Here is a 57,671-nt window from a genome sequence, read left to right as displayed (position 1 = left end):
CAATAATATTATTATTGCTAGGATCATAAATGCCTAAATAAATCCCATCTTTATTCATTGTAATAGATTGATAGATAACTTTTTGGCCAGATACATTTGAATATTTTGGTTTTTCCTTCGATTGGTTAAATCTCTCTGAGTAATCAAATGCGTTTGATAAATTATACTTTTGAATTAATTCACCATCTAAGGAATATATTTTAAGGATTGGAAAATATAGATGAAGTACCCATAACTCATTATTGTATATCACCAGTTTTGTGATATTATTTAGTGATGTCTCTTCTGTAGTTTCTAACTTACCGAATGAATTTATGAACTCACCGTTCATAGAATATTTTTTTATTAACCTGTCGTCTACACTGTTGAAGGTGAATGCATATAAATACTCACCATTCGTGGTAAATTCTAAAATTGGGTCTGAAATTTTAATCTCGTTATTGAAACTTCCATTACTTTCAAAGGTTAAAATTTTAGCATTTCCAGCATCGGAAATATATAATAGGTCATTTGCCATTATTGGATTTGAAGGCATTAGATATTCACCAGGTCCTCTACCTTTCTGACCATAAGTACGAATTAACTTTCCTGAATAATCAACTTCGACTATTTTTGAATCATTTAAATCGGTGATAACAAGCGAAACTCCTGTGTCAGCTATGTACTTCGGATATGCAAAAAAGAGTTCATCACTAAATTCCGTAGTGCTACTCAATAGTTCAAGATTATCTTTTACAACTTCTTTTTCAAAGCAATTCAGCATACCTATTAAACATACAACACTAGCAACAATACATTTGATAAGTAGGTGTTTCATGCTAGTTCAGTAGTAGAGGATGTAGATAAAAAATATCACTTGAAATTAAGGTGCATAAGCAAAGCCTAAACTTCAAGCGATAATAAAAAAATAACAGTACTACTGTATATACTTAAAACTTATAGGTAGCTCGAATAAATGTTGAATATCTGTTGGCAACCCCATCAATTCTATAATCTCTGATACGATATCTGAAATCCATATTGAATTTTGGGTTAAAGTGATAACGATATCGAATTTCCAACTCGTCTGCATTTCGAGCATAACTTGAAGCTGTTAACCACTGTGAGCCTGTTTTAGCCAACTCTAACATGAGTTCATGTTTATCCGCATAGTTGTTAATTCCGAAGGACGCCACCATGCTGTACGCATTTTCTATTCGGTCGTGTAAATTAGTACCAAGTTCACCTGCAATTCGAATGGAACCACCTTTTAAGGCATCAGGTTTTGGAAGGTCATAAGCTATTCTAGAACTGATAGCTAGGTAATCATCTCTAATAAAATCACTTACTGTTGAACCTTGAATATAAGTATGAGGGGCCCACATTACTGTGAATCCTTTCTGGATGATGTTATTTTCATCTCTTTGGCGATGTTCAAAGTTCAAGAAGCTTGCCACATTCAAATGGTCTCCATCAAAATCGAGGCCAAAGCTATATGGATAAGAAACATTTGCTTCGTGGAATTCAACGATAGCTTCCCCAAACCATCCGTTATTTAGATACCGACGATATTGAACTCCATCCGTCCAGTGTACAAAATTCGCGTTAGATTGGAATTTAAAATGAGAGCGTTGAGCATTACTTAAAACATTAAATGATTGCTGGAATCGCCCAACTTTAAGCAAGTTTTTAGCATCAGAATATTGATAGTATAGTTCATCGATACCCAGTGTGCCATAGGATAAAGCTCTGTTGTTATAATCTGCTTCTAAACTAACATCGAAGTCTTCAAATTCAACGGATACTAAATAGGCCAGTCGTCCTGAAAACGAGTGGTTTTCATTAAACAGATATTTAATTCCAGGTCTCATTCTGAGTAATGAGTTATTCCCTCCAAGTCCATCGGCATTTGTGTCATTACCAATGTGGCCTACACGAACATCACCATAAAAGGTGAGCTGATTGTCTTGAGCATTTGCTGTGCCATGAACACCTAGTACGGTGAAAACTGCAACAAAAAAGTAGCGGATTCTTGATTTCATAGATAAAAGTATTGAATTGTTAGTATGCATAAATGCAATTATTGCGAGAGTAACGGTGACAATAATTTAAAAGTATAGATGAAAACTTTTATTATCACTGCATTTAATGGGTGTTGTTTGAAATTATTTGGCTGATTTCTTCAGCACATCCCCAAGCAACAGTAAAACCTGAGCCACCATGCCCATAATTATGGATTAATTTTCGTCCTTCTTCTTTTTCAAGTCGAATAGATGTTCTACCAGGGCGCATGCCTGTTAAAACTGTTTGTATTTCAAGATCTCGCAACCTTGGTTCTATCTGTGAAGCTCTATGTAGCATTCGTTTAGTAAGGTCATGATCGATGTCTTCGGTGTCATCATTAGGAATAGCTGACCCACCAATAACTATACAATCTTTCCGAGGGATTACATATATAAGTTCTTCGTTTTTGTCGTCTACCGGAAATTCCAGCGACAACCCCATCACAGATGAGTGGCTTGCTACTTTAACAATTTGGCCTTTGATAGGATACATGTTTTTATCGGATACCAAATGCATAGAACCCAATCCGGTACAGTTTACAACCCATTCATTTTCATCAAATTCATTTAACGAATTTATGGTACGCTCTTCTAATAAACCCCCTTGGTCTAGAAACTTCTTTCTGAGATAGGGGAGATATAACTGAGTTTCTATAAGTGGAATTTTGATGGAGTATGAATAAGCTTCTCGTTCAAAAACGTTTACTTTTGTAGGCTTCACTGTCGATTTCTTAGGAAGAGCATCGTACCAATAGGGCTTTTCTGCCGACTCTTCATATACCGTAAATGGTACTAGACTGATACCTGACTCGGGCTTATGGCAAAGCTCTAAGAAATACTCGAAAGAACGTAAACTCCATGCATTTACTTTGTGAACGGGTTTGGCAAAAAAGGGAAACCAAATAGCAGCGGCTTTGGCCGATACGGTTTTTTCGAAGGGTTCTCGAGCAATAATTCGAACTTTAAATCCTGATTTTTGGAGAATACAAGCAGTGGTTAATCCACTTACACCACCTCCAATAATGGTAATTAACTCGGTACTCATCTAGTGCTAAAGCTTAATTGATTCGTCTTTCCATTGAAGTTCTGTGGATGTGCCTTTCTGATATTGAGCAGCTTTTCTAATCCATTGATCTCCTTGCCAAACTCGCACAAAACCCTTTGTTAGAGGTTCGTTCGGATCTTGTTTTTCCATACGATGCAATAAGTGTGTAATTCTATCTTTGCGATCTCTTTGTAAGGATACCGTTCTATTACTTAGTTGTTCTTTTAAGGTGGCTATCTTATTTCTGGAATGGCTTAGTTTCTGTTGTACCGCTAATAGTGCATACGACTTAGCCATACTATCCACTTTATCTTTGTAATACTGAACGGCGCCTTTGGTATTCAACTCCATTCTTCGGTGAAGGTCATCCACGTACATTTTTACTTCATCGATATCAGGTGTGGCCATAACAGCTGCTTGAGTGGGAGTGGCTGCTCTTTTATCGGCTACAAAATCTGAGATAGAAAAATCCACTTCATGGCCAACTCCACTTATAATAGGAACCGTGCATGCATATACCGCACGAGCCACAATTTCTTCATTAAATGGCCATAAGTCTTCCAGAGAGCCGCCGCCTCGCCCAATAATAATCACATCTACATTGTTGGTGGTTGAAAAGTGCTCTATTCCCTTTACAATTTCAGGAGCAGCATTTACACCTTGTACACTGGCATGATATAATTTGATTGTGGCTAATGGCCAGCGCTTTTCAAGCGTTGATCGGATGTCTTGGAATGCAGCGGTTGTTTTGGAGGTAACCACTCCAATTGTTTGAGGGAATTTTGGGAGTGGCTTTTTATGAATGTCTTCAAATAATCCTTCGGCTTTAAGTTTAGCTTTGAGTTCCTCAAATGCTTGCTGAAGTTTTCCGATTCCAGCTTGTTGCACTAAACTTACAATCATTTGGTATCGCCCATGGGGCGCATATACTTGAAGGTCGCCACCTACTACAATTTGTTGGCCATCTCTTAATTCAACTCCTAATCTTTTAGCGGTGCTTCGCCACATCACACAGGGTAATTGAGCCCCAGAGTCTTTTAAGGTGAAGTACACATGCCCATTAGAACTTTGCTTAACATTACTTGCCTCACCTTCCACAAGAATGTCATTAAAGTTTTGTTCTAGTAAGGTCTTAATCTTTCCCGTTAACTCAGTAACAGTGGGGATATCAAATAAGAAAGGAGTTTGGTTAGCCATCCGATTGTCTGATAAAAGTTGAAGGGCAAAACATACGAGATTTATTACTTCATATCTGTTATAATGAAGGAATCATATCTCTTGGATATATGAAAAAAGTATTCATAACCATACTGATTGCCCACTTATGTGTACCTGTGTTGGTAGCTCAAGACCGACTTAAGTACATCAGAGATATTATTGAGTATGAACAAGAACTGAATTCGCTCGTCAGTACAGTTATAGATTCTCTAGGGGGTAAACAGCCCAATATTAAATCAACTTATTTTCTAGCTACTGGAGTGATGCTACAAGAGGGAAGTACGCAACAACCTTTTGAGATGTACACGTTTAAGCGAAGATGGGCGCGAATAGATGTTAAAGGGGATTCACTAAACTACTCAATATCAAGGTATGGTCGTCGTGGTTGGATTCATGACAATGATAACCATACTTCATTACGTCGAAGATCTTTGGATGAACATCATTATAGTCACTTTTACACGAACAACTTATTCACTTTTGAAGATCAAGGATTGGAAGTGTATTACGAAGGGGAAGTGAAAACCGATTTTGTGGAAGCCTATATCATTCGACTTACGGGACTAAGCTATGGGGAGGAAATGTACTTCATTTCCAAAGAATCCTATTTACCCATTATGAAGCAGGTGTATTTATTGAATGGAGAACAAGAGGTGATTCATTACGAATTGTCGGATTATCGAAGAGTAAATGAAGTTATGATGCCATTTTCCATCAGTATAAAACATGGGGATGATATGCGGCTATTTCTCATTAACGAGATAAACACAGAATTTCAGCCCGCTGAATCGTTGTTCAAAGAATTCTGATTAAGCAACTGGCCGCACAACAATCTCGAAATAGTTTAGAAGAGGGCAAGTCTTGGCAAGGAATATTGCTTCATCTAAATCTTTTGCCGCTATGGTAGTAAAGCCAAGAATAATTTCCTCATCTTGTATAAATGGGCCACTTGTATAAACGGTATCGTGATTTAATATATGAGCGCCTTTCTCTTCAAGTCTCTGCGAGTCAATATGTTGGTTGCCCAGTTTTTTTATCCAATTGATATGAAGGGTAATCCGTTCTTTTAAAGCTTCATCTGAAGTATCCACCCCTTTTTGACCACGAAATATGAGCATGTAATTTTTCATACGCTTCAATTTTAGTATTAATATCGACCCCGAAATTCTAAATCAGCATTAATAAAATCAGATGCGTGGACTAATGCTAATAAATTTAATACCCCGTACTGTTCTCAACGATAATGTTCAATTTTTAAAACGGTGATACTCAACGCCTGGCGGTATAAATTAAATTGATTGGATATGGTGCAAAAACATCTAGAATGTTTTTAAGATTTCAATTAATCCAATCGTGTAAAACCCCTATATTCAAGGCGAATTCAAATCATTAAAAAAGATAAGATGCTCCTACAAAACGTACGCCCTGTAAGTAAAAACCATAAAGGTACCGACACGGTTGATATAAGAATTGAAGAAGGAGTAATTAAAGAAATTGGAAGTGGGTTAACACTGAATAAGGGTGAAGAATCCCATGATTTTGAAGGAGCATATGTAAGTCCAGGTTGGATGGACATGCACATCCATTTACGTGAGCCTGGTTTCGAACATAAAGAAACTATTAAAACCGGTTGTGCCGCTGCTGCCTTTGGTGGTTTTACCGCAGTAGCATGTATGCCGAACACGAAGCCTGCTACCCATACCCGTGATGTTGTAGAGTACATCATCAAGAAAGCCGAGTCTACACCTGTTGATGTACACCCTATTGGATGTGTTACAAAAGATAGAGCAGGTAAATCCATCGCAGAAATGGGCGATATGAAAGATGGCGGTGCGGTTGCTTTTAGTGATGATGGCGATCCCGTTTATGATTCTCAAGTAATGAGAGTAGCCTTAGAATATTCATCAATGCTAGGGGTGCCAATTATCAACCACGAAGAAGACTTAGCGCTTTCAAGACCAGGGCATATGAATGAAGGCCGTGTAAGTACACGACTAGGCCTAGATGGAACTCCAGGGATTGCAGAGGAGACGATGATTGCTCGCGATATCTTACTAGCTGAATACACAGGTGGTCATGTTCACGTGGCTCACATCAGTACAGCAAAAGGGGTCGATTTAGTACGCCAAGCGAAGAAACAAGGCGTTAAAGTAACTACGGAAGTATGCCCTCATCATTTTGATTTAACCGATGAAGAGATTGAGCGTCAAAACTTTAGTACCAATTACAAAATGCATCCGCCATTAAGAACACAAGCAGATGTAGATGCTATGATTGAAGGGCTTGTAGATGGAACCATCGATGTGATTTGTACCGACCATGCCCCACATGCCATTGAAGAAAAAGAAGTGGAATTTATTTACGCTCCAAATGGCATTTTAGGTCTTGAAACGGCTTGGAGTATCTCAAATATGCGACTTCTAAAGACAAAAAAGTTAAACCTCAATGAATTGGTTGAGAAATTGTGTTACAACCCAAGATCAATTCTGAATTTAGAAGAGCTTAAAATTGAGGAAGGTGCTAAGGCGAATTTAACTTTCTTCAATACCGATGAAGAGTGGACCTATGATGTAAAAAACATTCGTTCTAAGTCGAAAAACTCTCCTTATATCGATAAGAAGCTAGAAGGTAGAGCTGTAGCTATATTCAATAAAGGCGAGTTAGTTTTAAACACGCTGAAGTAGATTAAAAATCTGCTTAATAAGTTATGATACTAGCCTACGAAACATCTACTAACATTTGCTCTGTTGCCTTCCAAAATAAGGAAGGTGAGGTGTGGAGTAAGCACGTAGAAGGACGAGGGGTACATTCTGATCATGTATTCATATTTACCCAAGAATTCATGAATGAACACGAATTCTCAATGGGTGATTTAGATGCTGTTTTGGTAAGTAATGGCCCAGGATCATATACAGGATTAAGAATTGCAGCCAGTGCTTTAAAAGGACTCTTATTTGGTGTTGAGGTAGATCTATTTGCGGTAAATACATTGGCATCATTGGCCATGGTAGCTGAGCAAGGTAATGCAGAAGTTCATGCGATCATTGATGCGCGTCGTACTCATGTATATCACCAAGCATTTACAAGAGGCAAGCGATTAGAAGCATTGGGTGAAGCTAAATTATTGGAAATTAGTGAACTGGAAGATGCTCTTAAAGCAGGGCAAAGTATTTCAGGAACGGGTATCAATCGTTTGAATAAGGAACGGTTGGAAGGTATCTCAGTATATGATAATGAGTTTATATCAGCTGAGAGCTTATTAGAATTATATCAGTTGCCGAACTTTAAAGAGTATTGTGTAAAAACGAATGTTGAGGCTTTAAATCCGAATTACATAAGCAGTAGCCAAATAAATAATACGGGTGCATAATCACATTCTTATTTAAGTATTAGAATCTTTATTTTAGACGAAATTTTAAAACCAGATATATGAGTTGGTTCAAACGCAAAGACAGTAACATACAAACAGAAACCAAGAAAGAAATGCCGGAAGGTGTGTGGGTGAAAGTGCCTACCACTGGGGAAACTATTCACCGACGTGAACTCGAGGATAATCTTTGGGTTGATCCGTTAAGTGGTTACCATTTCAGAATTGGAAGTAAAGAGTACTTTTCCATCATATTCGATAAGAACGAGTATGAAGTATTAGGAGAAGAGATTCAGTCTGTTGACCCTCTAGAGTTCTCAGATCGTAAAAAGTACACCGAACGCCTAGAAGAGGCTAAGAAAAAATCAGGCTTAACCGATGCTGCCAAAGTGGGTGTTGGTAAAATGAATGGCCTTGATTTAGTTGTGGGCTGTATGGATTTCGGCTTTATTGGTGGAAGTATGGGTTCGGTTGTTGGTGAGCGACTCGGAATCGCTATCGACTATGCCCGTGAACACAAAGTGCCATTGATTATCATCTCACAAACAGGTGGTGCGCGTATGATGGAGAGTGTACTAAGTTTAATGCAGATGGCTAAAACATCGGCAAAGTTAGCACAGCTCGAAGAGGAAGGAATCCCATTCATTTCGTACATGACCAACCCAACAACTGGTGGTGTAACTGCAAGTTATGCGATGTTAGGAGACTTCAATGTGGCTGAACCAGGTGCATTAATCGCATTTGCAGGTCCACGTGTAGTACGCCAAACTATTGGGCGTGATTTACCGGAAGGCTTTCAGACTGCTGAATATTTACTAGAACATGGCTTCTTAGATTTCATCGTATCAAGAACAAGTATGAAGTCGAAGCTGACAAAACTATTGAAGCTGATTACTCACAAAAAGTAATCTAGCACCTAGATTACCGAAAGAATTAGATTTTAAGAACACAATGCCGATGTTGATCCATCGGCATTGCCTTACCCATAAGGGTAGAACAAGCATAGAATAAAAGAGAATAAATCATGCGATTCGCTGATTACGCAAAGATATATGTAACCGCAGGAAAAGGGGGTGACGGCTCAGCTCACCTAAGAAGAGAGAAATATGTACCCAAAGGAGGCCCCGATGGTGGCGATGGCGGTAAAGGCGGGAGCATAAAACTTAAAGGAAATGCACAGCTTAATACCATTCTTGATTTACGATATAAGAAGTATATCAAAGCCAAAGCAGGTGAGAATGGTGGAAGCAGTAGATCATCAGGTAAAGATGGGGAATCGATTATACTGAATGTGCCCTTGGGAACGGTTGCTTTCGATGCAGAATCTCGAGAGCGATTGGGCGAGATTACCGAAGATGGGCAAGAAATAATTATAGCTGAAGGTGGAAAAGGCGGACTTGGTAACTGGCATTTCAAAAGTTCTGTGAATCAAACGCCACAATACGCTCAGGAAGGTAAACCAGGGGAAGAACGAGTAGTTGAACTCGAGCTAAAACTTATTGCAGATGTTGGTTTAGTGGGCTTTCCAAATGCAGGAAAGAGTACACTGCTTTCGGCGTTATCTCATGCCAAACCAAAAATCGCAGATTACCCATTCACAACTTTAGAGCCGAATTTAGGAGTAGTTAAATTTTCTGACTACCGTAGTTTTGTAATGGCCGATATCCCGGGTATCATCGAGGAAGCTCATCAAGGCAAAGGCTTAGGGATACAGTTCTTACGTCATATCGAACGAAACAGCATCTTGTTGTTTATGGTGAGTTCACAAAGTGATTTCGAGTACGAATATGAAGCGCTTGTTAATGAGTTAAAAGCCTATCGTAAAGATTTGTTGGATAAACCTCGCGTTTTAGCAATCACCAAGATGGATTTAAAACAAGGGTTTAAGCTTGACAAAGAATTTCATATTGATGACGAAATTCCCGTAATTCCTATTTCATCTGCTACTGGTCATGGGGTAGATGAGTTAAAAGAAGCTCTATGGGAAAAGCTGCAACATGTCAAACAACTCGATTCTTAGGAACCTCATTGCTCTAACCTTAATCCCCGGATTAGGCTCAAAGCGTATTAAAAGCTTACTGCTTGAATGTGAGCAACTTGAGAATCTATTTTCATTAAGTAAAACCCAACTTCGAAGTTATGAAGGGTTAGGCGAGGCCACAGCGCTTTCTATCTTAACCTTCGATAAATGGAAGAAAGTAGACGAGATAATGGCGTCTACGGAACAAGCGGGTGTACAATTACTTTCCTTAGCCGACGAACGATACCCTCGCTTACTTAAAGAGATTTATGATCCTCCCATCTTGCTATGGGTACAAGGGAATATAGAAGCACTTTCTCGATTGGGAGTTGCTATAGTTGGCACGCGCAACGCCTCAACCTACGGGAAGAAGCAAGCTGCTCAATTAAGTGTTGAATTAGCCGAGCAAGGATTGTGCATTTTTAGTGGATTAGCCTATGGAATTGATACCATTGCACATCAATCAGCATTAAAAGCGAATGCCCCAACGGTTGCTGTATTAGGATCAGGTATAGATAAGTTATACCCAAGGGCGAATGCTGAGCTGGCAAAGGAAATCGTAGCTTCAGGTGGAGCTATTGTTTCTGAATACCCAATGGGCACCATGGCAGAACCCGGATATTTTCCCATAAGAAATAGGATAGTAAGTGGTTTAAGTTTGGGAGTTTTGGTGATTGAATCGGGTATAAAAGGAGGGAGTATGATCACTGCCGAACTGGGCCTAGATCAAAACCGAGAAGTATTTGCTATTCCTCATCCATTAGGAAATATGTCGGGCACAGGATGTAACTACTTAATTAAGAGAGGTGCCGCTAAACTGGTTCAAGTAGTTGATGATGTATTGGTGGAACTTCCCATAGATTTTGAAGCAGATTCTGTTTCAATTACAAATGATGAGCCATCCGTAGGCTGGCGAGAGTATGAGCTTAATGAGTTAAGTACGGCTATATGTTCACAATTAGAAAACGGGGCCATTCAAATAGATGCTTTAGCGGATACACTAGAGGTTAATACAAGCTCCCTTTTAGTAGCCCTTCTACAGTTAGAGATGCAAGATCTGGTGGTTCAAAAAGCAGGGAAAATTTTCGAACTGCGTTAAGATAAAACGAAGAACAAAACAGAATTTGGGCACACTATTTGTATCTTCGGGGTATGTTTCAAATTCAAGATACCATACTGACCGAAGAGATAGCTACCTCAAAATTTGCATGCGATATCCCACGCTGCAAAGGCGCATGTTGTGTAGTAGGCGATGCCGGTGCTCCCGTTGTGAAAGGGGAGATTCCAATACTGCACAAAGCCTATAGGCTACTAAAGGATGAATTACGCCCTGAAGCCATTGAAGTAGCGGAACGCGAAGGAGTTGTAATCGGAAGTGAGAAAGCGGGTTACGAGATTTCTTGTGTGAACGAAGCCGAGTGTATCTTTGTAAAGTATGGAGATAACGGTGAATCTTACTGTGCGATTCAACAAGCATTTTTTGAAGGAAGAGTAAACTGGGAAAAGCCTTTAAGCTGCCATTTATTTCCTGTTCGTTTAAAGCGTTTTGCAGATTTTGATTATGCAAATTTCGAATACGTTCCTTCACTATGCTCTAGTGGTTGTGAAAAAGGGGAAGCCGAAGGTGTGTATTTAGCAGAATTTCTAGAGAAACCTCTCGTTCGAAGATATGGACAAGATTGGTATGACGAATTTCTTGCGGCATGCCAACATATTAGGGAACAAGAGGATCATTCATAAGCTTATATGCTTCGCCATCAGCAAAATATAAATCAAAAACAGCAGCAGAGTTTACAGCAAAAGCTGTCGCCGCAACAGTTGCAGTTTATAAAGCTACTGCAGCTTCCTACAATTGCCTTAGAGCAGCGCATTAAAGAAGAGTTAGAACTGAACCCCATACTCGAAGAGGTAGAGCCTACAGAAGTAACTTTTGAGTCCCTATCGGAAGAAACCGAGAAGCCTAAGTCGGAAGAAGAAAAAGACGGGCTGGAAAGTTTAGAAGATCACGATGTGGATTGGGATGAATTTGATTCCAATACCGAATATGATGGCGAAAGCTATTCAACGCCCACGCATCCAGATATGGAAGACTGGCGAGACTTACCAAATCCTTATCATAGTTCTTTGTTGGAAGATCTAGAGCATCAAGTGAGTCTATTAGATTTTTCAGAAGATGAAGAACTGATTGCTGATCAAATACTGGGTTCATTGGATGAAGACGGTTATTTCAGGCGAGAGATGGAAGCCGTGGCCGATAATATTGCCTTCAATCATAGTGTATATGTAGAAGTGGAAGATGTAGATCGAGTAAGGAAACAGATTCAATTACTCGACCCAATTGGTATCGCCTCTACAAGCTTGCAAGATTGTTTATATGTGCAATTGCAGCAAGCTTCAAGTGAGTTGCCGGGCCGCGATTTAGCCATTCGTATGGTACGTGATGCATGGGAGGCTTTTGAAAAGAAGCACTTTTCAAAGATTCTTCAAAAATTGCATACCACTGAAGAAGAGCTAAAAGATGCTTTTGAGGCCATTAAACATATGGATCCTCGCCCTGGTGCAGTAGCCACCGACATGGAATCTAATTCCAATTACATTGAGCCGGATTTTGAAGTATACTGGCGAAATACCGACGAACGTGATTTAGACAAAGGAGAGTTTGTAATAAATCTAAATCAACGAAACGCCCCTTCGCTTAGAATCTCACCCGAGTACGAGCAGATGTGGGATGAAATCAAGGAAAAAAAATCGAAACCTGATCAACAAACTCAAAATTTTATAAAAGGGAAAATAGATTCAGCAAACTGGTTTATTGAGTCTATTAAGCAGCGCCAAAATACCTTGATGAATGTAATGAAAACGATGGTGGCCCTCCAAGAAGACTTCTTTAAATACGGCGACAGTTTGAAGCCTATGATTTTGAAGGATATTGCAGAACGAATCGGGATGGACATTTCGACTATTTCAAGAGTAGTAAATGGGAAATATGTGCAAACCAATAGCGGGGTGTACGAGCTTAAGTATTTCTTTAACGAAGCGTTGGAAACGGAAAGTGGAGAAGAAGTATCGAATCGAGAGGTAAAAGACGCTTTACAAGAAATTATCGATCAAGAAGACAAGAGAAATCCATTAAGTGATCAACATCTTGCTGAAAAGTTGAATGAGAGAGGATATAAAGTAGCACGCCGTACCGTTAGCAAATACCGTGAGCAATTAAACGAACCGGTTGCTAGGCTTCGCAAACAGATTGTTTAAACACTGTTAAATATTTACGCTGTACTTGAACAACTTCTTTTGGTATTCGACATGAAAGAAAGAAAATATTTGTGGCATCTAAAGATGGTGAAATCTATGCTGCAGAATGGAAATAGGGGAGACGATACAAAAATTCTTACTTCCTTTAGAGTTGAACAACGAGTTCAATGATTTCCATCCAGTCGTTATAAATAAGTAACAGAGCCAGTAGCCCACCACTCACTAAGGTATGTAATCCGATAGTTTTGATGAGGTAGCTATTACGTTTCATCCCTAAACGCTTTGATCCATTTAAAGCGGTAAGGTTAAAGCTCATAAACCAGATGAACAGATAGGTAATACCAAGTACAAGTATACTAGTTGATGCATTACCCGCAAGCAGTAGCGTAAGCATTATGGTTACGATCAAGAAATCTACATGAAATATCCATGTAAAGAGGTTGAGCACTTGATTAAAGTGGTTCATGGAAGAGTTGGGAGCATACAGCCAAACCAAGGCGATTAACTCAACTACGAAAACTATAAAACTGCTTACCACAAAGAGTGAAAAGTAGTTTTTCCCCATGATCCCTAAGTACGGTAAATGGTGATATAGAGCTTCAATACCATAGCTGCTAATAAATACTTTGGAGAGTGTATAAACAACGAGCCCACCTGCAAGTGCATGTTGAATGAGTAGAAAGAAACCACTGATGGAAGATCGTTCGCGATAACTCATAACATCATCCACGAAAAACCGATTTGATAGAAAAAATCGTGGAATAGTTGCCAAATACATAGGATTCAACTTAGCATTCACCGCTACACTAATCCAAAGTAAAAGCAGAACTATGATAGACCAATGAAGTGTAGGTGTATCGGAGGGCACAAATGGAAGAGGAATTTCAGAAGCCTGCATGTTACTATTAGCTGCTAAACTATTTGAAAAATCGGGAAAGGCTACCGTTACAGATTGCAACCAGTTGAAAGGAACAACTATCGGATGTGTTTCTACTGCAAGTTGATCTACAAATTGGTGAATTGAATTTTCATCTGCTTTCTGAAGAGGTAAATATGTATAAACAGTATCTAGCTCACTTGCTAACCGTATGTAATGGTTTCCATTTTTAAACAGCGCAGGGGCGGTTAATGAAGCAAATTGTTCTCGCGTTTCCATATCCTCAAATGCACTTTGTTGAAAAGCGATGATGCCCTTAAAAATGGATAGGCTATCATATCTCGCAATTTGAGTATTTAGCTCGTTCGTAAAACTTTGAGCATTCGAAAGTAAATCCGACTCAGTATAAAAAGTAAATTCTTGTTTCAGCCAAAAACTAAGATTAGCCTGTGCTAGTTTGTCACGCTGTTCAAGTGAAATCGGTTCAGTTATAATCACAAACTGAACGTTATGTTGAAGAAGAATATTAAGCTCATCCTCCATCACATCTATATTAGACGGGAGTGTCCACTCCACACCCAACGAAGACTGAGCTTGAAGGTGTGTTGATCCTAACCATCCCCAAAATACACTTAGTGTAAGCGCTAGAAGATATGTTAGGATTCTATTCACTTAGGCTTCTACAGCAGCTCCAAAGAATTCAGTGATGCTACTTTTCTTAATCGGCTTTGCGAGTAAAGTAGCTGAAGTGCTATCGGTAACTTCAACCTCAACATAATCACCTGGCTCAAAGTCACTGCGATCAAACACTACAATTTTGTTGGTGTCGGTACGGCCACTTAGCTGCTCTTCCGATTTCTTTGAGGTGCCTTCAACAAGAACTAAATGGCGGTTACCAATTTCTTCTTGGTTGCGCACTTTCTGAATATCCATTTGTTGAGTAATGATTTCAGACAAACGTCTCTTTTTCACCTCTTCAGGTACATCATCTTCAAACTTACGATGAGCTAGAGTACGTTCACGTTCAGAGTATGCAAACATATAAGCTAGATCGTAGCCCACTTCTTTCATCAATGAAAGAGTTTGCTGATGCTCTTCTTCCGTTTCGTGGCAAAAACCTGCTATGATATCGGTAGAGAATGATACACCAGGAATGATTTCACGCATTTGGTCAATCAATGCTAGATACTGCTCGCGCGTATAAGGGCGGCGCATTCTTTCTAACATGCTATCGCTACCAGCTTGGGCTGGGATGTGGATATAGTTGCATAGGTTTGGCTGCTCAGCAATAATATGTAGAAGGTCAATTGGGAAATCTTTCGGGTGAGGAGAAGAAAAACGGAATCGAATTTCTGGATTCACTTGGCTTGCCTCGTACATCAATTTAGCGAATGTGTTTTCACCATCTTTGTATGAATTCACATTCTGCCCAAGCAATGTAATTTCTTTGTAGCCATCTTCGCTTAACTGCTGAATCTCTTTAAGGATACTTTCCATTGGGCGACTGCGCTCACGTCCACGAGTAAAGGGAACTACACAAAATGAACACATATTATCACAGCCACGCATAATAGATACAAAAGCAGAAATACCATTTCCTACCGTACGCACAGGGGTGATATCGGCATAGGTTTCTTCAAGCGAAAGTAGAACATTAACCGCTTTACGGCCATCATCTACCTCTTTAAGCAGGCGAGGGATGTCACGGTATGCATCAGGACCTACAACGATATCAACTAAATGCTCTTGTTCGATGATGCGATCTTTGATACGCTCAGCCATACATCCAAGCACGCCAACAGTAAGCTCTTTATTGGTTTTTTTGATGGTGCGAAGTTCTTTCAATCGGTTCCAAACACGAGTTTCGGCATTTTCACGAATCGAGCAGGTGTTAACTAACACTACATCTGCTTGTTCGGGAGTCTCGGCTGGTTGCATACCATCTTCAATCAAAATAGAATTCACGATCTCTGAATCCGCGAAATTCATTTGGCATCCGTAGGTCTCAATAAAAAATTTCTTGTCACTCGCCATTATGCTGTCCTATATCTTTCTGTACTCTTCTCTAATTCTATGCTAACAATTATTTTGGCCATGTATCAGGGTTGGTTCTCCAACTCGATAGTAAATCTAAATCATCACCTGTTACGATTCCTTTTTCTACAGCTACGTTAATCAAAGTCTTGTAATCGGTTAAGCTGTAAACAGGAACATTTACTTCTTTAAATTTAGCTTCTGCTTTTTCGAAGCCGTAAGTGAATATAGATAATACCGCATCTACATTAGCACCAACAAACTGAAGCGCCTCTAGTACGGAGATTGCAGATCCACCGGTAGAAATCAAATCTTCAATTACTACGGTGCTTTGACCTTTGTCTACACCACCTTCAATTTGATTACCCATTCCATGAGCTTTCGCTTTGGCACGTACATATGCCATTGGCTTATTGGTGCGATGTGCAACCCATGCCGCATGTGGAATACCTGCCGTTGCCGTACCAGTAATTACATCTGTTTGTGGGAATTTCTCTTCAACAAATGCTGTGAGTTGATCAGCAATAGCGTTACGAATTTCAGGAAAACGTAGGGTAAGGCGGTTATCACAGTAAATTGGAGAATTCCATCCTGATGACCACACAAATGGATCATTAGGTCTTAGAACTACTGCGTTAATATCTAGTAAATGTGCAGCTAGCTCACGTGCAAACGAGTTGTCGATAATCATGTTCAAAAATATTCTTAGTAATTAAACCCCAACTACTTTTTTGGGGGATAAGCCGTTTTAAAAATTTGGCCAGATAAAAATAAGAGTTTTTAGGCAGATAAGCGCATATAATCCTGCTAATAAATCGTCAATTAGAATGCCTATGCCCCCTTCAAATTTTTGAAGTTTTTTTATCCCTAGAGGTTTGAGAATATCAAAGAAGCGGAATAAGATGAATCCAGCACCTAAAACAGCCAAGTTATAGGCCATATCAGAGGCAAAATAAATGCTAATGAAGCACACTGCTTGGCCTGCCCATTCATCCATCACCACTTTGCTAGGATCCTTTCCCCATTGCTCTTCGCAGGCAGTACTCACCCATAAAGTGAGTAGTGAACAGAGCACGATAAATGCTAATAAGAGATAAATGTTATTTGTGAGAAGTATGAAGTAAATAGGAAGTAAAGCCGCTAAACTTCCCCATGTACCCGGAAAAGTAGGGAGTAAGCCACTGCCAAATCCAACGCCTATAAAACGTTGAAGAGCTTTCATTCTTCTAGAGTTCTTTTGAAGATATTTTTATTGGCAAATACATACTCTACCGCAGAGTAAACGGTAATGAAGGTTACGAACATCATCAGATAAAACATGATGCCTGTATCTAAAATGATTTCTGCCCAAGTAGCTATGATATTGCCAGTACCTTGGAAAAGTCCCAGTAAAAGTGCGATATACAAAAACACCAACTGAATGGTGGTTTTAGTTTTAGCTGTGTATCTCGTTTTCATGAGAATCTTTTTTCGCTTGGCATAGATTCTCAAAGTGGTCATGAAAACATCTCGAATAATAATGGCAATTACGGCCCACCATGGAAATTGAGTTGGGTCTACAAAAGGGAGCACGATAAAAGCAGAGAAAGTCAGAAATTTGTCAGCAAGAGGATCTAAAAACACTCCCAATGGTGTTTCAATTTGATACTTGCGTGCGTAGTGACCATCAAAAAAATCGGTAATAGCAGCTATAGTAAACACTAAAATACTTAGTCCTCCCCATACTAATCCCCCTTGGAGATACATATACAAGAACACAGGAGCCAAGACAATACGAAGTGCGCTGAGGATATTCGGTAGATTTTTCATTGCACGAAGATAGGAAATTGATTTGAGATAATGCTACCAAAAACTAGCTTTTGGATGGTGGAATTATGAATTTTGAGCATATGAAAGTTCAGATCATCTCAATCGGTAACGAATTACTAAATGGCGATACCATAAACACCAATGCTTCATGGTTGGGTGATTATATGACTTCGATGGGTTTTGAAGTCACTGAAGTTCATACCATTTCCGATGAACTTGAGGTAATAAAAAAAACAATATCGCGCTCAATGAGCGAGAGTGATCTGGTTCTTTGTACAGGTGGCTTAGGTCCAACTCACGATGATATTACCAAAGCTGCAGTCGCAGAGTTATTCCAAGTTCAGCTGCAGCAAAACGAGGATGTTCTCAGTTTTGTGCAAGAGATCTTTAAAAAAAGAAAGATTCCATTCTCAAATTCAAATTATGCTCAAGCTGAAGTTCCTGAAAATTGTGAGGTGCTATTTAATAAAATGGGTACCGCACCGGGGATGTGGTTTCATGAAGAGGAATGTTTTTTGGCCGTAATGCCGGGTGTGCCTTATGAGATGAAATATTTAATGAAGGAAGAAGTATCACCCAAACTGAAAGCACACTTCGACCAACTTCGTGTAGTTCATTCACGATACATTCAAACAGCAGGGGTGGGTGAAAGTACATTAAGTGATGAGGTGCTTGGAGATGTAACCTCTTTCCTAAATAATGGCGTTAGTTTAGCTTTTTTACCCAAACCGGGAGGGGTTACATTAAGGCTAACTTCTACTGCTCAAACTCAAAAAGAAGCAGAACAGAAATTAGATGCACTAGCAAGTCAGATTTACGCAAAAGCTAAAAATTATGTGGTTGGAGAAGGGAAATATTTCACATTAGCGGAAGCGGTAGGCGAGTTGCTTAAACAACAGAATCTTAAAATAGCGATTGCCGAGAGTTGTACGGGAGGAATGATTGCCAACGAACTTACCAACATCGCTGGGTCAAGTTCTTATATGCTTGGAGGAATAGTAGCCTATGCCAATGAAGTGAAAATAAACTCACTTGGGGTTTCTAGTTCGGATATTGAAAGCGTGGGTGCAGTAAGTAAAGAAGTTGCGCTGGCGATGGCAAAAGGCGTAGCTGAAAAACTTGATGCGGATATAGGGATTTCAACTACTGGAATTGCAGGTCCTGGTGGAGGTACAAAAGAAAAACCAGTTGGAACCGTTTGGATAGGATATTGGGATCAAAAACAGCATTTTGCTCTCCATGTAGAATTCGGAAAAGATCGACTTATAAACAAAGAGCGCTCAACAAGAACGGCTTTAGAAATGGTACGACGTGTACTTATGAAGATTGATGAAATGCCTTACAACCTTAGCAAGAACCTAGCTTGAAATATTTATTGGTTCTACATATCACTTTATTGGTTGGCCTAAGTTCAGCTTTTGCGCAAATAGAAGAAATTGATAAATCAGAATTACGTCAATCACAGCCAGATTCAACAAAAGCGAAAGAGTTTGAAAAGTATCAGGTGTATTTGTGGGAAGAAGCGCGGTTTAATGCATTCTCAACTATTACGAATGACAGCTTATTAAGATGGAATATCTATCCAAATTGGGGTGATTTTAATGCTTACCGAAGAGATGCGTTATCATTTCGACAAGGCACGATGGGTAGAATTGACGCCTATCATGTTAAAGGCTACAGAGCTTATGATCAGAAGGTAAAGCTTGATGGGATTTCGATGAACAACCCAATTACAAGCTTAGTGAACTACAATTACATTCCGCATCACAAAATTGGGCGTGTTGAAGAACGCTATGCAGCGGAATTAGAGTCTAATATTTTTATAAGAGACTATTACATCACCGAACCAATTAGTTATCTGAATTTTGATGAAAGCACAAACGACTATCGGAATTTAGAGTTTATGGTAGCTCAAAATACAAGTCCGACTACGAATATTGAGCTCTCGTATTGGGACCGCCACGAAGGGGGCACATTCATAAATAGTGAAGCGGACGGTAGCCAAGTTTTAGGTCGAGTGTACCATCACATGGGGAATCATTATTTGATACGTGGGATGATTCTAAGAAATCAATGGAAGAACGATGAATCTGGTGGGTATTTGGTAATCGACCCAAAAGGCTTCGTATTCGACGAGTTTACTTCTTCACCAAATAGTAGTAGTGGGTCATCCGAAATTCTGAGAACAGATATGCAGATAGGATTATATCATCGTTCAGATTCATTAGGTGTGGAATCAGCGGGGGTGTCGTTAACTAGGTCAAAGATTGACCATGCAGTAGATTTCAAAAGTGATTCAATACGATGGGAGCTAAATAATTACGATTTAAATGCTTTCAAATTATTGAATGTGCAGTCATTTTCGTTAAAAGGTGAAGCAGGCGTTAATTATTCGGCTAAGAAATCAGGATCAACGATTTCACTAAGCGATTGGTTGGAGCCTTATGCAAAAGCAGAGGGATCAGTTGTTGTATTTGATGCTTTAAATCTTTGGGGGAGTATTAATCACAAGTACCGTGATACTAAACACAGTTCAACCTCAATATCGAGTGGTTTAAAATGGGCGTTTCCAAATAATTCGACCATTGAAGTAGGTATTGCACAACAATCTAAAATGCCTACCATTCAAACGCTGTATTGGAATTCCGCATCATATAACGGCAATGAGCAACTGAAGAATGAAAATGAATATGCCATATTTGGGAGTGCTGAATTTAAACTGGGTTCTAATTTTCAATTTGGTGGTAGTAGTCGATTTTCTTCAATTACAAATGAGATTGGTTTAGGCTCTGATAGTACTTTTACTCAAGTGGGTGATCAAGATTTATTCTTTGCGAATGCTTTTGTTCGTTTTGAAAATCATCGTTTCGAATTAGAAAGTTCGGCGGTGTATGAAACAACAATGTCGGAGTCATTAGATGAAGAAGATCGAGATTTAAATTATACAGATACTAAGCTTTGGCTTAGAAATAACGCCTTTTTAAAAGGGTATGCTTTTGATCGCGCTGCTTATATTAAAATGGGAGTGCGTACAACTTTGTCGCCTTTAGCTTATCGAAGTCAGTTTTATAATACTGCCCTTAGTTATTGGCAACCTTCTAGATCCACAGATGGAAATGAGACAGAGTTAATCAATTCATTTTTTAGAATGGATGTGGAACTATCAGCTCGAGTTCGAGCAATAATGGTAGTAATAAGAATGGAAAATGCACTTGACGGAATTGGTCAAGCAGGCTACTTTGAGAGTACATCATTTCCGATGTCACCTCGACGATTAATCGTAGGAATTAGGGCTCAATTCAGAAATTAATATGAATCTAAAATACGTTATTAAAGAAGGTACAGCAGGCTTTAAGCGTGCTAAACTAGCGGTTACAACTTCTATATTTTCACTCTTTATCGCGGTACTTCTACTAGGCATTTTAGGACGCATATCCTACAATGTGTACACCCAAGCGATGAGTCTTAAGGAAGTGGTATTGGAGGTGTTCCTATTTGATATGGACGAGCGATCAACCGACGAAATTAGAATGCAGTTAGAGGATGAGGAATTAGTAACTAGCATTGAATACATCTCCAAAGACAGCGCATCTGTTGTTGCAGCCCAAGATTTAGGAGCTGGGGTTGATGATTTAATCGAATTAAATTTCTTACCGGCCTCTTTTAGAGTAAACGTGAACACCGATTCTGGAGCCGAATTAGTTGAGAACTTAGCCTCACGAATACAGAATATTCGTGGTGTTGATGAGGTGAAGTATAACAAAGCCTTAGTGCAGGCATTAGAATCAAATTTAAGCACCTTTACGTTGATAGGAGGTGGCTTAGGAATACTGATTCTACTAGCCGCGGTTGTGTTAGTCTATAATACTATACGTCTTACTATTCACGCCAAGAAAGATCTGATCCGAGCTATGAAACTCGTTGGAGCAACAAATGGCTTTATACGAAGTCCTTTTATAGTTGAAGGAATTGTACAGGGAATTATAGCCGGGGGACTTTCCGTGCTTTGTGTGTTCGCTATTTTTGAGTTCTTCGTACCAGCATATCTACCGGATATTGGAATTGTGGCTTGGCCATTTGGTAGATGGTACTTCTTGGTGGGTGCAATGGTAGGCTTAGCAGTACTGATGGGATGGTGGGGAAGCCGTTTAGCCTCCCGTAAGTACATCGCAGAAACCTATATATCAGGTAGCTAAAGCTCTTTATTAATTAAGCTTTAGCTTTTTCCTTTTCTTCTTTTAAGTCTTCTTCGGTAATAATACCTGCTTCAATTTGACGCTCACGGCATGCTTCTTCGTCTTTGCAAGTGCCATAAAAATGTAGCGAATGAGACTTTATGTTCATGCCGTGAAGTTTGCCCAGCATGTTTTGGATTTCACCAATTCTAGGGTCGCAAAATTCAAGCACATGGCCGCAGTCATTACAGATAATATGATCGTGCTGCTGATAAGCATAGGCGCGTTCATAATAGTACTGACTTTTACCAAACTGCTGACGCTGAACAAGTCCACATTCAACCAATAGGTCAAGCGTGTTATAAACCGTTGCTCTCGAAACGCGTGTGCGTGCTTCCTTCATACGGTAGAAGATATCATCGGCATCGAAATGACCGTCTGCGCGATATATTTCTTCCAATACCATGAATCGCTCAGGTGTTTGGCGTTGGTTATGTTCCTTCAGGTACGACCTGAAAATCTCTTTTACGAGATGTATTGTATCTTCGTGTGCGGGATGTGCCATAGTCTAAAAATTTGTGTTAATATAAGACTTGTTTTGGTGCATTTGAAACTCCATGTATTTCAAATCAAGAATGGTATATTCCCAAGGTTAAATAGTTCAACAAAAAACAGAGTTATGCCCACGATTATTCCTTTTGAAACAATTGCTGATATTCCAGTTAACCTAGCAAATAAGTACGTAGGTAACCAAAAGGCTGCATTTCATTTTAAACCTAATCCGACTTCAAGCTATACCCCCATATACTGGGATCAAGTAATTGAAGATGTTGAATCGTTAGCTTCTTATATGATTCATAAAGGAATAGCTAAGGGCGATCGCGTTGGTATTCTAAGTGAGAATAGATATGAATGGGCTGTGGTAGACCTGGCACTTCAAATGATTGGAGGAATAAATGTATCACTTTACACCTCTCTTCCTTCTGGGCAGTGCGAATTCATTCTTCAAGATTCAGACACTAAACTATTTTTCGTATCAACAGGTATTCAACTTAAAAAGGCAGTAGAAGTATTTGAGAACTGTGAGCATCTTGTTGAAGTGGTAGCATTCGATACCCCAAAAAATAAAAAACATGCTGAATTAGAATATGTTCAGTTGTTTGATGATGTTGTAAACGAAGGAGCTAAATGTTTAGCGAAGTATAAAGATGAAATCAAAGCGAGAGTAAAAGCGGTTACTCCCGAAGATATATCTACACTTATTTATACTTCAGGAACTACAGGTCGGCCAAAAGGAGCCATGCTTACGCATCACAACATTGTTAGCAATGTAAAGGCGGCCACGCAGCACATATACTGGGATGAGAACGATCGTTTGTTATCTTTTTTACCATTATGCCACTCTTTTGAGCGAACAGCTGGTTATTACGCAATGATAGCCTCTGGAGCTGAAATCTACTATGCAGAAAGTGTAGATACGGTTTCTAAAAATATGCCGGAGGTAAAACCAACGGTAATGATTAGTGTGCCTCGCTTGTTCGAGAAAATTTATAACCTCATTGTTAAAAGTGTAGAAGAGGGAAGCGATACCAAAAAGAAGATATTTAATTGGGCTGTTGAAACAGGGCGAAAATATGCTGCGGGGAAAAGAGGTATTGTTTCATTACAAAAGAAAATTGCGGATAAACTCGTATTCGATAAACTAAAAGAACGTACAGGTGGAGAAGTTCGATTGTTCGTATCAGGTGGAGCGGCGTTACCTCCTGAGATTGACGACTTTTTTAAGGCTGCTGGCTTAACCATTTTACAAGGCTATGGACTTACTGAAACCTCACCTGTAATGGCTGCAAATCGAGTTGGTGAAGAAGTAACAGGCGTGGTGGGAGCTGTAATACCAGGGGTAACAGTAGGTATTATGGATTTAGAAACTCATGAAGTTATAGCACAGATCAGCGGTGAAGATTATCCAACTACTTTGTCATCTGAAGCGGGTGAAATTCTTTGTAAAGGTCCTAATGTTATGAAAGGATACTGGAATAATGAAGAAGCCACCAAAGAGATGATAGACGAGGATGGATGGTTGCATACGGGTGATGTTGGTAGATTCGTAGAGGGTAACCTCAAGATTACTGACCGAATTAAACATATGATTGTGAATGCAGGTGGTAAGAATATCTATCCAGGTCCAATCGAAGATATGTTTAAAACGAGCAAATGGATTGATCAGATAGTGGTAGTAGGAGAGGCTCAGAATTTTATGGCGGCTTTGATTGTACCAGACTTCGAAGTACTTGCTAAATTCGCTAAAGACCAAGGCTTAGATTATAAAACGAATGAAGCACTTATTGGCCATAAAGAAGTGATAGATATGTTTAAGAAAGAAATCAGAGCATTTTCAAAAGAGCTCGCTTCTCATGAGAAAATTCGTGATTTCCGTTTATTACCTAATGAATTTACTGTGGAAACCGGCGAGATAACTCCAACAATGAAAGTGAAGCGAAGAGTAATAGCGGAAAAATATGCGGCTCAAATTGAAGATATCTTCAAGGATGATAAAAACTAGAAGTGAAGCTACTCTACATCCCTTTAATCAAAAAAGCCCATTATAGGGCTTTTTTTGTATGATACAGTCAATGTTTGAGTTCAATAAATTAGAACCAACCCGCTCCATCAACAGTGAATGGCCATGGAATGGATGAAAGAATAATCAATAAGCCTAAGGTGTAGAATAAGGCTGTTTTTCTAAATTTCGCTGTACCCTCAGTGGTACGTTTTGCGAGGGAAAACCCAAGCGTGATGATAATGATAGCAATAATCATCATGCTCATGTGCTCTACGGTATAGAACCTATAGATTTCATTTTGAATGGCACCTTCAGCAAATGATACTTTAGGGCTTATGAAGTATAAACCTAAGCCTAATAGTAATTGGATATGTGTGGCGATAAGCGCAAATAAGGCAATTTTCTTATCCCCAGCTGTATATTCTTTTTTGCCGAACCAACCCGAAAATGCTTTAATGATGGCCAACACGAGGAGTACAAGTACTACCCAACGTAAGCCTGAATGTGCGTGTAATAATCCGTTATACATAGTGGTATATTTAGTATTTAAGTATTGTAAGGTCTTTATTCATGCGTTTGCATAATTTCTTCAAACGTCGCTCATTTACTCCAAGGTCGTAATAACCGTCACGACTTGCACTTCTAAAATGTGCAGCACTTCCTTCTCCATGTGATTCTACTTTAACCTTCACATCATCTTTGAATCCCATTAATGGTATTACAAATACAGCATGAATGGATAGATTTTCAACGTCCATGTCTAATTCCTTTGCACCCATCTTAGTTAGATGATTATGTATAACTTTTAGGGTTGTAGAAGGTGAGTTTTTCAAAAGAACGGTTCTACGAGCACAGTTAGGTGAATTGGGGCAGGATGGAAGGGGATTGGGTGGTAGTGTCATATTGGATGATAGAATCTAAATCGAATTAGTTGAGATGTATGTTAGAATAACTCGTTTAATAATGATTCAGTTTCTTCAATCGTACTCGTGATTTTGAAAAGAGATCTGTTATCGGCTCTCACAAAATCCTGTTCGATGGCTGTTTCCATGAACTGTACTAAACCATCAAAATAGCCTTTAACATTTAAGAGAATAATTGGTTTGTTATGTATTCCAAGTTGGCGCCAAGTTAATATCTCAAAGAACTCATCTAGTGTTCCAAAGCCACCCGGAAGAATTACAAAAGCATCTGACTTTTGTTCCATCAATGCTTTGCGAGTGTGCATATCGGGTGTCTCATACGTTTCAGATATACCCAAATGAAGGACTTCACGTTCTTTGAGGGCGGTGGGTATAATGCCAATTACATGGCCATTTCGATCAATTACGGTATCGGCAATTTTGCCCATAACCCCCACATTACCGCCGCCATAAACCAATCCTAGTTTATTTTGAGCTAAGAACTCCCCAAGTTGATTGGCAACTTGAATTAAATCAGGATCTTTAGGAGTTCTTGAACCACAATACACACAAACATTTTTCATCATGCGTTATTGAACATTCGAGTGAGTACGCTGTTAAGCTTTTCAGCAAAATAGATTACTTCTTCTTCCGTATTATTTTTTCCAAAACTTACTCTAATGCTCGATTTGGCTAAATCGTCTTGAACGCCCATTCCACTTAATACATGTGAAGGTTCAACAGCACCCGAGGTACAGGCTGAACCATTGGAAACGCAGATACCATCTATATCTAAGTTAAGAAGTAACATTTCACCATCAATACACTTTCCAGATTTGTCGGAAAATGAAAGATTTAGAATATGAGCAACGCCATTCTCTGGATTACCATTGATAGAGTAATCAAAGTCATAAGAGTCTAATTTCGAAAGTAGTAGAGAGCGGAGTTCCTTAAATTTCTTTGTGTTCTCTTCCATGCTATTCACAGAAAGCTCGAGTGCTTTAGCAAATCCAACCACACCCGGTACATTTAATGTGCCACCACGACGGCGACGTTCCTGTGAGCCACCTGTCATCCAGGGCAACCAACGCGAGCCATTGCGCACATACATAATACCAATGCCTTTTGGTCCATAAATTTTATGGCCACTTCCGCTTAAAAAGTCTACTCCAAGCTCATCAACATTTACAGGGATTTTCCCAATACTCTGAACAGAATCAGTATGGAATGGAATACCTCTTTCTTTGCAAAGTGCTGCGATTTCACTAATGTGATTGATGCAACCAATTTCATTATTCACATGCATGATGCTCACTAATGCTGTTTGATCGCTTAATTGCTCGGCAACAGCTTCGGCAGTGATAGTACCACAATCAATTGGCTTCGCGAATTTTGGAATAAACCCATCCATCTTCGACATCTCTACAGGGTGAAGTACAGCATGATGTTCTAATTCCGAACTCACTACTTCTTTTTTCCCGCCCGCAACTTTCAGCACTCCTTTGATAACAGCGTTGTCGCTTTCTGTTCCACCCGAAGTAAATATTATTTCCGACGGTTCAGCACCTAATACTGAAGCCACATATTCCCGAGCATCTTCTAAGGCTACTTTAGCTCGTTGACCTAAATGGTGAGCGGAGTTTGCGTTACCAAAATCAGAACGCATAAATGGAAGCATTGCTTCAAGAACATGTTCATCTAATGGGGTAGTGGCTGCGTTATCGAAATAGACAGTATTCATGATATAATTTTAAGCTGAAAAACAGCCATGAAAATATCCAAATTGTGCTTGAATGTCATGCATAAAAAAAGCCTTCCGAAGAAGGCTTTTAAAAGTTTTACTTAATGAGTGTGAGTCGTTTAGATTTGATGACTCCATTCGCTTTCAAGCGATATATGTACATACCACTTGCAAATCTGGAAGCGTCCCAACTTACACTATGTGTACCAGCCGAAATTCGACCATTTAATAGTGTTGCCACTTTTTGACCAAGCATGTTATATATGGTCAATTCTACATCTCCCGCTTTATTGATGGAGAATGGAATGGTAGTAGCAGGGTTAAACGGATTCGGATAGTTTTGACCTAAGTCAGTGCTTTCAGGAATATCCGCTTGCTCTCGTTCATTTGATACGTTCAGTTGCTCACTAATTAAGACACTTGTTTCAGCGTTAATGAGATAGTTAGCATCTTCGTACTCATAATGTCCTGTTTCCTTGTTCTTAGTAACTTTGTTAAGGTGTACAATCCAGAATACTTGAGAACTATCAGCGCCCTCTGATAACTCCCAGAATCTATTGCCTAATGCAACATGCACATCTATACGTACTAAGTCGAAGTCCCAACGAAGGTAATCAATAAATTCTTGAGCACCTTCTTCCTTAGCTCTAGTTAAAGCACTGTCACTGTCGATCACTGCAGTTGGAATAGGCTCTAAGTCTGCATAACCAACACCTGTAGGGAAGTAACTTCCAGGATTTGGGAACTCCTCATAATCTGCGCGACCATCACTACTCACATTAATAGCGGTTTCAGCTCCAGCCGTAGTTGAATAGTATCGGAAGTCAAAGTTATAGAATTTACCCTGTTCACCAGCTGAAACAGACTCAGTTGCAGCTCCTTTGAAATACATATCGTTATTATCGAGTTCAGGATTACGATAAATAGTCGCGTATGCATCAATCAAATAAAGTTGATTGTCAGATTGAATAGCTATTGCTTCTTCATCAGCATAAACTTTTGCTTCTGATGCTAGAATTGGGTCATTGTTTTCAGTAACAGAACCTAAAAATGCTCCCGAAACAAAGTCGAATACACTTACCAGATCTTGATAGGTATGTTCTTGTATATCTTCGCGGTATTTTTCACTCTGATAGATAGTAGCCCAAACTGGTCCTGTAGTTGATATACCCTCAGGTACAAGCCACGGAGCATTAATCGCTATATACTCTAAAGCAACAAAGTCAGGAGAGCCTTCTACTCTAAATTCAGCACCGCCATTTGCCTCAGTTGAATCTGCAATTGCATCAGAATCTTTCATGGTGCTTGGTAGAGCTTCTAAATCACTAAATGATTTATCAGATGGGAAATCAAGATCATCCTCAATCATAGCCACATCTAAAGTATCATAAGAGCCCACACCAAATGGGTTTACGTTGAAACGAATAGCTGTAGATGTTGAAGACTCATAGTATACTAAGTCCCAAAACTCAGCTTTACCCGTTGCAGCAGTAGCCATATCGGTTTCAGTTTGAGCTTTAAAGATGCTTTTCTTTGGACCATGATCATGCTCATGATTTTCATCTTCTTTGTAATCAAGTAAGTACTCTTCACCTATCATTAAATAAAGATCAAGATTTGCACTTACCGCTTGAACGGTGCTTGCAGATAGTTGAATTGCTTCAGATGCAGTAACAGGCACAAAATCTTTCATACTTAAACCGATATCAGTAAGGTTTGATCCTGAAACTGAAATCGAATTCAACGCACCATCTCCATCTGGATCATAGATACCAATTGCTGATGGAGTTTCTTGGAAACTATCAACCAAAAGGTCGATAGAAAGTGGGAAGTAAGTGCCATCGGCTACACCATTAAGTGTGTAACTTCCTGTTGATGGATCGGCTAAAGTTGCAACTGCGATATTGAAACCAGGACCTTCTGGCATCTCATCTACACGTTGCTTCATTGGGCCTTGATCATGTTCCTCTTCTTCTGTGAAAGGGTTTTCTGTAAAGAGTGCGACAAGCATACTCTTTGGTAGTTCAGTTGCTTTTGCTTGAGGTTCAGTTACTGTACCAGAAACGGTAGTCGCAGCTCTAGTAGAAGAGGTAGAATAATTTAATACATAAGGCTCGGCTAAATCACCACCTGCAGAACTCTTAGCACGGCTTACTATCCATACATAATCGGTATTAGCTTCATGCTGTACATAGAATGTAACCGTTCTACCAGCGTTCGAGATATCAAATTCGCTTAAGAAATATGGACTATATGGGAATACTAATATCTCTGCTCCCTCAAATTCATATTTGTCTTCATTGAAACGAATTGGAGCATCAAAGTTAAATACTACAGAGGATTGCATACCTACTCCAACAGAATCATTTACAGGAGTGCTTGAAGTTACTTTGAATGGGTCTCCATCTTCTACTTTGTTACCCGCTTTATATAGTATGTTTCCTGTATTAGCATCTATGTAGAATACCAATGAATCACTCTGGAAATCATAATTATGATCATAGGTTGGACTAGTTGGTTGTTTGTATTGGTAGAAGCTACCCGACATTGAATAATAAGCCACTCTCCAATATTGTGGGGCTGTGGTATCTGGACCTAATGGGTATTCCCAATAAACATCTCCAACTAACATTTCAGCATATCCGAAACTTTCTGCCCCCATCATATCACGGAACGCAGCTCCACCATTCATCTCTGCAATTGCAGCAGCACTATCACTATCTATGGTGTAAGAAAGTGCGTCCATCGTTGAAGGCTCAACGGGGATTTCTAATTGTGCTGCAGTAACGGTGTCGGAAATTTGAACACTTATAGGAGTAACTATTACTTCATACACAACATCGTTGGTGGTGTCGTAGAAGAACATATCCCAAAATAAATTTTCACCAGAACTTATGTCTGCAAATAGGAATTCAGGATCCTCTGTATTCATGCCTTTAAAGGCCATCTTCATAGGAGGCATTTGTTGCTGTGTAGCAAGAGGAAACTCTGATACACCAACTAATAAATGTATGTCGCTACCAAAATTTAATCCAGTAGTTCTTGCTTCAGCTTCGCTTAATGCAAGAGGTTCAATCACTACTTTTCTTAAATCAATGCTACTCAATGTATCATTTGATACAGTAGTAGCAGACACTATCACTGAATCTAATTGAAAGTCTTGATCTTCATCATGCAAATAAATTTCAGGGTAACCTTGTAATGGTTGGTCCATTAAATGCATGTCGAAACCAACTGCGAAATAATCCCCTTCACGAACAAATGGAATGGAATAATTCCCTGTCTGCGGATCAACAAAGGCAACATTAACTGATTCGAACCCATCTGGCTCAGATCCATTATTTACATCGTCGTTAACATTAGCTGTAAGCCCTTCTGTAGTTAAACCTACAATGATACCTGCAAAACCCTCTTGAGATTGCTTGTTAAGGGTTTGTGTATCCACTGTACCTGTTACCGTATATCCACCTGCGGTAGTATTAGTGGTAAAGCGAACCAATGAAGGGGCATCTAACTTGTCACCATCAGCTGCTACGGCATCCAATATCATTAATGAATAATCAGTATTAGCAGCAAGGTTCACCGTTAAATGCATACTTAGGGAATCTTCTGAAACCCCAATTGCAGAAATTGAAACTGAATCTTCAGGAAAAATTACGAAAGGCCCCTCAGTGCCTGTAACGAATTCATCCAGTTTAATTTTCTTGTTAAAGGTTACCGTTATGGTGTCGGTATCAACAGCAACATCACCGTGAGCGGGAGTGGTTGATGTTATGGATAATTGTTGGGCATGAACATTTATCCCTACCCCAATTAAAAAGATTAGTAGTAACAGTTTTTTCATAATACTCCATGTAATTATTGTCTAATAAAAAATAACCGAAAAAGATGGTCAAAGCTCCTTATTTTATTCATTCCTACAGTCGAATGAGTAAAGTTCAAAGCTGAACTATTAAGTTATTTTAAATTATAAGACTGTCAAGAATAAAAATCCTTACAAAATTTATGGCAAAACTTACCTTAAACGACCTCCAACTAAAAGATAAGAAAGTACTTATGCGCGTTGACTTTAACGTGCCACTAAAAAACGGGGTAATAACTGATGACAATCGAATTGCGCAAGCTTTACCATCTATCCAATATGTTTTAGACCAAGGAGGCTTACTAATATTAACTAGTCACTTAGGTAGGCCAAAAGGTGAACGCAATGAAGAATATTCATTGAAGCCAGTAGCAGAACACCTTAAAACTTTAGTGAATACCACAGTTCATTTTGCCAACGATTGTATTGGGGAAGAAGCTGAGACTGCAATCAATAGTGCGAAAGCTGGAGAGATTGTACTTCTTGAAAATGTACGATTTCATGCGGGAGAAACTTCAAATGATGAAGACTTTGCCCAAGCATTATCTAAGCATGCTGATGTTTTTGTAAACGATGCTTTTGGTACTAGCCATAGGGCACATGCTTCAGTAGCAGGTGTTACAAAATTTGTAGAACAATCCGCATCAGGTTTCTTACTCGAAAAAGAGATTAAGTATTTAGACGAAAGTGTGAATACTCCGGAACGACCGTTTGTGGCTATTTTAGGTGGAGCAAAAGTTTCTGACAAAATTGGGGTAATTGAAAACCTTCTCTCAAAAGTGGATACTATCATCATTGGAGGTGGAATGACCTACACTTTTTATAAAGCAAAAGGACTACCTATTGGGAATTCACTTCTTGAGGAAGATAAAGTAGAACTTGCAAAAGAGATTCTCGAGAAAGCTGAAAAAGCAGGAGTGAATCTGATGTTACCGCTTGATTCGGTTGTTGCTCGTGAGTTTAGTAATGATGCTGAAAATGAAGTGGTTGATGAAGATGGAATTGAAGATGGATGGATGGCTCTAGATATCGGCCCACAGTCTGCCATTGCATTTGGGAACGTAATAAAGAGCGCAAAAACAGTGCTTTGGAATGGACCAATGGGTGTGTTTGAAATGAGTAATTTTGCAGATGGTACTTTTGCGGTAGCAGAAGCACTTGCAGAAGCTACTCAGTTTGGCGCAACTACAATAATTGGTGGGGGCGACTCGGCGGCTGCTATTAAGGCATCAGGTTTGAGTGAGAAAGTATCCCACGTTTCTACCGGTGGTGGAGCAAGTTTAGAATACCTAGAAGGAAAAGTATTGCCAGGTGTTAGTCACCTTAGTGATGTTTAAAACTTCTTTTAGGAAGGGTTTAGCGATATAAACCGCAAAGTAAAAGAGCTTCTTATTTCATAGTAAGAAGCTCTTTTTTTGGCCTCAATTTTCTATTGGCCGAATATTTCATTCAAATACGCGGCCATTCTATAACCTGACAATGCCATTTGTTTTTGAGCTATAGTATATGCTTCCTTTTTGTATGCAGCAGGTGGTTGTTCATTCTGCTTTAGGTAAGATGGATAAACCTTATTCATGGTTAATTGTTTACCCTCTTCATTCCACTTGGTAGCATCAGCCAATTCAACACTATTGCTTAAGCTCTTTTTAGAATGCTTCTCCGTAATCTGTTTTGCATTAGATAAGTAGTAGTCGAAGTCTTCAACATTTTCTGCTTTAGGGTTCGCTACATCTAGAATGCCATCCCAAAATGCATGTAAGTTCCAAGGCCATTCATCACCTAAACGGAATCTGTTTCCACCTAAGTCGCCTTCTGGAGAATCGGCGTTAATTTGCGATGTGTTATGCAATGGCATGTGGATATCACCAATTAAATGGAGAACCCATGCAATCTGTACTGCTTTATCCGCATCGCTAACATTAGGGTCAGCTAGAGTTTTTTTGAAGTAAGTAATACGTTCAACAATGTTCTCGTCTTCAACAGGTCCATCAGCTTTAACCGGACCATTCTCAGTTTGCTTCCAGTAACTACCAATGTAGTGCCAATGGCCTTTGTGATATTTCTCGTAGCGAACTTTCTCATCACGGTCTCTTACAATATCAGGCCAATAAGCGGCACCCATAAAGAACTCCTTTTCAGCGAATTCGGATGAGGTATCGTAAAGATCAGTCAGGTCAGAATCTTTAGGAGCTTGCTTAAGAATTTCAATAATTCTGTTTTTAGCAGTAGGGGTTAGATTTTCCCATGCAATAGCTGCTATAACTCGATGGCCCGTTGAATTCCAACTAAATCCAGGAATCGGTTGTAAGGAAATAGTGAGTAAGAATGAAAGTAGTAGAGTGGTTGCAATGAACTTCTTCATATAGGTAAGAAATACGTTGAGGTAGATAGTTAAATAAGATTGGTGTACAAAATAAAGAAAAGCAGAACCAATAGCGGGGTACTAACGGTAATTGTTATGTAAACATTTTGTGAAGTGATGCTCTTTTAATTTTCCATAAAACGGTAAAAAAAAGAAATATTCAAAATGGAAAATATATTTATTTAAAATTATGTTGTTCAAAACACAGACGATAAAGCAAAGGGGAAGTATGATAAAGCATATACTATGTACAGTATCACTTATACTGTTATTTGGGGGAAATACATTAGGTCAAGCGAAGAAATTTGGTGATGTTTCCAATGCAGAGTTAGAAATGACGGTGGCGGATATCGACTCGTCAGCTAATGCAATAGTCTTATTTGATAAAGGCGTAGCATCTATCGATGCAAACTTAGAAGTAAGGTTTAAGCGTCATGTTCGGATCAAGATATTAACCGATCAAGGACTTGACGAAGGGGATATTTCAATAACCTATAGGGATGACGATCCGGATCAAAAAATTACAGGAATTAAAGCGGAAGCTTATTATTTGGAAAACGGCAAAATTCGAACTACTAAAGTAGGCAGGAGAGATCGTTTTAGAAATGAAATTTCTGATACTTGGAGTGAAATAAAGTTTACAATTCCAGGACTTCGAAAAGGCTCTGTATTCGAATATGAATATGAAATGAGATCAGAAACGCCTACCGATGTTCCAGATTGGTATTTCCAAAAAAGTATTCCAGTACTATGGAGCGAGTACATTGTTAAAATACCAGATTGGTTCAATTTTTTAACTTATAACCGAGGTTATCATCCATTCGAAGCCCAGAGAGTAACGCCTTATTCAGAAAGTTCTAGTGTGCGTTATACAAATTCGTATGGTCGTACGGTATCAGGTATAGCTGATATGAAAGGCAAAGAGTATCATTATATCATGAAAAATGTGCCGGCGATTGAAGACGAGGATTACTTGAATGCTCGAAGCGACTACTTAGCGCAGGTTAAGTTTCAACTCTCATCGTATCAATTTCCTGGCGAAGGATTAGTTCCCGTTCTGGATACATGGCCAAAATTAATTGAAGCTATACATGAATCTAAATACTTCGGAAGTAGACTGAAGTCGAATAAGTTATTTAAATCAAAGGTTGCTGAGATTATAGAAGGAATTTCTGAACCTAAAGCTCAAATGATCGCTATCTATGAACATGTAAGTGAAGTGATGGCTTGGGATGAAAGCTTTGGTACTTATATCGATGATGATTTAGATGATATCTATGAAAGAGGTACGGGGTCATCGTCTGAAATCAATATGATTTTGATTCAGATGCTCCGAGAAGCAAATATCGATGTAGAACCTGTATTAATTAGTACAAAAAATCATGGTTCAGTAATAGGTTTATACCCTATACAAAATCAGTTTAATCATACCCTTGCTTACGTTAAACTTGATGGCGAAACCATTCTTTTAGATGCCAAGAATGATCGAAGACCATATAATGTGCTTCCATCTTCTGTACTGAATGGTATGGGCTTACTAATCAACGAAGAGGCCAAAGTAGAATGGATACCACTTACAACAGGTACGCTCAATACTATTACAGACTTCCTTTCCTTAAAAGTAGACGAGAAAGGCAACGGGGTAGGAGTTCTTCAGTCTAAAAAGGCTGGGTTACCAGCTTATATATATAGCCTAGTGTTTGATGAAGAAACGAATAAAAAAGAAGATGAGGACTTTGATCTTAAAGAGGTAATAAAGAAGCAGAAGTTCAATAATAGTAACATCCGAATAGATTCATTAAATGTAGTGACGGATGAAGAGGATGAGTTTCTATTTAAAGTTGATTTCAATATCGATTTCGATTCTGGAAAAGATATTATTTATCTAGAACCTATGATCGTAGATGCGATTACTGAAAACCCTTTTAAAAAATCTGAACGTACCTATCCTATCGATTTTGAATACCCAATTAGTAGAAAAGGAACTATTCAAATTACTATTCCTGATGGGTGGGTAGTGGATGAATTGCCTGTAAGTACTAAACATGTATTACCTGAAAGTAGTGGGGGAGCAGTGAGGCTCATTCAGGCACAAGGCAACATAATTATGATTCGATATGAGTTTGCTATCAATAAAGAAAAATTCATGCCTGATAGTTACAGCAATATTAAAGCATTGTTTGAGCATTTAGTAGAGCGTAATACAGAGCCTATTGTAATTAAAAAAGGAACTACCAGTGATGAATAAAATTCTACTGCCTGCAATATCTATTGTACTATTTTTAAGCTGCTCTGCAGAGAAGCGTTTATTTGTAGGAAAAGATTTCTCTACTTCAAATTATGAGAATCTTTCAAGTAAAACGGAATCTATAATCCGAGAAAGCCATACTGAACTTGATATCCTTTCTTATGGTAAGGCACGATTAAAAGTTAAGTATGCGGCTACAATCCTTAATAAAAATGTGAAAGACTTAGCCCAATTGGTGGTGTACTACAGCTCTTTACAAAACATTGACTATATAAAAGCCAACATTATTGACGGTGATGGTAATTTAGTACAATCATACACAGAGAGTGATGCAAATGATTACAGCTCTTATGATGGCTTTAGCTTTTTTTCAGACAATCGTGTTAAAGTTCTTGATCTAAATTATAACCGTTTCCCATATACCATAGAAGTTGAATATCAAAAGAACCTGAATGGAACCCTATACTTTCCTGCGTGGTATCCACAAGATTTAAATCAAAAAGTGGAGTCAGCATATCTTAAGGTAATAGACCGAACTGGGGATGCAATTAGATATAAACTAGATAATTTCGATGTTGAACCTGAAATAGCCGACTTAAGCAGTGTAAAAGAGTACAACTGGCATGTCACTAATCTTGAGGCTGTGGATAGGGATCCTCTTGGTCCACCTGTTCAAGAGATATTACCTCGTGTATTATTGGCTCCAACCAAATTTGAAATTGAAGGTACTATTGGGAATGCTACTTCTTGGCAAGAGTTCGGTAAATGGTATCATGAGCTTGGAAAAGATGCAATGGAATTACCTGATGAAGCTAAAAGAGAGGTAGATCAGGTATTGCAAGGGTTAACAACCGAGCATGAGAAAGTGGAAGCACTTTATCGGTACATGCAATCGAAAACAAGATATGTGAGTATTCAATTAGGAATAGGAGGCTGGAAGCCATTTCCAGCTGAATATGTGTATAAAAACGAATATGGCGATTGCAAAGCTTTGACTAATTATATGCAGGCAATTCTGGAATATGCAGGAATAAATTCGAATGCAGTGCTTATTCGTTCTGGTTTAGATACTCCACCTATTGAAGCAGATTTTTCAAGCAATCAATTCAATCATGTAATCCTTCGCGTTCAGCTTTCAAATGGGGAAGTGGTTTGGCTAGAATGTACAAGTAAGTATTTCCCACCGGGGCATATCGGTAGTGCAAATGAAGGAAAAAAATCTTTGATGATTACCGAAGAAGGCGGGCAAATTATCGAAACACCTATTAGCACTTCTGATGAAAATACTATTTCTACATATTCTGAAATTCAGCTTCACGAGGATGGATTCGTTAATATGGATTCTAAGGTTCAAACCAAAGGCGCCATGCTTGAAAGAGTATTGAATATCTTAAAGCCTATATCAGATAATGCGCGTATTGACTGGCTGAAAGAGCAAATTGATGAATCAAGTGCTCAAAATCTCACAGCAAATTTTGATGGAATTGACAATCAGGAACCTAGCTTTCAATATACTATTGACATAAAAAATTACAGTTCAAATTCGTCAAATCGATTATTTGTACCTCTAAAAACTTACAACAGCATTGCAAGTGTAGGACTAGATTTAGAACCTAAAAGAGCTCAAGTTGTTTGGCTAGATTATCCATATACCGAAGTAGATGAAGTGGTTTATAATATACCAGAGAACTATCAGCTCGAATCAGCCCCTGAAGATGAAACCTTTGAAAGAAATTTTGGGAAATATGAACTCTCATTTGAGTTAAAGGATCAGCAGTTAGTACAAAAGAGAGTGTTTGTACTGAATGAAAGAAAATTAGAAGCCGAACAGTATAATAGCTTCGTTCTTTTTCTTCGCCAGGTTAAAGACGCAGATAACCAACGGCTAGTTTTAAAACGCTCAGATTGAAAAAATATCATTAAGTAAATACTTAATGATTTAGAGCACTTGAAATTTTTTTTGTAAGGATTTCTTCAATGCATTGTCTTACCTTGCAAACAAAATAATTTGAGGTATACGTAATGAGTTCACTAAATAAAGCACAATTAATCGGACGTCTAGGACAAGATCCTGAAGTACGCTACACGCAATCTAATACTGCAGTTGCTACATTAAGCATCGCAACTAGCGAACGCTATAAAGACAGCAATGGCGAGCAGCAAGAAAAAACAGAATGGCACCGAGTAGTAGCTTGGGGAAGACTAGCTGAAATTTGTCAGCAATTCCTAACCAAAGGTTCATTAGTATATATTGAAGGCCCGATTCAAACCCGCCAATGGGAAGACAACCAAGGCCAAAAAAGGTATACTACTGAGATTAAAGCTTTGCAAATGACCATGCTTGATAGCAAAGGAAGCAACAGTGGTGGAGCACCTGCGGGTGGCGGTAACACTGGCAATGCACAGAATCAAAACCAACCTATGTCAAGTAATGTTGAGTTAGGTAGTAACTTTGATGACATGGACGATGACCTTCCTTTCTAAATAGGTCGTAAATATTTATGAAAAGCGGTGTCAGGTTACTTTCACCGCTTTTTTTATTTTGTATGGAAGTAAGTCCTCATTAAATTCAATCTCATCAATTAAGATTATACATTGAGTACCTTAGACGAACCACATAGTTATTACCTAGCTTCACATATGGGCTTATCCATGTCATCTTCAGGCGAAGTTGATACCATCGTTGTTTCAATCCAAATCCTAATAATGATTTTAGGGCTTCTGTTCTCAGCAGTGTTTTCAGGGTCTGAGGTAGCTTTTTTCTCACTTTCTTCAAGGATGGAAGACCTTACCAATCCATCTACTCCCCACGCAGGTGATTCTAGAATAATTAGTATGCTAGATAAACCACGTCGTTTATTAGCTACCATTTTGATAGGCAATACCTTTGCGAATATCCTGGCTTCGGTGATGGCAGCCGTATTAACGGGTACTTTAGTCGCTCAATTTGGACTCTCTGAGGTTATAGTTTTTACAGCAGAAGTGGTGGTTTTAACCTTTATGATTTTAATTATCAGTGAGATTACTCCAAAGATTATTGCGATCAATAATCCACTTACTGTTTCAAGGCGTTGGAGTACGTTCATCTACATTTTGTTTATTCTCCTCAAACCCTTTGCCAAACTGATAGCCGATGGCACTATAGTTTTAGAGCGATATCTGCCGAAACCTTCCAATAAAATGACTTCTGAAGACATTAAAACAATGGCTGAGGTAAGTGAACAGGAAGGTTCTATAAAAGAAGATGAACGTGAGATTATTGAGAATGTAATTGAGTTCGGGAATATCACTGTTCGTGAGATTATGACCTCTCGTGTGAATGTAATTGCAGTATCGATTGATGATGCATTGTCGGATGTAATCAACATCATCCAGGAGAAAGCCTTATCTAGAATGCCATTATATGAGAATGATTTAGACAATATTCTTGGTGTTATATATGCGAAGGATATCCTGCCGTATTTGAATGGGGATAAGGAAGAACCTTCTTTCAACTGGAAAACCATTTCAAGAAATGCATTGTTTATACCTGCTACCAAAAAACTTGATGACTTGTTAAGAGATTTCCAACAGGAAAAAACCCACATGGCAATAGTGGTAGATGAGTATGGTGGGACGGAAGGAATCGTAACGATGGATGATATCCTTGAAGAAATCGTAGGTGATATCACCGATGAATCATCTGATGATGTACAGCTTTATACACAGTTTAAAAATGGAATTTACATCTTCGATGCTAAAATTGATTTAGATGACATGGAAGATGTGCTTTCATTAGATCTAACATCCGAAGATGATGATTTTGAAACGCTTGGTGGATTAATTTATCACCTAACAGAAAGCTTGCCTACCGTTGGCGAACGGATTACTTACAAAGGATTAGAGTGCACCGTACATTCGGTTCAAAATAATAGAATTAAAAAAGTTCGTGTAAAGATCATTGAAAAACTAGAGACTGCGATTAATAGCAGTTCATAATTCATGACTCACCGTATTCAAGTACAAGAAAATTTCGATCTATCTAAATTCACAACCATGGGAGTGTTGTGTAAGGCTTCACATTTTGTTGAAGTACATAGTATAGATGAACTTAAAGAAGCGCTGAACTTCGCACACCAACATATTTTGAATGTGCTCATTTTAGGGGGCGGAAGTAACCTGCTGTTTATCAAAGATTATGAAGGTTTAGTAATTCATGTAGATCTAAAGGGCATAGAGGTGATTGAGGAGGATAACTCATCAGTTACTATAAAAGCGGCAGCGGGCGAGATTTGGCACGACTTAGTGTTGATGGCCGTATCAAATAATTGGGCGGGCATTGAAAATTTATCTTTGATACCGGGTTCGGTTGGGGCAGCACCCATCCAAAACATCGGGGCTTACGGCGTTGAGTTAAAAGACACTTTCATATCACTAGAGGCTCTTGAGCGATCAACTGGCAAGGTACAAACGTTCACCAAAGAAGAGTGCAAGTTTGGGTATAGAGATAGCATTTTCAAAAATGAGGCAAAGGGTAATTATATCATTACCTCTGTTCAACTGAGGTTGCAAAAAAACGGTAAGCCTACATTAGAGTACAAAGCCCTAAAAGAGTATTTATCAGAGAGAGAAATTGATAACCCAAGTATCCGTGAGGTTAGCCAAGCTGTAATAGCAATCAGGCAAAGTAAACTCCCCGATCCTGATGAAATTGGGAATACAGGAAGCTTTTTTAAAAACCCTGTGATCTCAGCTACGCAATTCAAGCAACTGGAAGCTGAGTATCCTACAATCCCATCGTATAAAATTTCAGACACTCATATTAAAGTTCCTGCTGGTTGGCTTATAGAGCAAGCAGGTTGGAAGGGCAAAAGAAAGGGGGATGCAGGAGTGCATAGTAAACAAGCTTTAGTTCTTGTGAACCATGGAAATGCAACGGGAGAAGAAATTTGGAACTTAGCACACGCAATTCAACTTTCAGTAAGTGAGAAGTTTAATATATCCTTGACACCTGAAGTCAATATTATTGGATAAATGTAGATCTTAGTACAAAATCGGGAGAATGATGAAAGCGATTAAAATTTTATGTTTAATAGTTATCACAGGGTTGGTTATGCCATCTTGTGTGAGTATTCAAACGAGTCCTGTCTCGGGCAATAAACGAGCTTATGGATATTCATGGGAAGAAGAGAAAAAGATTGGCCAACAATCTGACAATGAAATTGTAGCTCAATACGGCCTTTATAATGACGAAAGATTATCAAATTATGTGAAGGCCTTGGGGGATGAATTACTTGAGGTAAGTCACTTTAATAGAGAAGACACCCCGTCGGAGTACAAAAATACAGATTTTACTTTTAGAGTTTTAAATAGCCCTGTTGTGAATGCCTTTGCGCTTCCTGGAGGGTATGTGTATGTAACCCGTGGACTTTTATCTCATTTAGATAATGAAGCTCAGTTGATGGTGGTATTAGGTCATGAGATTGGGCACGTTGCCGCACGTCATGCTTCTCAAAGAGCTGCAGAACAGCAAGTAGGTCAGTTAGGAATTATCGGTGCTGCAGTACTGGGCGAGAGTTTTGGACTTGATGGGGGAAATATTCTACAAGTGAGTAGCCAAACGGCTCAATTGCTGTTTCTACAATACAGTAGAGACGATGAGAGAGAAAGTGATAGGTTGGGGGTAGAGTACTCTGCAATGCAAGGCTATGAAGCCGCTGAAGGGGCAGAGTTTTTTAGATCTTTAAAGCGAATATCAGATCAATCTGGCCAAAGTATTCCATCGCATTTATCCTCCCACCCCGATCCCGGTGAAAGAGAACAAACCATTCCTGAATTAGCTCAAAAATGGGAATCTGAAGGGTATGAACAAACTATTGTGGATGCCGATGAATATCTGCAGATGATTGATGGGATGATGTTTGGTGAGAACCCGCGTGAAGGATTTGAGAGTAATGGAGTATTTTATCACCCTGATTTAGCTTTTCAATTCCCAGTTCCTGCAGGATTCCAAACCATTAACCAAGCCTCGGCGGTAATACTCGTCAATGAAGCTCAGGATGCAGTAATTCAATTCTCAATAGATTCAGAGAGTTCGAGTCCGGAAGAATCGGTACAAGCCTTTTTAAATCAAGAAGGTGTGAATACCCTTCAACAACAGAATCTAAATGCGAATGGTTACAACGGGTATCAAGCTCAAGCAAACGTTCAGCAAGAAGGTGGAACATTAACCATCGATATTTCTGCCATTAGCTATGGCGGTAATATTTATCGGTTTTTAAGCTATACAACGGCAGGTCAATTCTCTGATTATGAGCAGGTGTTTAATAGCGTGCCACGTGGATTTGACCGTGTAACTGATCAATCTATACTAAATGTTGAGCCTGTTCGATTACAAGTAATAAGGGCTTCACGTACAGCTAAATTTTCGGATCTAGTTTCAACTAATTTACCAATGAACATTACCCTAAATGAGGTGGCAATCATAAATCAAGTTGAAGTTGATGAAGTGATTCAACAAGGAAGTTGGTTGAAAGTGCCGGTTCAGAATTAAGTTCATAGATTTGTTCTTCCGTATTTAACATCAAGGGAGTAAAAGCAGTATCTTTGAGGGAATCCTAACTTCAAAGTAATACTCTATTATGATCTCTCGATACGCTCGCAAAGAAATGTCTGAAATTTGGACCGAAGAAAATCAGTTTCAGGCATGGTTGGATGTTGAACTAGCATCATGTTGGGCATGGGCCAAGCTTGGTGAGATTCCCATGGAAGATGTAGATAAGCTGTATGAGAAAGCCACTTTCAAGCTAGAGCGCATCAAAGAGATTGAAGCCCAAACACGCCACGATGTTGTAGCTTTTACACGTGCCGTTTCTGAATCGCTGGGTGATGAAAAAAAATGGGTGCACTATGGCTTAACATCAACAGATGTTGTTGATACCGCATGGGGAGTTCGACTAAAGCAAGCCAATAAAATTATTCGTGAAGACCTAGAGCGTATCATCGATGTACTTGCTGAAAAAGCAAAAGCTCATAAATATACCGTAATGATGGGGCGTACCCACGGTATTCACGCAGAGCCAACAACTTTTGGTTTGAAATGTGCTCTTTGGTATGCAGAGATGAAAAGAAACTTAGAGCGTTTCGAGAAGGCCGCTGCTGATGTAGAATTTGGAAAGCTATCTGGGTCGGTTGGAACATTCGCTAATATCCCACCTGAAGTAGAGCAATATACCTGTGATAAACTTGGGCTGACTCCAGCTCCGATTTCTACACAAACTCTACAGCGAGATCGCCATGCTCATTATGTATCTATTCTAGCACTCATTGGTTCAACATTAGAGAAAATGGCCGTTGAAGTTCGCCATTTACAACGTAGTGAAGTACGTGAGGTTGAGGAGGCATTTCGAAAAGGACAAAAGGGTTCATCATCTATGCCTCATAAAAGAAATCCAATCAGTTCAGAAAATATTACTGGTTGTGCTCGAGTACTAAGAGGCTATATGGTTACCGCTTTTGAAAATATTCCGTTGTGGCACGAACGCGATATTTCTCATTCTTCCGCTGAACGTATCATACTTCCTGATGCTACCATCTTACTGGACTATATGCTTTCGCGTTTCGCTGGTGTAATGGAAAACTTGGTAGTATTTGAAGAGAATATGGAAGCGAATATCTGGAAGACCCAAGGACTAGTATTCTCACAAAGAATCTTAAACAAATTGATTGAGAAAGGCATTATTCGTGAAGAAGCATACGATGCGGTACAACCCTTAGCTATGGATTCATGGGAGAATCAAAAACTGTTTAGACCATTAGTTGAAGCGGATCCATTTATCTCCTCAAAGCTAAGCAAAGAAGAGATTGAAGATGCATTTGACCTAAAGCATCACTCCAGAAATGTGGATACCATATTCGAACGTGTGGGTCTACAATAACCCTCATTTACATAATATTGATAAAAGGCTGTAAGACTTGGAATTACAGCCTTTTTTTTTGGGTTAAAGGAATGCTCTAAAGATTTAAAAAGGGGTATTGTAAATAAATATGAATCTAATTTAAAAGTTCTCAACAAAAGACGTTAAGAGCATAAAGGGTTCTATAAATAATAAAGATCATGGGTAAAAAAATTCTTTCGTTTTATAAGCGCATTTCAAATTTAAAATGGCCTAAAACATATACAGGTAAGATTCTATTAATCGCTTTTTTTGGAACACATATTCCATTATTAACGCTTATAGCTTACTTAACTAGTGCCTATCCTGGCGAATTTATGCTGCCTGTATTGTTTGTAGCATTGCTTGCAACCTTATTGGGAACGGCACTAACATTAGTTCTACTGTATAAATTGTTGGAACCTATTCGGGTTACAAAACATGCTCTGGTTGAATACAGAAGAAATAAAGTAATTCCCAAATTACCCATCGATTATAGAGATGACGTGGGGAAGTTGATGCCGAGTACTCAACTGTGTATTGAACAGTTGGATGATCTATTGAAGTTGAAGAATAGATTGATTTCAATGGTTTCTCATGACTCAAAAACACCAATAAGTTCTATAAAATTAGCTTCTGAGTTAATTATTGATGAACTAGATGCTCCAGATTTAAATAAAGAAAATGTAGATAAGTACCTTGAAATTATAAATGTGAATGCTAAAAACTTTTTAGAATTCATGGATAACATGTTGAGTTTGGCCAAATTTGATGACGGAAAATTAGACATTGAAAAGACACCAATAGCTTTTGGGGAACTCGCTGAAAAAGTACAAGAGAATCATGAAATGTACTTTAAAATGAAGGAAATAAGCCTTGAGGTTATTAATGAATTGCCTAATAATGACATGCTATTAGTAGATCGTAGTAAGATAATGCCTGTTTTAAATAACTTAGTTCAAAATGCCATTAAGTTTACTAAGAGTGGAGATAAAATCACGCTTAAGGCTGAACGAGTTGACAATACACATTTAATTCATGTGATTGACGAAGGGATGGGAATACCAGATAATAAAATGAAAGATTTATTCTTAGCGTTTTCCAAGTCAACCGATGGTACACGCAACGAAAAGGGAACAGGTCTAGGCTTATGGATTGCAAAAGTATTTACGGAATTGCATGAGGGCAAGATTTACCTAGAAAGCACGAAAGGTAAAGGCACAACCTTCACAATAAAGCTTCCTATTGCGTAATCATTTTAAGCAATTCTGCTTTTTTAACTTTGCCGGTGGTAGTTCGTGGTAGACGATCTACCACTTTCAATTCCTTTGGAAGCTTAAAATCTGATAAGTCTTTTTTTAGAGTAGATCTTAGTTGAGCTAAATCGGGCGACTTCCCATTACTTAGTGTAATGATGGCTGTAATTTTTTGTCCCCATTCTTCATCAGGAACTCCAATAACAGCTACATCGGCAACACTTGGGATTTTAGCGATGGCCTCTTCAATTTCGAGAGGATTTACATTCTCGCCACCTGTTATAATCAAGTCGTCTCTTCGTGACTCAATAAATAGTTGTCCAAAGCCATTCAAATGGCCAAAATCACCTGTCTTGAACCAACCATCTTTATCAAAAACATTCTGATTGATCTCATCATTGTTAAAATAGCCATCAAATACTTGAGGCCCCTTTAACCAAATCATTCCTAGTTGGTTTCGCCCTAATTTTTTGCCTTTATCATCTCGAATTTGCATTTCATTAGGTGGAAAAATTTTCCCTACACTTTTTAATGGCGTATACATCCCAGATGGAGCCGTCATTGGATTAGCAAAAATTTGTGCACAAGTTTCCGTCATTCCATAGCTCGAAATAATAGGGATGCCACGTTCAACAGACTTTCTTAGCAAGTTTTGAGTGCTTGGTCCTCCTCCTAAAAGTATCGCTTTAAAATCACGATGGGTTTTAAACAAGGGATTATCCAGAAGCCTTTTTAACATTGTTGGGACAAGAGAAGCCGCTTGAAACCTGGGGTTTTCACATAAAAACTCAGTGACCATTTCCTCATTAAAATGCCCCATACGATAAATAGCTGAACCATAAATCAATGATCTATAGATGATGGAAATACCACCCACATGATTTAGGGGTAAACATAATAACCAGAAGTGATTCGGGTCTGGTTTAAAATTCTGGGCGGAAGAATAAGCTGCCGATAGAATTTGTCGACGTTTTAATGGAACAATCTTTGATCTTCCAGTTGTACCCGATGTGAAGAAATAACCAAAGATACTAGACTCGTCGAAAGAGTTGGGATCGGGTAATTCTAGATTGCGGGTGTCGAAGGTAAAGGCGTTGAGGAAAAAATTCTCATCCATATGAATGACTTCATCCCCATTTAACCGACTTCTATTTTTGGTATCGCAAAATATTAATGCTGGATTTAACTCATTAACAGTGCTTTCGAGTTCTTTTTGGGATGACTTAGGACTGAGGGGTATGATCGGAATACCAAGTTTCCAACATGCTGCAATTCCAAATATTAATAGGTCAGATGATTCAGATAGAAACGCAATGGGCCATTTAGTAGAATCGGCTTTGTCTTTGATAATGTCATGAAAAAAGCCTGTAAATCGATCCAAATCACTATAAGTATACATCCCATGTTCGGAAGTGAGAAAAACCTGTTGAGGTTCATTCCTCTTAAATTCAAACATATGTAATCTAGATTTAAACACTAACCTATCACCAAGTTCAATTTTTCGGTATTAATTAAAATGCCTAATCCATTTTGATTAGGCAACTTAAATCTACCACCTTCCATTTCATGTACCGTATCAGCTAAATCATCTTCAAGTAAAGTACCAGTAGATATACCGTGGTCGTATTTTTTTGAACCCCAGATACTTGAGAGAACTGCTGTAGCTGTTCTGCCAACCACACTTTCTAGTGAAGTGGTGAAAACAATGTCAATATCATGAGAATTGGCAAGCTCTATTGTTACGCCCATTTCCGAAAATCGTCCAAACATCATAGGTTTTAAAATCAGTAGATCAACTAGATTCTGGTCTATTAGTTCAAGTGCATCCTTTTTGTTCCTGAACGATTCATCTGCCGCTATTTTTATTTCTGATGCTTGCTTGAGTCGACCCCATTGGTGCCTATCCTTTAATAGGAGAGGCTCTTCAATGTATTCAATATCATAAGGGGCCAGAAGTTTTAAATACTTGCTAGCATCGTTATAGCCCCAAGATCTATTTACATCTAAACGAAGCTTCACATCTTTGTAGGAAGTTCTAATGGCTTGAATAGCCTGAAATTCCTGTTCAAAGTTCAATCCAACTTTTAGCTTAATGGTATCAAAACCCTGTTCTACCTTTTTTGATACAACAGCCAATATACTATCTGTATCTGCTTGAATGCCTATTGCAGCATTCGCTGGTACTAGAGTTTGGGTAGTGGTAGGGTTTAAATAGTGCTGAAGAGTTTGATTCTTCTTTTTGGCATGGTAGTCAGTAACTAAAGTATCTAAGCCAAATAGTAGGGAAGGCATGGGATACTTTACTTCAAAGTTCAGCAGAAAGTCATCATCATTTGTTGAAAGCCATTCAGAGATATTTTCATATTCTTGTTCAAGAATGGGTACGATGTTTTGAACAGTAAAAGTAGAGAAGCCTGTGAGTGGCGCTATTTCGCCGTAAGCAGTAAGTCCATCATCTTCATAACATAATAAGATGCCTTCCCGAGTAGAATAGGAGCCTTGAGCAATTTTGAATGGTGTTACAAAGGGTATTTGATATGTATAAATTTTAAGCATTAAAGAATAATTCCAATACTCAACAGAATACCAAAGAGTGCCATAAACTGAGCTGTTTTTTCTAGAAGAGGATTAAGCGCTCGTTTATCTGTTTCAGTCCATACTTTGTAATTATACATGATGGCTAATGGAATTAGTATAAATGGCAAAAAGATCCAATAGTTACTATTTAGCTGAAAATAAAAATGAGGGGGTACCGCAAAGGCAATTAATAGCATTAGGGTATACTCAACTTTCAATGCTTTCTCTCCAAATAAAACTCCTAATGTTCTTTTGCCTGCAACTCTATCTTGGTGTACATCTCTAAGATTGTTGATCACCAAAATATTCGTGCATAGTGCGCCAACAGCTAATGATGCCCAGAAACTACTCTCAGCCCAAGTCAGTGTGTTTACATAGTAGGTAGTCATTACCGCAACCACACCAAAAAATAGGAATACAAAAATATCACCGAGTCCATTGTAACCAAGAGGATAGGGTCCACCTGTGTACAGAATCCCAAACAGTAGAGATAGTAACCCAATTATCAACACCGTTACTCCGCCAATATAAACCAAGTATAATCCGAAAATGAAAGCGAGCGCCATACTAATAATGGTTGCATTCAGCATAGTTTTGGGAGCTATCAAGCCGGCTGCTGTTGCTCGAGTAAAACCTATTCTGTCATCCGTATCGGCACCCTTCTTAAAGTCGAAATAATCGTTCGCAAAATTGGTTCCAATTTGAATGAGAAATGCACAAATAAGGGCGATAGTACTAGCTGTATAATTGATTGCTTGATCGCTATATGCGAGTGCGGAACCTACCAGTACGGGAACAAATGCAGCGGCTAATGTCTTGGGACGCGCAGCTTCGATCCAAATCTGAAATTTTGATTTACTCAATGGCTTCGTTTAGTGTGAATATATGTGTGGAAAAACAATGGAGTGAAGATAATGGTTTATTTGAAGGCTAAAAAAATGAAGTGTAGCTATAGCTAGAGATTAAATACTTTAGCACGTGTGGGTCATAGACGTGTTTTATTGAAATAAATTAAGTTTTATAACTTTTTTACCTTTGTAAATTAATTGTTAATAAAAAATAAATTAAAAAAATTGAGTGTTTGTGATTAATCACGTTATATTTGGCGAGTCAATTTTAAAACCTCAAAAAATATCACTTACTAAATATGTCATACTCAAAGCTAGAGTACATTTGGCTAGATGGAAGTGCTCCTACTCAAGGACTAAGAAGTAAAACTAAAGTTTTAAGAAATTTTTCAGGAAATATTGAAGACGCTCCGATTTGGTCGTTCGATGGGAGCTCAACACAACAGGCAAAAGGCGGTGCTTCTGATTGCTTGTTAAAGCCAGTTGCGATGTACCCAGATCCAGCGAGGCATGATGCATATTTAGTGATGACTGAGGTGTTAAATGCGGATGGTACTCCACATGAGACCAACGGTAGAGCACATATCGATGATGACGATAATGATTTTTGGTTTGGTTTTGAACAGGAGTACTTCCTTTGGGATCCTGAAACAAGCCTACCTTATGGATTTCCAGCAGGTGGATACCCTGCCCCTCAAGGGCCCTATTACTGTGGGGTAGGTGCCAATACCGCATTTGGACGTGATATTGTAGAAGAGCATTTTGATATCTGCTTGCAAGCAGGATTAAATATTGAAGGTATTAACGCAGAAGTTGCGGCCGGACAATGGGAGTTCCAAATATTTGCAGAAGGTGCTGCTGCAGCTGGGGATCAAATTTGGATTGCGAGATACCTATTAGAAAGAACTACAGAACAATATGGTTTAACAATCAATTGGCATCCAAAGCCACTTGGAGATACGGATTGGAATGGTTCTGGAATGCATGCTAATTTTTCAAATTCTATACTTCGTGAGGCCGGTTCTCAAGATGTATACAATAAAATTTGTGAGTCATTCGGCCCAGTAGTTAAAGAACATATGGATGTATATGGTGCTTATAATGATGAGCGCTTGACAGGTAAACATGAAACTCAATCTATCGATCAATTTAGCTATGGTATTTCTGATAGAGGAGCTTCTATTCGAATTCCAATCGCTACGGTTGAAAACGGATGGAAGGGATGGTTAGAAGATAGGAGACCAGCTTCCAATGCCGACCCATATATGGTTGCAGCTCGTATTATCAAGACCGTTAAAGCGGCTTCTTAAGCTAGCCATAGTATTTTTTATAACAACCCTGCTTTCAAAAGAGAGCAGGGTTTTTTATTGTGTCGCAAAAAATGAAAGAAATTAGCTGGAACGACTTTGAAAAAGTAGAATTACGAGTAGGGACTATTATCGAAGTAAACGATTTCCCTGAGGCCCGAAAATCAGCCTATAAACTCGTTGTAGACTTTGGTGATGACATTGGAATTAGAAAATCCAGTGCTCAGATTACGGCCCACTATACCAAAGATGAATTACTAAATACACAAGTGATTGCTGTAGTAAACTTTCCACCCAAGCAAATTGGACCATTTATGTCGGAGTGTTTAGTAACTGGATTTGCTGACGATAATGGGGACGTGATACTTACAAGACCTGACAAACAAGTACCCAATGGTTCTAAATTATTTTAATATCATAATTGGAACAAAATAAATGGGTTGATCTATGTGTTGAATAGATTTACTAACTTCTTTTATGATACGCGCTACAACATTTTTACTATTCTTATTTACTCTAAACAGCCTACAGGCCCAAGAGATCTCGTACCCGAGTGACGTTAATACTTCAGAGTTTAAATTAGTTATTAAAGGTATTTCAAAAATAGAAGGAGAGATTCGCATAGCGGTTTTTGATTCTAAAGAGAAATACAAAAAAGACCCCATTCATGCCGTAGTTCTACCAGTAGATAGTACCACTATAGTTTGGGTTAATAACGAATTGCCACAAGGCAATTATGCCATCGCAGTATATCATGATAAAAATAAGAATGGGAAGATCGATACCAACTTGCTAGGTATTCCAAAAGAAGATTATGGCTTTTCAAATGATGCTCGAGGTAAGTTTGGTCCGGCCTCCTGGAATGATGCGGTCTTTAAAGTAAGTGAGCCCAAGCATGTAGCAGAAATAACTATTAAGTAGTTTGTTTCTGTTTTGATTTAAAGGGAAAAATATCCGTAATTCCATATTAACCAACAACTAAGATGGGGGTTTATGGAAACACAGGAGACAGCGGCAGTAATGTCCATGAAAGATTGGATTATTACGCTCATCATTACAGTCGTTCCTTTAGTAGGCTTTGTAATGTTATTCGTTTGGGGATTTAGCGATACAGCAAATTTGAATAAAAAAAACTTTGCTAGGGCAAGCCTAATTCTATTAGCTGTATTCACCGTTATTTATATGATACTCGCTGTAGTATTATTCGGAACGGTAATGATATCAACACGGAGTTAAATTTTCATAGATAAAAGAAAAGGGAAGCCTTAATTAAAAGTGCTTCCCTTTTTAATATATAAGACGTGTCTATTGATCTATTTAATCTTTAAATCACCATTTCTGAGTTTTACTCGTAGCACTCCCGTTTCATTTCCAGCGGTTCCTTCCACTGTTACTAAGTTAGATTCTTTTACTATCGAACCATTGACTGTAAATGGGTGGTCAAGACTACCATATCTTATCTCTAAATCAAGGTTCCCTTTAAAAGGTGTATTTAAGTCTAGCGTGACATTTCCGTATTCAGATTCGATCTCTATAGAATTCAACTTATTCATAGCTTCCACTTCAATGGAGCCAGATCTATTATTAATTCGTAGGTTTGACCCTTTAAAAGTATCTAGATTGATCTTGTTGTAGCTTCCATCAATTTGAATATCGCCTTGTACGTTTTTGGTGTCTACGGAACCTGATTTATTAATAATAAATGCATCTTTATTGATATCACTTAGAGAAATGTTTAGATATTCCCCTTTAACATTCGCAGTGCCTCGTACGTTTTCTAGGTTTATTTTAGCAGACTTACTGTCGACCTGAACCCCATGCTCGCCCGTTATATTTTGAGCATGAATGTTGGTGTAATCACCATTCACAACAAGGTTTTCTACATTGTCGATATAGATTTTAGTGCTTTTGGTATCTATATCTACATCGCCTGAGATATTTGTGACTTCAAATTTTGTGTAGTCACCAACAGCTGTAAAGTTTGCCTTCAAATCAAATGCGTTAACAGTACCACTTTTGGATTTGATAAATGATTCACCACTAATCTGGCTAATATTGAGCTTCGAATAATCGCTATCGATATTTAAATCACCACGAACTTGTTTCACGTCGATATTTGATGACCTACTGTTTATGGTCACATTCCCGTTAATATTTTCAGCTCGAACATTCCCATATTCATTTAAAACTCTGAGTTCCTGCCCCATATCATGAGCAAAGATTTTACCACTTCGATTGGTTAATGTTGTGGTACGTGCAATATTAGAGACTTCAACTTTTGAATATCGGCTTTGAAATTCTAACTCCAGTTCACGTGGGATTTCAAGAATTAATTCATGTTTCTTTATACGGAAGTTTACCGATTGCTTTTTTTGGCGAGGGAACTCTATTCTGAGTGCAGCACGTCCACCGGATTTTTCGAAATCGGGGGAAAAGTTTGTAAAGTAATGCTCATATGATTCCTGATTCCCATCAAAAGTATAGGTATACGAAATTGTTTGAGTGTCTTTTCCTTCAATCTTAATCTCCATACCAGCATCAATTAGTATTTGAAGCTGATCTGCTCCCGATAGATCAAAGGTGCCATTCTTTGTTCCTGATTGAGCAAGAGTAATATCTGAAATGAATAGTATGAGTAATGTAAGCAAGGTATAAGCTTTCATAGTTGGTCCTTTTGTGATAATAGTATTTCCTTATAAAAATCGAGCTTAGTAGCATACAGCCTTCTTAGGCTTTGTTCTTTTACAGGGGTGTTTCCGTTTAAATTGATATCGTTGCGCAGCTCTTCAATGAGGCGGTCGATTTCGTTTATTGCTGTGAGAGTCGACTCTATACTGCTCACATTTTGTTCTCGTGCCTGTTGTATGAGGAATGGAGTAACACTATGGAGCTGGGTAGTAGCTGCGTTTAGAGTCTCATACATTTCTTGGTTTTCATCTAATGTTCGGTCAAAAAAATTAGCTGTACTCATGATACCAATGGCGGCAAATAATAGAAGTAGAGCGGCGGCATTACCAAGTAAAAAACTCATCCAATGAATGGTCGTAGTTTTTTGTGGCTCACCTTTAGAGTGAGGCAGTTCTTTAGCAATCTGTGACCACATTTTTTCCTTTGCTGTAGCGGAAGGGCGGTCTTTTTCGGAATAAATCATATTCTTCATAACATTAATGATTGTCTTAAATCTTTTTTGGCTCGAAAGAGTGTAGTTCTAGAAGCGACTTCAGAAATACCAAGCATCTCTCCAATTTCTTGATGCGAATAACCTTCAGCAATATGTAGTAAGCAGATCATTCGTTTTCTCGGGCTTAGCGCTCTTAATGCTTGTTTTGCGTTGGCCCACATTTCTGTAGTTGTGATTTCCTCTTCCTCAAAATGGGGAAGTTGGGTTTGATCGATATCTTCAAAGTGAAAAGACTTTCGCATATCGGTTCTCATTTCATTTACAGCGATAGTAAACAGCCACGTTTTGAATGATGATTTTTGTTTAAAACTGTGCAGTTTATGAAATGCTTTGATAAATGCACGCTGAGTCCATTCTTCATTTTGATCATCAGAGTTTCCGAATTGTGCGAGAAATTGATACAGATTATCTACATACCTGTCATAAAGCTCTTTAAAAGCTTTTTGTTGGCCTTCTAAAGCCTGCGCTATTAATTCGAAATCAGATTGCTGTGTTAACAAGTCGCTGTAGTTGTTTATGCCTTAGATGCAAGATGGATGCAGGATGTTACACTTTAAAAATATTTTTTAGAAAGAAGAACTCTACTAGCATGCATATGCTAGCATTAAGATGCGAAGAATCCATAGTTGATTAGTGCGTTAATTACTCACGAGAATTACCTCGAATAAAAGAAAGGAGGCACTATGAAACGTTTCATTCAAATATTAATCATTGCTAGTTTAGGAATGGTGTCCAATCAAGTAGTAGCACAAAGTGCGATAAGCATAAGTATTCATAGTGGCAATTTTCCAACCTATACAAATTCAAATCGCTTTGAATATAAAGAGTTGCAGCGATTTCAGAATCAAATCGAACGATTCAATTATGCTATAGATGATGAACGGGTTTTTGAAGCTCGTAGAATAAAATCTAATCTCGTTAAGAAGATGCGAAGTGAAATTCGTGATACTCAGAAAAAGATTAGAGAGTACAGAATGTATAAAGGTGCAGGTGGTTTAAAGCAGAAGTATGATGTTTCATACCAGTACCGTAAGCAAAGAGGTTCTAACAAAGTATTTCATAGAGATATAAAGGAACTGGAACGACTTCAAAAGAAACAAAGAAAGCTCTTATTTAAATTTGAAAATTTATACTTAGAGCGTTCACATAGTTTTTACAAGCAAGCTCGTAAGCACCAAAAATTGTTGTTCGAATTCGAGGATACTATGTGGAAAGCTTTAGAGTTTGATTCGCATAGAAACAAAAGAAGACGTAGATGAAAATTTAGAAGCTAAATTTCACATCATAAATAAAGGGCCTGTAAATATTTATAGGCTCTTTTTATTTAGTAGTACATCTTGAAGATGATCGTGGCGAGCATAAATTACTTTTGCAAAGGGACAAAGTGGTAGGATTTTTAAATTATGCTGGCGTGCATACTTCGAAGCCTCTTCAACTAACTGATATCCTAAGTTGGTACCACGGTGTTCTTCATCAACTCCGGTATGGTCTAAAATGAGTTTGTTTGAACCTGCTTTACTATAGGTTAATTCAGCAATCCTTTTGTTTGCTTCTTCAATATAGAATGCTCCTTTTGAGTTCGTATCTTCTTGTTTTATCATACTTCAAAATCATTATTTCTTGATGCAGAGAATCTACATAAAATGTCTTTCAATCCTAATTCTAATAGTGGGAGGCTCAACAGGTTTACAGGCATTTCAAAGCGTATCCGTTGATTTAAAAGCCTATATAAGAATAGATAAACCAGCGAGAGATGAAGTATCGGGTATAGTTCGAGTACCTGGAAAAGAAAATCATTTTTGGGTGCATGGCGATTCGGGTACGAAGAATAGAGTGTACTTGATTAATAAAGAGGGAGAGGTACTTAAACCAAAAAAGGGAGTAGAATTAAAGGGACGGGAAAATATCGATTGGGAAGATATTGCAATCACCGACAGTGGCGAATTAATAGTAGCGGATATTGGAAATAATTGTAGCTGCAGAACCGATCAAGCACTTTTATTTCTTACAACTGAATTGGGTGATAAAGATGAAATCGAAAGCGATAGCAGATCTATCGTTTATCCTGAACCGGATGGCTTCGTTTATAAATTCATAGACTTTAACCCCGATGCTGAAGCCATATTCTGGCATGAAGGTGAAGTGTATATATTCACAAAGCATATATTTGGAAGAAATACCAAGGTGTTTAAAACTCAGTACCAAGAAGGGGTTCAAGATACTCTTGCATTAGTTACAGAAGTGGACTTCGACAATAAAGTAACGGCGGCAGATTTAGCTTTTAACAAGCTAGCCGTATTAACCTATAGCTCGTTGTGGGTATTTCAGTTAGAAGAAGGTAGGGGATTATTTGAAGGGCCTGTTCGGCATTATACCTTTAAAGCCGAACAGGTTGAAAGCGTTGGTTTCTTAGACGAACATACCGTTATTATCGCCGAAGAAAATGGAGATCTCTATCAGCTAAACCTTAAACAGTAACTTGTTCAATCAAAACTGATTTAGGGTTATTTAGCTTTTGTTGATCGTTATAGGCCAACTTAAATATTTCAATGATCTCTGTTTTTCGTGGAAAGCTTTTAACCATATAGGCCACACTTAAAAAAGCTACAAGAATCATCAATATATTACCAAATAGCATATACACAGTAAGTGCAAAGAGTGCCGCACCTTCTAGCAAAGCAGATTGAAGTAACTTTGAATCGCGGTAAGCAATCACCTTATCCGCTAGCCTTAAACTGTCTGAGGCTTTTCGGACAGCCCTTTTGAATAGAACTTGTCCTAAAAAGAAAGCTATTCCATAAAAAATAAATACGCCCGCCATCAATGGATATGCTAGGGATGAATCTTCAGCTTTAAGTGGAATAATATCTAAGAAATACAGAACGGCTAGAACAAAGCCAAAATTAAGCAAACCTACTATAAAAGCTCCATGAATCATGCGAATGTTTTTGAAATAGGTCTCACAGTTAACCTCGTTCTTTTGGATCATGATGGGTTCCTATCAAATTTGTTCCAGTTTGGTCTTCTCTTTTCAAGAAAAGCATTTTTTCCTTCTTCTGCCTCATCGGTCATGTAAGCCAATCGCGTAGCTTCGCCCGCAAATACTTGTTGCCCGATTAAGCCGTCATCAATCATATTAAAGGCGAATTTGATCATCTTAATAGCGGTTGGACTCTTCGCTAGAATTTCTTGGGCCCACTCATAAGCGGTGTCTTCTAGTTCATCGTGAGGAACAACAGCGTTTACCATCCCCATTTCAAAAGCTTCTTGAGCAGAATAATTTCTACCTAGGAAAAAGATTTCACGCCCTCTTTTTTGTCCCACTTGGCGAGCTAACAATGCGGAACCAAAGCCACCGTCAAAACTTGCTACATCAGCATCTGTTTGTTTGAAGATAGCATGCTCTTTGCTCGCTAAGGTCATATCACAGGTAACATGTAAGCTATGTCCACCGCCTACAGCCCAGCCCGGTACAACGGCAATTACTACTTTAGGCATGAATCGGATAAGACGTTGTAGTTCTAACACATTTAAACGATTAATACCGTCGTCTGCCTGATACCCTGTTTTGGAGCGAACATTTTGATCTCCCCCTGAACAGAATGAATATTTCCCGTCTTTTGAAGAAGGGCCTTCAGCACTTAAGAGAACAACCCCAATATCATTGTCTTCTTTTGCATCAGAAAATGCTTCATACATTTCGAATAAAGTTTTAGGACGAAATGCATTTCGCACATCAGGGCGATTAAAAGCAATGCGGGCTACGCCATTGAGCTTTTTGTAGGTTATATCTTCGTACTCTTTTACGGTATTCCAGTTCATGGTAAAGTATTTGATGTAATAAATTGATGTAGCTTAAGGACAAATTCTGATGGGCACTCGAGGTGCACACGATGATTTGCTCCTTTTATAATATGAAATATTGAATTCGATAAATGCTTTTGCATAGACTGCATGATGTGACAGAATTTTTGGTCTTTCTCACCTGCAATAAGCATTATCGGCATTTTTAACTGATCTAATTGATCTTTAAAACAAGGCATTGTACCCGTTCCAAAGCCAAGTAAACTATTCCCCATCCAAGTGGGGTTTTGATTTTTTTGAATATTCGAAATGTGCTTGATCGCATCTTCTGATACTAACTTCGATTCAAACAACGGAAGCTTAGCCCACTCATCAACAAATTGGCGATAATTCCCCATTATAGAATCGGCTCTTCTGCCATCAAGGGCTTGTCTTGCTTGGCGCTCCTGCTCATTTTCTATACCGAAAGTAGTGCTTTCTAAGATTAGGCCTTGAATTAAGTCGGGCCTCTGTAGTGCAATACCTTTCGCTAGCCGACCACCCATACTATAGCCATGCAAAAATAATGGTGATTGAAGCTGTTCAGAAATAAGCTTAATCAAGTCGGCTGATTGTTCTCGGAATGAAAAGCGATAGTGCATCTCAGAACCTTCAGTCTCCCCATGCCCAAGCAAATCAATGGTGATGGGATTACAATAGTCAGACATTCTGGTGAGTAATGATTCAAACGACTTCCCACTTCCTAAAAAACCATGCAATAACACAAGATAAGGGAGATCAGAATTTTCCTGATGAAGGGTATAAGAGTATTCTATGCCGCGTACTTTAACCTTCATTGTTCATAGAATTTGAAAAATTCCAAAGGGTATGACGTTCAAGCATTGAATCATCGGCATCCGTAATGCATTCAATCACATGTAAGCCGGGTTGTTCTATGTATTCTTCGAATGCAGGTAAAAACTGATCGGGTTTTGAGACCAGGGTGTGATCTACATGGTATCCTCTACAAATGGAAGCTATACGAACATGTTGTGGGGTCTCGAAGAGAGTTTTATGCTTTTCTTTGAATCTGTAAACAGGAAGCATTCTGAATATAGTGCCGCCTCCATTGTTTAAGATTACAACTACTAGAGGTTTTTCTAATAATGATGCGCTTAGTAAAGCATTTACATCATGAAGGAATGCAATATCTCCTATAAAAAGCACACCCGTTTTATTCAGTTCTTTGCTTAAACCAATAGCCGTTGAAGTTATACCGTCGATTC

General features: G+C 38.6%; 55 protein-coding genes (2 of these 55 running past the window's edge). 27 read left to right on the top strand and 28 right to left on the bottom strand.

Annotated features, from left to right (window positions below):
* The 4 genes from B155_RS0108120 to xseA all read right to left on the bottom strand — a co-directional run.
* Positions 1–817 carry the 5' portion of a BF3164 family lipoprotein gene (locus B155_RS0108120; protein WP_018127765.1) on the bottom strand. It extends 161 nt beyond the left edge of the window, so 817 of the gene's 978 nt are visible here — the first part of the coding sequence; the start codon lies at positions 815–817; its stop codon lies beyond the left edge, outside the window.
* A gap of 112 nt (positions 818–929) precedes the next feature.
* The gene (locus B155_RS0108115; RefSeq protein WP_018127764.1) at positions 930–2,021 is read right to left on the bottom strand and encodes a hypothetical protein; all 1,092 of its coding nucleotides are present in this window, start codon (positions 2,019–2,021) and stop codon (positions 930–932) included.
* 103 nt (positions 2,022–2,124) lie between these two features.
* The gene (locus tag B155_RS0108110) at positions 2,125–3,087 is read right to left on the bottom strand and encodes an FAD-dependent oxidoreductase (protein WP_018127763.1); all 963 of its coding nucleotides are present in this window, start codon (positions 3,085–3,087) and stop codon (positions 2,125–2,127) included.
* 6 nt (positions 3,088–3,093) lie between these two features.
* Entirely contained in the window at positions 3,094–4,284 is a 1,191-nt protein-coding gene (gene xseA / locus B155_RS0108105; RefSeq protein ID WP_018127762.1) for an exodeoxyribonuclease VII large subunit, read from the bottom strand.
* 89 nt (positions 4,285–4,373) lie between these two features.
* On the opposite strand from xseA, the gene B155_RS0108100 reads away from it, so the two are divergent.
* Positions 4,374–5,114, top strand: coding sequence for a LolA-like protein (locus B155_RS0108100; protein WP_018127761.1), 741 nt, complete (start codon positions 4,374–4,376; stop codon positions 5,112–5,114).
* On the opposite strand, the gene B155_RS13190 is transcribed toward B155_RS0108100, so the two are convergent.
* Positions 5,115–5,435, bottom strand: coding sequence for a YciI family protein (locus tag B155_RS13190; protein WP_018127760.1), 321 nt, complete (start codon positions 5,433–5,435; stop codon positions 5,115–5,117).
* 273 nt (positions 5,436–5,708) lie between these two features.
* Here B155_RS13190 and B155_RS0108090 point away from each other — a divergent pair, with 273 nt between their 5' ends.
* The 7 genes from B155_RS0108090 (at position 5,709) to rpoN (ending at position 12,947) form a co-directional block, all read left to right on the top strand.
* A complete protein-coding gene (locus B155_RS0108090) occupies positions 5,709–6,989 on the top strand; it encodes a dihydroorotase (protein ID WP_018127759.1) in 1,281 nt (426 codons plus the stop codon).
* 23 nt (positions 6,990–7,012) lie between these two features.
* Positions 7,013–7,675, top strand: a complete 663-nt coding sequence (gene tsaB, locus B155_RS0108085) for a tRNA (adenosine(37)-N6)-threonylcarbamoyltransferase complex dimerization subunit type 1 TsaB (protein WP_018127758.1) — start codon at positions 7,013–7,015, stop codon at positions 7,673–7,675.
* Between the two features lie 59 nt (positions 7,676–7,734).
* Complete coding sequence (gene accD / locus B155_RS0108080; protein WP_018127757.1) at positions 7,735–8,580, top strand: acetyl-CoA carboxylase, carboxyltransferase subunit beta; 846 nt, start codon at positions 7,735–7,737, stop codon at positions 8,578–8,580.
* Positions 8,581–8,696: 116 nt separating this feature from the next.
* A complete protein-coding gene (gene obgE / locus B155_RS0108075; RefSeq protein ID WP_018127756.1) occupies positions 8,697–9,692 on the top strand; it encodes a GTPase ObgE in 996 nt (331 codons plus the stop codon).
* Entirely contained in the window at positions 9,670–10,791 is a 1,122-nt protein-coding gene (gene dprA / locus B155_RS0108070) for a DNA-processing protein DprA (RefSeq protein ID WP_018127755.1), read from the top strand. The genes obgE and dprA overlap by 23 nt, the downstream gene beginning before the upstream one ends.
* 53 nt (positions 10,792–10,844) lie before the next feature.
* A complete protein-coding gene (locus B155_RS0108065; RefSeq protein WP_018127754.1) occupies positions 10,845–11,432 on the top strand; it encodes a DUF3109 family protein in 588 nt (195 codons plus the stop codon).
* Between the two features lie 6 nt (positions 11,433–11,438).
* A complete protein-coding gene (gene rpoN, locus B155_RS0108060; protein WP_018127753.1) occupies positions 11,439–12,947 on the top strand; it encodes an RNA polymerase factor sigma-54 in 1,509 nt (502 codons plus the stop codon).
* A gap of 145 nt (positions 12,948–13,092) precedes the next feature.
* On the opposite strand, the gene B155_RS0108055 is transcribed toward rpoN, so the two are convergent.
* Genes B155_RS0108055 through B155_RS0108035 form a run of 5 tightly spaced genes read right to left on the bottom strand, consistent with a single transcriptional unit; the run spans position 13,093 to position 17,667 of the window.
* Entirely contained in the window at positions 13,093–14,496 is a 1,404-nt protein-coding gene (locus B155_RS0108055; protein WP_018127752.1) for a hypothetical protein, read from the bottom strand.
* Positions 14,497–15,858 (bottom strand): tRNA (N6-isopentenyl adenosine(37)-C2)-methylthiotransferase MiaB, encoded by a 1,362-nt coding sequence (miaB, locus tag B155_RS0108050; RefSeq protein ID WP_071594812.1) that lies wholly within the window; start codon positions 15,856–15,858, stop codon positions 14,497–14,499. It abuts the gene before it with no gap.
* A 49-nt stretch (positions 15,859–15,907) separates the two neighbouring features.
* Entirely contained in the window at positions 15,908–16,549 is a 642-nt protein-coding gene (gene pyrE, locus B155_RS0108045) for an orotate phosphoribosyltransferase (protein ID WP_018127750.1), read from the bottom strand.
* Positions 16,550–16,606: 57 nt separating this feature from the next.
* Positions 16,607–17,080, bottom strand: coding sequence for a phosphatidylglycerophosphatase A family protein (locus tag B155_RS0108040; protein WP_018127749.1), 474 nt, complete (start codon positions 17,078–17,080; stop codon positions 16,607–16,609).
* On the bottom strand, positions 17,077–17,667 hold the full coding sequence (locus B155_RS0108035; RefSeq protein ID WP_026167260.1) for a CDP-alcohol phosphatidyltransferase family protein: 591 nt from the start codon (positions 17,665–17,667) through the stop codon (positions 17,077–17,079). Before B155_RS0108035 ends, B155_RS0108040 begins: the two co-directional genes overlap by 4 nt.
* Before the next feature lie 65 nt (positions 17,668–17,732).
* Here B155_RS0108035 and B155_RS0108030 point away from each other — a divergent pair, with 65 nt between their 5' ends.
* From B155_RS0108030 to B155_RS0108020, 3 genes are read left to right on the top strand one after another with little or no spacing between them, the layout of a single operon-like run.
* A complete protein-coding gene (locus B155_RS0108030; protein WP_157464809.1) occupies positions 17,733–19,034 on the top strand; it encodes a competence/damage-inducible protein A in 1,302 nt (433 codons plus the stop codon).
* A complete protein-coding gene (locus B155_RS0108025) occupies positions 19,031–20,977 on the top strand; it encodes a putative porin (protein ID WP_018127746.1) in 1,947 nt (648 codons plus the stop codon). Before B155_RS0108030 ends, B155_RS0108025 begins: the two co-directional genes overlap by 4 nt.
* A gap of 1 nt (position 20,978) precedes the next feature.
* Positions 20,979–21,863, top strand: coding sequence for a cell division protein FtsX (locus tag B155_RS0108020; RefSeq protein WP_018127745.1), 885 nt, complete (start codon positions 20,979–20,981; stop codon positions 21,861–21,863).
* A 13-nt stretch (positions 21,864–21,876) separates the two neighbouring features.
* Here B155_RS0108020 and B155_RS13185 read toward each other — a convergent pair whose 3' ends face one another.
* Positions 21,877–22,407, bottom strand: coding sequence for a Fur family transcriptional regulator (locus B155_RS13185; RefSeq protein ID WP_018127744.1), 531 nt, complete (start codon positions 22,405–22,407; stop codon positions 21,877–21,879).
* A gap of 114 nt (positions 22,408–22,521) precedes the next feature.
* Between B155_RS13185 and B155_RS0108010 the strand changes: the two genes are divergently transcribed.
* Positions 22,522–24,405: an AMP-dependent synthetase/ligase gene (locus B155_RS0108010; protein WP_018127743.1), complete on the top strand. Its 1,884-nt coding sequence runs from the start codon at positions 22,522–22,524 to the stop codon at positions 24,403–24,405.
* Between the two features lie 88 nt (positions 24,406–24,493).
* On the opposite strand, the gene B155_RS0108005 is transcribed toward B155_RS0108010, so the two are convergent.
* From B155_RS0108005 to B155_RS13600, 5 genes are all read right to left on the bottom strand, one after another.
* On the bottom strand, positions 24,494–24,934 hold the full coding sequence (locus tag B155_RS0108005; RefSeq protein ID WP_018127742.1) for a hypothetical protein: 441 nt from the start codon (positions 24,932–24,934) through the stop codon (positions 24,494–24,496).
* Positions 24,935–24,944: 10 nt separating this feature from the next.
* On the bottom strand, positions 24,945–25,307 hold the full coding sequence (locus B155_RS13180; RefSeq protein ID WP_071594811.1) for a DUF1499 domain-containing protein: 363 nt from the start codon (positions 25,305–25,307) through the stop codon (positions 24,945–24,947).
* 41 nt (positions 25,308–25,348) lie between these two features.
* A complete protein-coding gene (locus tag B155_RS0107995; protein ID WP_018127740.1) occupies positions 25,349–25,894 on the bottom strand; it encodes an LOG family protein in 546 nt (181 codons plus the stop codon).
* Positions 25,891–27,048, bottom strand: a complete 1,158-nt coding sequence (locus tag B155_RS0107990) for a cysteine desulfurase family protein (RefSeq protein ID WP_018127739.1) — start codon at positions 27,046–27,048, stop codon at positions 25,891–25,893. The genes B155_RS0107995 and B155_RS0107990 overlap by 4 nt, the downstream gene beginning before the upstream one ends.
* A 97-nt stretch (positions 27,049–27,145) precedes the next feature.
* Entirely contained in the window at positions 27,146–30,892 is a 3,747-nt protein-coding gene (locus B155_RS13600; RefSeq protein ID WP_018127738.1) for a T9SS type A sorting domain-containing protein, read from the bottom strand.
* A 161-nt stretch (positions 30,893–31,053) separates the two neighbouring features.
* Here B155_RS13600 and B155_RS0107975 point away from each other — a divergent pair, with 161 nt between their 5' ends.
* Positions 31,054–32,247: a phosphoglycerate kinase gene (locus B155_RS0107975; RefSeq protein ID WP_018127737.1), complete on the top strand. Its 1,194-nt coding sequence runs from the start codon at positions 31,054–31,056 to the stop codon at positions 32,245–32,247.
* 92 nt (positions 32,248–32,339) lie between these two features.
* Here B155_RS0107975 and B155_RS0107970 read toward each other — a convergent pair whose 3' ends face one another.
* Positions 32,340–33,272: a S1/P1 nuclease gene (locus tag B155_RS0107970; RefSeq protein ID WP_018127736.1), complete on the bottom strand. Its 933-nt coding sequence runs from the start codon at positions 33,270–33,272 to the stop codon at positions 32,340–32,342.
* 229 nt (positions 33,273–33,501) lie between these two features.
* Between B155_RS0107970 and B155_RS0107965 the strand changes: the two genes are divergently transcribed.
* The 8 genes from B155_RS0107965 to B155_RS0107930 all read left to right on the top strand — a co-directional run bounded on the left by B155_RS0107965 (position 33,502) and on the right by B155_RS0107930 (position 44,686).
* The gene (locus B155_RS0107965) at positions 33,502–35,520 is read left to right on the top strand and encodes a DUF3857 domain-containing protein (protein ID WP_018127735.1); all 2,019 of its coding nucleotides are present in this window, start codon (positions 33,502–33,504) and stop codon (positions 35,518–35,520) included.
* Positions 35,513–37,429 carry a DUF3857 domain-containing protein gene (locus B155_RS0107960; protein ID WP_018127734.1) on the top strand — a complete coding sequence of 639 codons (1,917 nt, stop codon included), beginning with the start codon at positions 35,513–35,515 and terminating at the stop codon, positions 37,427–37,429. Before B155_RS0107965 ends, B155_RS0107960 begins: the two co-directional genes overlap by 8 nt.
* 113 nt (positions 37,430–37,542) lie before the next feature.
* Positions 37,543–38,004 (top strand): single-stranded DNA-binding protein, encoded by a 462-nt coding sequence (locus tag B155_RS0107955; RefSeq protein ID WP_018127733.1) that lies wholly within the window; start codon positions 37,543–37,545, stop codon positions 38,002–38,004.
* Positions 38,005–38,115: 111 nt separating this feature from the next.
* Positions 38,116–39,498 carry a hemolysin family protein gene (locus tag B155_RS0107950; protein WP_240386267.1) on the top strand — a complete coding sequence of 461 codons (1,383 nt, stop codon included), beginning with the start codon at positions 38,116–38,118 and terminating at the stop codon, positions 39,496–39,498.
* A gap of 3 nt (positions 39,499–39,501) precedes the next feature.
* The gene (gene murB, locus B155_RS0107945; RefSeq protein ID WP_018127731.1) at positions 39,502–40,533 is read left to right on the top strand and encodes a UDP-N-acetylmuramate dehydrogenase; all 1,032 of its coding nucleotides are present in this window, start codon (positions 39,502–39,504) and stop codon (positions 40,531–40,533) included.
* Positions 40,534–40,561: 28 nt separating this feature from the next.
* Positions 40,562–42,052 carry a M48 family metalloprotease gene (locus B155_RS0107940; protein ID WP_026167258.1) on the top strand — a complete coding sequence of 497 codons (1,491 nt, stop codon included), beginning with the start codon at positions 40,562–40,564 and terminating at the stop codon, positions 42,050–42,052.
* 88 nt (positions 42,053–42,140) lie between these two features.
* The gene (gene purB / locus B155_RS0107935; RefSeq protein ID WP_018127729.1) at positions 42,141–43,436 is read left to right on the top strand and encodes an adenylosuccinate lyase; all 1,296 of its coding nucleotides are present in this window, start codon (positions 42,141–42,143) and stop codon (positions 43,434–43,436) included.
* Positions 43,437–43,615: 179 nt separating this feature from the next.
* The gene (locus tag B155_RS0107930) at positions 43,616–44,686 is read left to right on the top strand and encodes a sensor histidine kinase (protein ID WP_018127728.1); all 1,071 of its coding nucleotides are present in this window, start codon (positions 43,616–43,618) and stop codon (positions 44,684–44,686) included.
* Here B155_RS0107930 and B155_RS0107925 read toward each other — a convergent pair.
* The 3 genes from B155_RS0107925 to B155_RS0107915 are packed head-to-tail and all read right to left on the bottom strand — an operon-like array spanning position 44,676 to position 48,129.
* Positions 44,676–46,145 carry a class I adenylate-forming enzyme family protein gene (locus tag B155_RS0107925; protein ID WP_018127727.1) on the bottom strand — a complete coding sequence of 490 codons (1,470 nt, stop codon included), beginning with the start codon at positions 46,143–46,145 and terminating at the stop codon, positions 44,676–44,678. The genes B155_RS0107930 and B155_RS0107925 overlap by 11 nt on opposite strands.
* A gap of 20 nt (positions 46,146–46,165) precedes the next feature.
* Entirely contained in the window at positions 46,166–47,245 is a 1,080-nt protein-coding gene (gene menC, locus B155_RS0107920) for an o-succinylbenzoate synthase (RefSeq protein ID WP_018127726.1), read from the bottom strand.
* Entirely contained in the window at positions 47,245–48,129 is an 885-nt protein-coding gene (locus B155_RS0107915; protein WP_018127725.1) for a 1,4-dihydroxy-2-naphthoate polyprenyltransferase, read from the bottom strand. Before B155_RS0107915 ends, menC begins: the two co-directional genes overlap by 1 nt.
* A gap of 284 nt (positions 48,130–48,413) precedes the next feature.
* Between B155_RS0107915 and B155_RS0107910 the strand changes: the two genes are divergently transcribed.
* From B155_RS0107910 to B155_RS0107895, 4 genes are all read left to right on the top strand, one after another.
* Positions 48,414–49,424, top strand: coding sequence for a glutamine synthetase beta-grasp domain-containing protein (locus B155_RS0107910; protein WP_018127724.1), 1,011 nt, complete (start codon positions 48,414–48,416; stop codon positions 49,422–49,424).
* 71 nt (positions 49,425–49,495) lie between these two features.
* A complete protein-coding gene (locus B155_RS0107905) occupies positions 49,496–49,834 on the top strand; it encodes a tRNA-binding protein (RefSeq protein ID WP_018127723.1) in 339 nt (112 codons plus the stop codon).
* A gap of 64 nt (positions 49,835–49,898) precedes the next feature.
* Positions 49,899–50,342 carry a DUF2141 domain-containing protein gene (locus B155_RS0107900; protein WP_018127722.1) on the top strand — a complete coding sequence of 148 codons (444 nt, stop codon included), beginning with the start codon at positions 49,899–49,901 and terminating at the stop codon, positions 50,340–50,342.
* 72 nt (positions 50,343–50,414) lie between these two features.
* The gene (locus B155_RS0107895; protein WP_018127721.1) at positions 50,415–50,657 is read left to right on the top strand and encodes a hypothetical protein; all 243 of its coding nucleotides are present in this window, start codon (positions 50,415–50,417) and stop codon (positions 50,655–50,657) included.
* A gap of 77 nt (positions 50,658–50,734) precedes the next feature.
* Here B155_RS0107895 and B155_RS0107890 read toward each other — a convergent pair whose 3' ends face one another.
* Genes B155_RS0107890 through B155_RS0107880 form a run of 3 tightly spaced genes read right to left on the bottom strand, consistent with a single transcriptional unit; the run spans position 50,735 to position 53,102 of the window.
* Positions 50,735–52,084, bottom strand: coding sequence for a DUF4097 family beta strand repeat-containing protein (locus tag B155_RS0107890; RefSeq protein WP_018127720.1), 1,350 nt, complete (start codon positions 52,082–52,084; stop codon positions 50,735–50,737).
* A complete protein-coding gene (locus B155_RS0107885; protein ID WP_018127719.1) occupies positions 52,081–52,581 on the bottom strand; it encodes a hypothetical protein in 501 nt (166 codons plus the stop codon). Before B155_RS0107885 ends, B155_RS0107890 begins: the two co-directional genes overlap by 4 nt.
* Entirely contained in the window at positions 52,578–53,102 is a 525-nt protein-coding gene (locus tag B155_RS0107880; protein ID WP_018127718.1) for an RNA polymerase sigma factor, read from the bottom strand. The genes B155_RS0107885 and B155_RS0107880 overlap by 4 nt, the downstream gene beginning before the upstream one ends.
* A gap of 183 nt (positions 53,103–53,285) precedes the next feature.
* Between B155_RS0107880 and B155_RS0107875 the strand changes: the two genes are divergently transcribed.
* Positions 53,286–53,861, top strand: coding sequence for a hypothetical protein (locus tag B155_RS0107875; RefSeq protein ID WP_018127717.1), 576 nt, complete (start codon positions 53,286–53,288; stop codon positions 53,859–53,861).
* Positions 53,862–53,909: 48 nt separating this feature from the next.
* Here the strand turns inward: B155_RS0107875 and B155_RS0107870 are convergent, their stop codons facing one another.
* Positions 53,910–54,203 (bottom strand): GNAT family N-acetyltransferase, encoded by a 294-nt coding sequence (locus B155_RS0107870; RefSeq protein WP_018127716.1) that lies wholly within the window; start codon positions 54,201–54,203, stop codon positions 53,910–53,912.
* Between the two features lie 67 nt (positions 54,204–54,270).
* On the opposite strand from B155_RS0107870, the gene B155_RS0107865 reads away from it, so the two are divergent.
* Complete coding sequence (locus B155_RS0107865; protein ID WP_018127715.1) at positions 54,271–55,080, top strand: hypothetical protein; 810 nt, start codon at positions 54,271–54,273, stop codon at positions 55,078–55,080.
* On the opposite strand, the gene B155_RS0107860 is transcribed toward B155_RS0107865, so the two are convergent.
* The 4 genes in view from B155_RS0107860 to menD are tightly spaced (each overlapping or abutting the next) and all read right to left on the bottom strand, a layout consistent with a single transcriptional unit that may run on beyond the window.
* Positions 55,070–55,591 carry a hypothetical protein gene (locus B155_RS0107860; RefSeq protein WP_018127714.1) on the bottom strand — a complete coding sequence of 174 codons (522 nt, stop codon included), beginning with the start codon at positions 55,589–55,591 and terminating at the stop codon, positions 55,070–55,072. The two genes, B155_RS0107865 and B155_RS0107860, sit on opposite strands and share 11 nt — an antisense overlap.
* Positions 55,588–56,424: a 1,4-dihydroxy-2-naphthoyl-CoA synthase gene (locus B155_RS0107855; protein WP_018127713.1), complete on the bottom strand. Its 837-nt coding sequence runs from the start codon at positions 56,422–56,424 to the stop codon at positions 55,588–55,590. The genes B155_RS0107860 and B155_RS0107855 overlap by 4 nt, the downstream gene beginning before the upstream one ends.
* Positions 56,421–57,242, bottom strand: coding sequence for a 2-succinyl-6-hydroxy-2,4-cyclohexadiene-1-carboxylate synthase (gene menH, locus B155_RS0107850; protein WP_018127712.1), 822 nt, complete (start codon positions 57,240–57,242; stop codon positions 56,421–56,423). Before menH ends, B155_RS0107855 begins: the two co-directional genes overlap by 4 nt.
* Positions 57,232–57,671, bottom strand: the final stretch of a protein-coding gene (gene menD / locus B155_RS0107845) for a 2-succinyl-5-enolpyruvyl-6-hydroxy-3-cyclohexene-1-carboxylic-acid synthase (protein ID WP_018127711.1). It continues 1,282 nt past the right edge of the window; the window shows 440 of its 1,722 coding nt (coding positions 1,283–1,722); the start codon falls outside the window, past its right edge; it ends in the stop codon at positions 57,232–57,234. Before menD ends, menH begins: the two co-directional genes overlap by 11 nt.

The sequence above is a fragment of the Balneola vulgaris DSM 17893 genome (genome assembly GCF_000375465.1).
GTDB lineage: Bacteria > Bacteroidota > Rhodothermia > Balneolales > Balneolaceae > Balneola > Balneola vulgaris.
This window is presented reverse-complemented; position numbering and strand designations above follow the sequence as displayed.

Excerpts from the sequence above, each read along its gene's own strand:
- B155_RS0108115 (WP_018127764.1), bottom strand. The coding sequence starts at position 2,021 with ATGAAATCAAGAATCCGCTACTTTTTTGTTGCAGTTTTCACCGTACTA.
- B155_RS0108110 (WP_018127763.1), bottom strand. The coding sequence starts at position 3,087 with ATGAGTACCGAGTTAATTACCATTATTGGAGGTGGTGTAAGTGGATTA.
- xseA (WP_018127762.1), bottom strand. The coding sequence starts at position 4,284 with ATGGCTAACCAAACTCCTTTCTTATTTGATATCCCCACTGTTACTGAG.
- B155_RS0108100 (WP_018127761.1), top strand. The coding sequence starts at position 4,374 with ATGAAAAAAGTATTCATAACCATACTGATTGCCCACTTATGTGTACCT.
- B155_RS13190 (WP_018127760.1), bottom strand. The coding sequence starts at position 5,435 with ATGAAAAATTACATGCTCATATTTCGTGGTCAAAAAGGGGTGGATACT.
- B155_RS0108090 (WP_018127759.1), top strand. The coding sequence starts at position 5,709 with ATGCTCCTACAAAACGTACGCCCTGTAAGTAAAAACCATAAAGGTACC.
- tsaB (WP_018127758.1), top strand. The coding sequence starts at position 7,013 with ATGATACTAGCCTACGAAACATCTACTAACATTTGCTCTGTTGCCTTC.
- accD (WP_018127757.1), top strand. The coding sequence starts at position 7,735 with ATGAGTTGGTTCAAACGCAAAGACAGTAACATACAAACAGAAACCAAG.
- obgE (WP_018127756.1), top strand. The coding sequence starts at position 8,697 with ATGCGATTCGCTGATTACGCAAAGATATATGTAACCGCAGGAAAAGGG.
- dprA (WP_018127755.1), top strand. The coding sequence starts at position 9,670 with ATGTCAAACAACTCGATTCTTAGGAACCTCATTGCTCTAACCTTAATC.
- B155_RS0108065 (WP_018127754.1), top strand. The coding sequence starts at position 10,845 with ATGTTTCAAATTCAAGATACCATACTGACCGAAGAGATAGCTACCTCA.
- rpoN (WP_018127753.1), top strand. The coding sequence starts at position 11,439 with ATGCTTCGCCATCAGCAAAATATAAATCAAAAACAGCAGCAGAGTTTA.
- miaB (WP_071594812.1), bottom strand. The coding sequence starts at position 15,858 with ATGGCGAGTGACAAGAAATTTTTTATTGAGACCTACGGATGCCAAATG.
- pyrE (WP_018127750.1), bottom strand. The coding sequence starts at position 16,549 with ATGATTATCGACAACTCGTTTGCACGTGAGCTAGCTGCACATTTACTA.
- B155_RS0108040 (WP_018127749.1), bottom strand. The coding sequence starts at position 17,080 with ATGAAAGCTCTTCAACGTTTTATAGGCGTTGGATTTGGCAGTGGCTTA.
- B155_RS0108035 (WP_026167260.1), bottom strand. The coding sequence starts at position 17,667 with ATGAAAAATCTACCGAATATCCTCAGCGCACTTCGTATTGTCTTGGCT.
- B155_RS0108030 (WP_157464809.1), top strand. The coding sequence starts at position 17,733 with ATGAATTTTGAGCATATGAAAGTTCAGATCATCTCAATCGGTAACGAA.
- B155_RS0108020 (WP_018127745.1), top strand. The coding sequence starts at position 20,979 with ATGAATCTAAAATACGTTATTAAAGAAGGTACAGCAGGCTTTAAGCGT.
- B155_RS13185 (WP_018127744.1), bottom strand. The coding sequence starts at position 22,407 with ATGGCACATCCCGCACACGAAGATACAATACATCTCGTAAAAGAGATT.
- B155_RS0108010 (WP_018127743.1), top strand. The coding sequence starts at position 22,522 with ATGCCCACGATTATTCCTTTTGAAACAATTGCTGATATTCCAGTTAAC.
- B155_RS0108005 (WP_018127742.1), bottom strand. The coding sequence starts at position 24,934 with ATGTATAACGGATTATTACACGCACATTCAGGCTTACGTTGGGTAGTA.
- B155_RS13180 (WP_071594811.1), bottom strand. The coding sequence starts at position 25,307 with ATGACACTACCACCCAATCCCCTTCCATCCTGCCCCAATTCACCTAAC.
- B155_RS0107995 (WP_018127740.1), bottom strand. The coding sequence starts at position 25,894 with ATGATGAAAAATGTTTGTGTGTATTGTGGTTCAAGAACTCCTAAAGAT.
- B155_RS0107990 (WP_018127739.1), bottom strand. The coding sequence starts at position 27,048 with ATGAATACTGTCTATTTCGATAACGCAGCCACTACCCCATTAGATGAA.
- B155_RS13600 (WP_018127738.1), bottom strand. The coding sequence starts at position 30,892 with ATGAAAAAACTGTTACTACTAATCTTTTTAATTGGGGTAGGGATAAAT.
- B155_RS0107975 (WP_018127737.1), top strand. The coding sequence starts at position 31,054 with ATGGCAAAACTTACCTTAAACGACCTCCAACTAAAAGATAAGAAAGTA.
- B155_RS0107970 (WP_018127736.1), bottom strand. The coding sequence starts at position 33,272 with ATGAAGAAGTTCATTGCAACCACTCTACTACTTTCATTCTTACTCACT.
- B155_RS0107965 (WP_018127735.1), top strand. The coding sequence starts at position 33,502 with ATGATAAAGCATATACTATGTACAGTATCACTTATACTGTTATTTGGG.
- B155_RS0107960 (WP_018127734.1), top strand. The coding sequence starts at position 35,513 with ATGAATAAAATTCTACTGCCTGCAATATCTATTGTACTATTTTTAAGC.
- B155_RS0107955 (WP_018127733.1), top strand. The coding sequence starts at position 37,543 with ATGAGTTCACTAAATAAAGCACAATTAATCGGACGTCTAGGACAAGAT.
- murB (WP_018127731.1), top strand. The coding sequence starts at position 39,502 with ATGACTCACCGTATTCAAGTACAAGAAAATTTCGATCTATCTAAATTC.
- B155_RS0107940 (WP_026167258.1), top strand. The coding sequence starts at position 40,562 with ATGATGAAAGCGATTAAAATTTTATGTTTAATAGTTATCACAGGGTTG.
- purB (WP_018127729.1), top strand. The coding sequence starts at position 42,141 with ATGATCTCTCGATACGCTCGCAAAGAAATGTCTGAAATTTGGACCGAA.
- B155_RS0107930 (WP_018127728.1), top strand. The coding sequence starts at position 43,616 with ATGGGTAAAAAAATTCTTTCGTTTTATAAGCGCATTTCAAATTTAAAA.
- B155_RS0107925 (WP_018127727.1), bottom strand. The coding sequence starts at position 46,145 with ATGTTTGAATTTAAGAGGAATGAACCTCAACAGGTTTTTCTCACTTCC.
- menC (WP_018127726.1), bottom strand. The coding sequence starts at position 47,245 with ATGCTTAAAATTTATACATATCAAATACCCTTTGTAACACCATTCAAA.
- B155_RS0107910 (WP_018127724.1), top strand. The coding sequence starts at position 48,414 with ATGTCATACTCAAAGCTAGAGTACATTTGGCTAGATGGAAGTGCTCCT.
- B155_RS0107905 (WP_018127723.1), top strand. The coding sequence starts at position 49,496 with ATGAAAGAAATTAGCTGGAACGACTTTGAAAAAGTAGAATTACGAGTA.
- B155_RS0107900 (WP_018127722.1), top strand. The coding sequence starts at position 49,899 with ATGATACGCGCTACAACATTTTTACTATTCTTATTTACTCTAAACAGC.
- B155_RS0107895 (WP_018127721.1), top strand. The coding sequence starts at position 50,415 with ATGGAAACACAGGAGACAGCGGCAGTAATGTCCATGAAAGATTGGATT.
- B155_RS0107890 (WP_018127720.1), bottom strand. The coding sequence starts at position 52,084 with ATGAAAGCTTATACCTTGCTTACATTACTCATACTATTCATTTCAGAT.
- B155_RS0107885 (WP_018127719.1), bottom strand. The coding sequence starts at position 52,581 with ATGAAGAATATGATTTATTCCGAAAAAGACCGCCCTTCCGCTACAGCA.
- B155_RS0107875 (WP_018127717.1), top strand. The coding sequence starts at position 53,286 with ATGAAACGTTTCATTCAAATATTAATCATTGCTAGTTTAGGAATGGTG.
- B155_RS0107870 (WP_018127716.1), bottom strand. The coding sequence starts at position 54,203 with ATGATAAAACAAGAAGATACGAACTCAAAAGGAGCATTCTATATTGAA.
- B155_RS0107860 (WP_018127714.1), bottom strand. The coding sequence starts at position 55,591 with ATGATCCAAAAGAACGAGGTTAACTGTGAGACCTATTTCAAAAACATT.
- B155_RS0107855 (WP_018127713.1), bottom strand. The coding sequence starts at position 56,424 with ATGAACTGGAATACCGTAAAAGAGTACGAAGATATAACCTACAAAAAG.
- menH (WP_018127712.1), bottom strand. The coding sequence starts at position 57,242 with ATGAAGGTTAAAGTACGCGGCATAGAATACTCTTATACCCTTCATCAG.